The organism is Klebsiella sp. P1CD1 (assembly GCF_003790505.1).
GTDB classification, from domain to species: Bacteria; Pseudomonadota; Gammaproteobacteria; order Enterobacterales; family Enterobacteriaceae; genus Klebsiella; species Klebsiella variicola.
The window spans coordinates 1,536,451-1,592,050 of record NZ_CP033631.1 but is presented as its reverse complement, the minus strand read 5'-3'; the positions used below and the strand labels follow the sequence as shown (position 1 = coordinate 1,592,050).

The 55,600-nt window shown below is 52.7% G+C and carries 63 protein-coding genes, 1 tRNA gene and 1 pseudogene (2 of these 65 running past the window's edge); 9 read left to right on the top strand and 56 right to left on the bottom strand.

Annotation, left to right across the window (positions count from 1 at the left end; all coding sequences use genetic code 11):
- The 4 genes from DTA24_RS08175 to DTA24_RS08160 all read right to left on the bottom strand — a co-directional run.
- On the bottom strand, positions 1-894 hold the 5' portion of the coding sequence (locus tag DTA24_RS08175; protein WP_060619769.1) for a carbohydrate porin. 780 nt of this gene lie to the left of the window's left edge; the window shows 894 of its 1,674 coding nt (coding positions 1-894); it begins with the start codon at positions 892-894; the stop codon falls past the left edge of the window.
- Positions 895-954: 60 nt separating this feature from the next.
- Positions 955-1,266, bottom strand: a complete 312-nt coding sequence (locus tag DTA24_RS08170; protein ID WP_038421566.1) for a PTS lactose/cellobiose transporter subunit IIA — start codon at positions 1,264-1,266, stop codon at positions 955-957.
- Positions 1,253-2,599, bottom strand: coding sequence for a PTS sugar transporter subunit IIC (locus DTA24_RS08165; protein WP_032736068.1), 1,347 nt, complete (start codon positions 2,597-2,599; stop codon positions 1,253-1,255). Before DTA24_RS08165 ends, DTA24_RS08170 begins: the two co-directional genes overlap by 14 nt.
- 108 nt (positions 2,600-2,707) lie before the next feature.
- Positions 2,708-3,022 carry a PTS sugar transporter subunit IIB gene (locus DTA24_RS08160; RefSeq protein ID WP_008803918.1) on the bottom strand — a complete coding sequence of 105 codons (315 nt, stop codon included), beginning with the start codon at positions 3,020-3,022 and terminating at the stop codon, positions 2,708-2,710.
- A 195-nt stretch (positions 3,023-3,217) separates the two neighbouring features.
- On the opposite strand from DTA24_RS08160, the gene DTA24_RS08155 reads away from it, so the two are divergent.
- Positions 3,218-3,955, top strand: a complete 738-nt coding sequence (locus DTA24_RS08155; RefSeq protein WP_012540966.1) for a GntR family transcriptional regulator — start codon at positions 3,218-3,220, stop codon at positions 3,953-3,955.
- 1 nt (position 3,956) lies between these two features.
- Here the strand turns inward: DTA24_RS08155 and DTA24_RS08150 are convergent, their stop codons facing one another.
- Both DTA24_RS08150 and fabB read right to left on the bottom strand, forming a co-directional pair.
- The gene (locus DTA24_RS08150; RefSeq protein ID WP_032733395.1) at positions 3,957-5,138 is read right to left on the bottom strand and encodes an MFS transporter; all 1,182 of its coding nucleotides are present in this window, start codon (positions 5,136-5,138) and stop codon (positions 3,957-3,959) included.
- Positions 5,139-5,347: 209 nt separating this feature from the next.
- Positions 5,348-6,568, bottom strand: coding sequence for a beta-ketoacyl-ACP synthase I (gene fabB / locus DTA24_RS08145; protein WP_008803915.1), 1,221 nt, complete (start codon positions 6,566-6,568; stop codon positions 5,348-5,350).
- A gap of 158 nt (positions 6,569-6,726) precedes the next feature.
- Here fabB and mnmC point away from each other — a divergent pair, with 158 nt between their 5' ends.
- Positions 6,727-8,715, top strand: coding sequence for a bifunctional tRNA (5-methylaminomethyl-2-thiouridine)(34)-methyltransferase MnmD/FAD-dependent 5-carboxymethylaminomethyl-2-thiouridine(34) oxidoreductase MnmC (gene mnmC / locus DTA24_RS08140; RefSeq protein WP_123836719.1), 1,989 nt, complete (start codon positions 6,727-6,729; stop codon positions 8,713-8,715).
- A gap of 61 nt (positions 8,716-8,776) precedes the next feature.
- On the opposite strand, the gene DTA24_RS08135 is transcribed toward mnmC, so the two are convergent.
- From DTA24_RS08135 to prmB, 6 genes are read right to left on the bottom strand one after another with little or no spacing between them, the layout of a single operon-like run.
- Positions 8,777-9,058 carry a YfcL family protein gene (locus DTA24_RS08135; RefSeq protein ID WP_008803913.1) on the bottom strand — a complete coding sequence of 94 codons (282 nt, stop codon included), beginning with the start codon at positions 9,056-9,058 and terminating at the stop codon, positions 8,777-8,779.
- 31 nt (positions 9,059-9,089) lie between these two features.
- Positions 9,090-9,638, bottom strand: a complete 549-nt coding sequence (locus DTA24_RS08130) for an elongation factor P hydroxylase (protein ID WP_012540963.1) — start codon at positions 9,636-9,638, stop codon at positions 9,090-9,092.
- A complete protein-coding gene (locus DTA24_RS08125; protein ID WP_008803911.1) occupies positions 9,638-10,447 on the bottom strand; it encodes a sulfite exporter TauE/SafE family protein in 810 nt (269 codons plus the stop codon). Before DTA24_RS08125 ends, DTA24_RS08130 begins: the two co-directional genes overlap by 1 nt.
- Entirely contained in the window at positions 10,447-11,271 is an 825-nt protein-coding gene (gene mepA / locus DTA24_RS08120; RefSeq protein ID WP_049139418.1) for a penicillin-insensitive murein endopeptidase, read from the bottom strand. Before mepA ends, DTA24_RS08125 begins: the two co-directional genes overlap by 1 nt.
- A gap of 2 nt (positions 11,272-11,273) precedes the next feature.
- The gene (aroC, locus tag DTA24_RS08115; protein ID WP_117139163.1) at positions 11,274-12,359 is read right to left on the bottom strand and encodes a chorismate synthase; all 1,086 of its coding nucleotides are present in this window, start codon (positions 12,357-12,359) and stop codon (positions 11,274-11,276) included.
- 42 nt (positions 12,360-12,401) lie between these two features.
- Positions 12,402-13,334 (bottom strand): 50S ribosomal protein L3 N(5)-glutamine methyltransferase, encoded by a 933-nt coding sequence (gene prmB, locus DTA24_RS08110; protein ID WP_002913346.1) that lies wholly within the window; start codon positions 13,332-13,334, stop codon positions 12,402-12,404.
- Positions 13,335-13,501: 167 nt separating this feature from the next.
- Between prmB and smrB the strand changes: the two genes are divergently transcribed.
- A complete protein-coding gene (gene smrB / locus DTA24_RS08105) occupies positions 13,502-14,053 on the top strand; it encodes an endonuclease SmrB (RefSeq protein WP_023323062.1) in 552 nt (183 codons plus the stop codon).
- A gap of 18 nt (positions 14,054-14,071) precedes the next feature.
- Here smrB and sixA read toward each other — a convergent pair whose 3' ends face one another.
- The 4 genes from sixA to DTA24_RS08085 all read right to left on the bottom strand — a co-directional run bounded on the left by sixA (position 14,072) and on the right by DTA24_RS08085 (position 18,663).
- Positions 14,072-14,557 (bottom strand): phosphohistidine phosphatase SixA, encoded by a 486-nt coding sequence (gene sixA / locus DTA24_RS08100; protein ID WP_008803906.1) that lies wholly within the window; start codon positions 14,555-14,557, stop codon positions 14,072-14,074.
- 209 nt (positions 14,558-14,766) lie between these two features.
- Positions 14,767-16,911, bottom strand: coding sequence for a fatty acid oxidation complex subunit alpha FadJ (gene fadJ / locus DTA24_RS08095; protein ID WP_042947282.1), 2,145 nt, complete (start codon positions 16,909-16,911; stop codon positions 14,767-14,769).
- Entirely contained in the window at positions 16,911-18,221 is a 1,311-nt protein-coding gene (gene fadI / locus DTA24_RS08090; RefSeq protein WP_008803904.1) for an acetyl-CoA C-acyltransferase FadI, read from the bottom strand. The genes fadJ and fadI overlap by 1 nt, the downstream gene beginning before the upstream one ends.
- Positions 18,222-18,378: 157 nt before the next feature.
- On the bottom strand, positions 18,379-18,663 hold the full coding sequence (locus DTA24_RS08085) for a YfcZ/YiiS family protein (protein WP_012540960.1): 285 nt from the start codon (positions 18,661-18,663) through the stop codon (positions 18,379-18,381).
- A 373-nt stretch (positions 18,664-19,036) separates the two neighbouring features.
- Here DTA24_RS08085 and fadL point away from each other — a divergent pair, with 373 nt between their 5' ends.
- Positions 19,037-20,359 (top strand): long-chain fatty acid transporter FadL, encoded by a 1,323-nt coding sequence (gene fadL / locus DTA24_RS08080; protein WP_012967490.1) that lies wholly within the window; start codon positions 19,037-19,039, stop codon positions 20,357-20,359.
- A 61-nt stretch (positions 20,360-20,420) separates the two neighbouring features.
- Here fadL and mlaA read toward each other — a convergent pair whose 3' ends face one another.
- Entirely contained in the window at positions 20,421-21,182 is a 762-nt protein-coding gene (gene mlaA / locus DTA24_RS08075) for a phospholipid-binding lipoprotein MlaA (protein WP_012967489.1), read from the bottom strand.
- Between the two features lie 289 nt (positions 21,183-21,471).
- Between mlaA and DTA24_RS08070 the strand changes: the two genes are divergently transcribed.
- The 3 genes from DTA24_RS08070 to DTA24_RS08060 all read left to right on the top strand — a co-directional run bounded on the left by DTA24_RS08070 (position 21,472) and on the right by DTA24_RS08060 (position 23,898).
- Entirely contained in the window at positions 21,472-22,401 is a 930-nt protein-coding gene (locus DTA24_RS08070) for a formate/nitrite transporter family protein (RefSeq protein WP_008803900.1), read from the top strand.
- A gap of 89 nt (positions 22,402-22,490) precedes the next feature.
- Positions 22,491-22,565 (top strand) — tRNA-Arg (locus DTA24_RS08065).
- A gap of 163 nt (positions 22,566-22,728) precedes the next feature.
- On the top strand, positions 22,729-23,898 hold the full coding sequence (locus DTA24_RS08060; RefSeq protein WP_123836718.1) for a tyrosine-type recombinase/integrase: 1,170 nt from the start codon (positions 22,729-22,731) through the stop codon (positions 23,896-23,898).
- A gap of 32 nt (positions 23,899-23,930) precedes the next feature.
- Here the strand turns inward: DTA24_RS08060 and DTA24_RS08055 are convergent, their stop codons facing one another.
- The 14 genes from DTA24_RS08055 to DTA24_RS07990 all read right to left on the bottom strand — a co-directional run bounded on the left by DTA24_RS08055 (position 23,931) and on the right by DTA24_RS07990 (position 36,448).
- Positions 23,931-24,248 carry a hypothetical protein gene (locus tag DTA24_RS08055; RefSeq protein WP_123836717.1) on the bottom strand — a complete coding sequence of 106 codons (318 nt, stop codon included), beginning with the start codon at positions 24,246-24,248 and terminating at the stop codon, positions 23,931-23,933.
- Positions 24,248-24,487, bottom strand: coding sequence for a hypothetical protein (locus DTA24_RS08050; protein WP_123836716.1), 240 nt, complete (start codon positions 24,485-24,487; stop codon positions 24,248-24,250). The genes DTA24_RS08055 and DTA24_RS08050 overlap by 1 nt, the downstream gene beginning before the upstream one ends.
- Before the next feature lie 87 nt (positions 24,488-24,574).
- The gene (locus tag DTA24_RS08045) at positions 24,575-28,891 is read right to left on the bottom strand and encodes a hypothetical protein (protein ID WP_123836715.1); all 4,317 of its coding nucleotides are present in this window, start codon (positions 28,889-28,891) and stop codon (positions 24,575-24,577) included.
- 76 nt (positions 28,892-28,967) lie between these two features.
- On the bottom strand, positions 28,968-30,266 hold the full coding sequence (locus DTA24_RS08040) for a hypothetical protein (RefSeq protein WP_123836714.1): 1,299 nt from the start codon (positions 30,264-30,266) through the stop codon (positions 28,968-28,970).
- Entirely contained in the window at positions 30,263-30,862 is a 600-nt protein-coding gene (locus DTA24_RS08035; RefSeq protein WP_072045291.1) for a DUF2612 domain-containing protein, read from the bottom strand. Before DTA24_RS08035 ends, DTA24_RS08040 begins: the two co-directional genes overlap by 4 nt.
- Before the next feature lie 2 nt (positions 30,863-30,864).
- Complete coding sequence (locus DTA24_RS08030) at positions 30,865-31,476, bottom strand: methyltransferase domain-containing protein (protein WP_123836713.1); 612 nt, start codon at positions 31,474-31,476, stop codon at positions 30,865-30,867.
- Complete coding sequence (locus DTA24_RS08025) at positions 31,460-32,347, bottom strand: hypothetical protein (protein ID WP_123836712.1); 888 nt, start codon at positions 32,345-32,347, stop codon at positions 31,460-31,462. Before DTA24_RS08025 ends, DTA24_RS08030 begins: the two co-directional genes overlap by 17 nt.
- Positions 32,329-32,880, bottom strand: coding sequence for a hypothetical protein (locus tag DTA24_RS08020; RefSeq protein WP_123836711.1), 552 nt, complete (start codon positions 32,878-32,880; stop codon positions 32,329-32,331). The genes DTA24_RS08025 and DTA24_RS08020 overlap by 19 nt, the downstream gene beginning before the upstream one ends.
- Entirely contained in the window at positions 32,880-34,112 is a 1,233-nt protein-coding gene (locus tag DTA24_RS08015) for a baseplate J/gp47 family protein (protein ID WP_123836710.1), read from the bottom strand. The genes DTA24_RS08020 and DTA24_RS08015 overlap by 1 nt, the downstream gene beginning before the upstream one ends.
- Before the next feature lie 7 nt (positions 34,113-34,119).
- A complete protein-coding gene (locus tag DTA24_RS08010) occupies positions 34,120-34,479 on the bottom strand; it encodes a hypothetical protein (protein WP_123836709.1) in 360 nt (119 codons plus the stop codon).
- A gap of 64 nt (positions 34,480-34,543) precedes the next feature.
- A complete protein-coding gene (locus DTA24_RS08005) occupies positions 34,544-34,873 on the bottom strand; it encodes a type II toxin-antitoxin system PemK/MazF family toxin (protein WP_227540390.1) in 330 nt (109 codons plus the stop codon).
- On the bottom strand, positions 34,870-35,100 hold the full coding sequence (locus DTA24_RS08000) for an AbrB/MazE/SpoVT family DNA-binding domain-containing protein (protein ID WP_164481324.1): 231 nt from the start codon (positions 35,098-35,100) through the stop codon (positions 34,870-34,872). Before DTA24_RS08000 ends, DTA24_RS08005 begins: the two co-directional genes overlap by 4 nt.
- A 134-nt stretch (positions 35,101-35,234) precedes the next feature.
- A complete protein-coding gene (locus tag DTA24_RS07995; protein WP_123836706.1) occupies positions 35,235-36,218 on the bottom strand; it encodes a phage antirepressor N-terminal domain-containing protein in 984 nt (327 codons plus the stop codon).
- A gap of 68 nt (positions 36,219-36,286) precedes the next feature.
- Positions 36,287-36,448, bottom strand: a complete 162-nt coding sequence (locus tag DTA24_RS07990; RefSeq protein WP_123836705.1) for an Arc family DNA-binding protein — start codon at positions 36,446-36,448, stop codon at positions 36,287-36,289.
- A gap of 85 nt (positions 36,449-36,533) precedes the next feature.
- On the opposite strand from DTA24_RS07990, the gene DTA24_RS07985 reads away from it, so the two are divergent.
- Complete coding sequence (locus DTA24_RS07985; protein WP_123836704.1) at positions 36,534-36,788, top strand: Arc family DNA-binding protein; 255 nt, start codon at positions 36,534-36,536, stop codon at positions 36,786-36,788.
- Positions 36,788-37,336 (top strand): hypothetical protein, encoded by a 549-nt coding sequence (locus DTA24_RS07980; RefSeq protein ID WP_123836703.1) that lies wholly within the window; start codon positions 36,788-36,790, stop codon positions 37,334-37,336. The genes DTA24_RS07985 and DTA24_RS07980 overlap by 1 nt, the downstream gene beginning before the upstream one ends.
- Before the next feature lie 4 nt (positions 37,337-37,340).
- Here DTA24_RS07980 and DTA24_RS07975 read toward each other — a convergent pair whose 3' ends face one another.
- From DTA24_RS07975 to DTA24_RS28600, 25 genes and pseudogenes are all read right to left on the bottom strand, one after another.
- Positions 37,341-37,793 (bottom strand): hypothetical protein, encoded by a 453-nt coding sequence (locus tag DTA24_RS07975; protein ID WP_123836702.1) that lies wholly within the window; start codon positions 37,791-37,793, stop codon positions 37,341-37,343.
- Positions 37,790-38,086 (bottom strand): hypothetical protein, encoded by a 297-nt coding sequence (locus DTA24_RS28605; protein WP_206060570.1) that lies wholly within the window; start codon positions 38,084-38,086, stop codon positions 37,790-37,792. The genes DTA24_RS07975 and DTA24_RS28605 overlap by 4 nt, the downstream gene beginning before the upstream one ends.
- 26 nt (positions 38,087-38,112) lie before the next feature.
- Entirely contained in the window at positions 38,113-38,715 is a 603-nt protein-coding gene (locus DTA24_RS07965; RefSeq protein ID WP_123836701.1) for a hypothetical protein, read from the bottom strand.
- Positions 38,708-39,568 carry a baseplate hub protein gene (locus DTA24_RS07960; protein ID WP_123836700.1) on the bottom strand — a complete coding sequence of 287 codons (861 nt, stop codon included), beginning with the start codon at positions 39,566-39,568 and terminating at the stop codon, positions 38,708-38,710. The genes DTA24_RS07965 and DTA24_RS07960 overlap by 8 nt, the downstream gene beginning before the upstream one ends.
- The gene (locus DTA24_RS29045; protein WP_123836699.1) at positions 39,565-39,870 is read right to left on the bottom strand and encodes a phage baseplate plug protein; all 306 of its coding nucleotides are present in this window, start codon (positions 39,868-39,870) and stop codon (positions 39,565-39,567) included. The genes DTA24_RS07960 and DTA24_RS29045 overlap by 4 nt, the downstream gene beginning before the upstream one ends.
- Complete coding sequence (locus tag DTA24_RS07950; RefSeq protein WP_123836698.1) at positions 39,870-40,757, bottom strand: phage baseplate protein; 888 nt, start codon at positions 40,755-40,757, stop codon at positions 39,870-39,872. Before DTA24_RS07950 ends, DTA24_RS29045 begins: the two co-directional genes overlap by 1 nt.
- Positions 40,758-42,713, bottom strand: coding sequence for a lytic transglycosylase domain-containing protein (locus tag DTA24_RS07945; RefSeq protein WP_123836697.1), 1,956 nt, complete (start codon positions 42,711-42,713; stop codon positions 40,758-40,760).
- Between the two features lie 198 nt (positions 42,714-42,911).
- Complete coding sequence (locus DTA24_RS07935) at positions 42,912-43,370, bottom strand: hypothetical protein (protein ID WP_123836695.1); 459 nt, start codon at positions 43,368-43,370, stop codon at positions 42,912-42,914.
- Positions 43,371-43,614: 244 nt separating this feature from the next.
- The gene (locus DTA24_RS07930; RefSeq protein WP_123836694.1) at positions 43,615-44,058 is read right to left on the bottom strand and encodes a phage tail fiber protein; all 444 of its coding nucleotides are present in this window, start codon (positions 44,056-44,058) and stop codon (positions 43,615-43,617) included.
- Positions 44,055-45,545 carry a DUF3383 domain-containing protein gene (locus DTA24_RS07925; protein WP_123836693.1) on the bottom strand — a complete coding sequence of 497 codons (1,491 nt, stop codon included), beginning with the start codon at positions 45,543-45,545 and terminating at the stop codon, positions 44,055-44,057. The genes DTA24_RS07930 and DTA24_RS07925 overlap by 4 nt, the downstream gene beginning before the upstream one ends.
- A gap of 2 nt (positions 45,546-45,547) precedes the next feature.
- On the bottom strand, positions 45,548-46,114 hold the full coding sequence (locus tag DTA24_RS07920; RefSeq protein ID WP_227540389.1) for an LIC_12616 family protein: 567 nt from the start codon (positions 46,112-46,114) through the stop codon (positions 45,548-45,550).
- Entirely contained in the window at positions 46,115-46,480 is a 366-nt protein-coding gene (locus tag DTA24_RS07915) for a hypothetical protein (RefSeq protein WP_123836692.1), read from the bottom strand.
- Positions 46,467-46,952, bottom strand: a complete 486-nt coding sequence (locus DTA24_RS07910; protein ID WP_123836691.1) for a hypothetical protein — start codon at positions 46,950-46,952, stop codon at positions 46,467-46,469. Before DTA24_RS07910 ends, DTA24_RS07915 begins: the two co-directional genes overlap by 14 nt.
- Positions 46,953-46,955: 3 nt before the next feature.
- Positions 46,956-47,369, bottom strand: coding sequence for a DUF4054 domain-containing protein (locus DTA24_RS07905; protein ID WP_123836690.1), 414 nt, complete (start codon positions 47,367-47,369; stop codon positions 46,956-46,958).
- Entirely contained in the window at positions 47,369-47,734 is a 366-nt protein-coding gene (locus tag DTA24_RS07900; RefSeq protein ID WP_123836689.1) for a hypothetical protein, read from the bottom strand. Before DTA24_RS07900 ends, DTA24_RS07905 begins: the two co-directional genes overlap by 1 nt.
- A 65-nt stretch (positions 47,735-47,799) precedes the next feature.
- On the bottom strand, positions 47,800-48,819 hold the full coding sequence (locus DTA24_RS07895) for a major capsid family protein (RefSeq protein ID WP_123836688.1): 1,020 nt from the start codon (positions 48,817-48,819) through the stop codon (positions 47,800-47,802).
- 73 nt (positions 48,820-48,892) lie between these two features.
- A complete protein-coding gene (locus DTA24_RS07890) occupies positions 48,893-49,381 on the bottom strand; it encodes a hypothetical protein (protein WP_123836687.1) in 489 nt (162 codons plus the stop codon).
- Between the two features lie 12 nt (positions 49,382-49,393).
- The gene (locus DTA24_RS07885) at positions 49,394-50,860 is read right to left on the bottom strand and encodes a DUF2213 domain-containing protein (protein WP_123836686.1); all 1,467 of its coding nucleotides are present in this window, start codon (positions 50,858-50,860) and stop codon (positions 49,394-49,396) included.
- A 50-nt stretch (positions 50,861-50,910) separates the two neighbouring features.
- Positions 50,911-51,159: a hypothetical protein gene (locus tag DTA24_RS07880; protein ID WP_072045272.1), complete on the bottom strand. Its 249-nt coding sequence runs from the start codon at positions 51,157-51,159 to the stop codon at positions 50,911-50,913.
- Between the two features lie 3 nt (positions 51,160-51,162).
- On the bottom strand, positions 51,163-51,381 hold the full coding sequence (locus DTA24_RS07875; RefSeq protein WP_123836685.1) for a hypothetical protein: 219 nt from the start codon (positions 51,379-51,381) through the stop codon (positions 51,163-51,165).
- Between the two features lie 96 nt (positions 51,382-51,477).
- Positions 51,478-52,275 (bottom strand): phage minor head protein, encoded by a 798-nt coding sequence (locus tag DTA24_RS07870; RefSeq protein ID WP_206060569.1) that lies wholly within the window; start codon positions 52,273-52,275, stop codon positions 51,478-51,480.
- Positions 52,193-53,731, bottom strand: a complete 1,539-nt coding sequence (locus DTA24_RS07865; protein WP_227540388.1) for a DUF1073 domain-containing protein — start codon at positions 53,729-53,731, stop codon at positions 52,193-52,195. The genes DTA24_RS07870 and DTA24_RS07865 overlap by 83 nt, the downstream gene beginning before the upstream one ends.
- 7 nt (positions 53,732-53,738) lie before the next feature.
- On the bottom strand, positions 53,739-55,031 hold the full coding sequence (locus DTA24_RS07860) for a PBSX family phage terminase large subunit (RefSeq protein WP_123836684.1): 1,293 nt from the start codon (positions 55,029-55,031) through the stop codon (positions 53,739-53,741).
- On the bottom strand, positions 55,024-55,422 hold the full coding sequence (locus tag DTA24_RS07855) for a ubiquitin carboxyl-hydrolase (RefSeq protein ID WP_072045319.1): 399 nt from the start codon (positions 55,420-55,422) through the stop codon (positions 55,024-55,026). Before DTA24_RS07855 ends, DTA24_RS07860 begins: the two co-directional genes overlap by 8 nt.
- Positions 55,423-55,511: 89 nt before the next feature.
- Positions 55,512-55,600: pseudogene (locus tag DTA24_RS28600) on the bottom strand (terminase small subunit) (its annotated part continues 41 nt past the right edge of the window); the annotation flags it as partial.

Below are 55,600 nucleotides of genomic sequence, written 5' to 3'. Positions count from 1 at the left end.
TACGTCGACGTCGTTCCTGCTGATGGACGCATCCAGCTGGCCAACCCCCAGCGCCCAGTTCTGGATCCCGACCCCGGCCGCAACGTCGGTGGTCAGTGACTTCCAGTCCAGCATCTGAATTTCATACTCGGGCAGTTTATGTTTGCCGACCCAGAAATCCGCCTCTGGCGCGAACGGCAGAAAACCTTTGGTGGTCAGGTAAATATCACTAAACTGCAAAATGCTGTCGGTATCCTGGCCAGCAAACCAGGCGTCGTTATACTGCTCGCCGACGTTACCGTCGTACGTCACAACGGCATTCGCCGTTTTGCCATCCTGGTTATAGACCCGCTGATTCAATGTTAAGTCGAACCAGCCACTCATTTCATTACCGAAACGACCCAGCGAGCCGGGGGCGTAGGTCTGCGACGATCCGTGATTTGATGTTCCCCAGCCGGAACGGAAGTACCCCTGGTAGCTAAAGCCAATATCATCTTTAACAAATTTACTGATGTCCTTCAGGGTGACGCTTTCCAGTTTCGGCTTCTGGCCTTCGGTATCAATAACCGCCACCTGCTGAGTGGCTTTCACCTGCACCGGGGCCGCTTTTTTACTCAGTTCATTATTTTCATTGGCTATATTTTCCGCCACCGGCGACGTTGCTGTTGGATAACCCGTCGTGACATGACGTTTTTCATTCTCCTTAATACTTTTTTGTAATTCGGCCACCTTACCTTTATAGGTCGATAATTGTGATTGCGTTTTTTGTAGCTCTTTTTTATTCGCCGAAAGTTCAGACTCCAGTAATTCCAGACGCTGTTCAATGGTTAATTTAGCCGCCATCACATCACTTGTCGAAATAGCCAGCAGTACCGATAAAGACAATAAGCTCACCTTCAATTGACTTGAATACATAGGGTACCTTTACATATTGTTATAATTGGCCTTCAGCCAGAACGGCTGAAGGCGGGTAAATCAGGCGGAGCGCTCCTGGCGCAGGGCAATAATTTCTTTGGCTAAATCCTGGCACAGCATCGCGGTCATTAAGTGATCCTGGGCGTGCACCAGAATAAGGTTAACGGTGATTTTTCCGCAGCCTTCGTCCTCACCTATCAACGCCGTTTGGATCTTATGCGCAGCCCGACAGGCCGCTTCCGAGCTGGCCATCAAATCCGCTGCCCGCCCCCATTCCCGCTGCCGGGAGGCGGCAATCGCCTCCATGGCGTCTGAGCGCGCCTGACCGGCATAAATCAGCAACTCCATGACCGTACTTTCATCTGCAAACATCGCCATCCTCCTGGTCGGTCGCCGCCGCGGTATTGACCTTGTTGGCGGCAATCACAAACGGTAAGTAAATGAGTGTTGAAACCGCGAGGCACAGAATGCCGACAAACAGCGCCAGCCAGTTGCCGCCGGTGCCAAAGAAGGCGATAAGCGGCCCGGGCGTGGTCCAGGGTACGGCGTAAGCAATCGGCGGAATAAACTCCATGCTAATAAAGAAATAACCGATCAATGAATTCACAAACGGCACCAGAATAAACGGGATCACCAGGATGGGGTTAAGCACAATCGGCAGGCCAAACATCACCGGTTCATTGATGTTAAACAGGCCCGGCACGAAGGCCATTTTTGCCAGGTCACGGTAGTCTTTGCGCCGGGAGGCAATAAAGATGGCCAACAACAGGCCCAGCGTCATACCCGACCCGCCGCAGTTAGCAAACGCATCGTTGATGCCGGTCCAGGTAATGGGGTACGGCGCTCCCCAGGTGCTGCCATGCGAGGCGGCATAGGAGAGATTTTCGAGGTTGGCTTCCGAGAAGATGGTCTCACGGATGGCGGCCACGGTGTTCGGACCATGGATCCCCAGCACCCACAGGAAATTCGCCACCAGCCCCAGCACCAGAACCGTCACGATGTTGGTCCCCATATCCTTCAGCGGGGCCTGAATAAGGGTATAGATCAGATCGTTAAGACCGTTAGGCGAAATACGCGTCAACAGATAGTTGAGGATCGAAAAGAAGATCATCACGAAGAAGATCGGCAACAACACCTTAAAGGAACGCGCCACCGCCGGCGGCACCGCAGCCGGCATCGTGATGGTCACCCTTGGGTTGCGCGCCAGGCGGCAAAAGAGTTCGCTGGAAATCAGCGCGACGATAATCGCCACAAACAACCCCTGCGGGCCAAGATATTTGGTCGCCAGATAGGCCTGGCCATCAATGATGGTATAAGGCGTGTACACCACAAAAAAGGCGCCGATCGCCGTCAGGCCGCACAGGAGATCGTCCTGCTGATAGCTGATCGCCATATTGCGCGCCACCAGAAAGGTGATCAATATCGCCATAATATTGACCGAACCGTTCATTACCGGGGTGAAAATCTGCTGCGCCTCCGCGAGGTGGGGGAATATCGTCCCTAAATGCAGAATACTGGCGATAAATCCGTCAGGCGACAAAATAGCAAAGTTGATAAGAATAATCAGCGAACTGGCCATGACGATGGGAAACGAAAGAATAAACGCATCGCGAATCGCTGAAACGTGGATCTGAGAATTTAACTTAATCGCGACAGGCACGAGGATTTTTTCCATGCCGCGCTCAAAGGTATCCATGAAACTCATGACGAACCCTTATTCATAATAATTTATTAACGTCATCGTGTTTTTTAGCCGCAGCAGCCCAGGGCAGCAACGAAAGTACCCACACGATAACGGGGATAAATGAGAAAACTATTGGTTTGCCAATAATGCCAGCGCACTTTCCAGAACAGCTTTACCGTCCATTTGCCCATAATATTTCATGTCAATCACCGCCACGGGTATTTTTCCCTGAGCCACCTCTTCTATTTCCTTTTTTTGAAAGCGGACCTGTGGTCCCAAAAGGACGACATCCACTTCATTGTTCTTAATTTTTTCTTTAGCTTCAGAAATGGCCAGCGCATTGATATTAACCTGAGCCTTAATATTTTCAGCCTGCTCCTGCATGCGTTTCACCAGCATACTGGTCGACATTCCCGCCGCACATACTAATAATATATTTTGCATTACCCCTTCCTGTTTTATTTATGACCTCAATTGACGAGCACTTTAATAATTGTTAATTTTCTTAACCGCGGTTTTGATCACAGTTAGCCATACCAAAGTGGTGCAGAAGCAAAGCAAAAAATGAACGTCTTGCCCTGTATTTAACAACATACGTTAGCAAGCCCATGTTTCCAAAGGGATTGTGGAGGTTCAAAAGTGGTTTACAAAAATATCGTCAATTTGCTTAAAAACAAAATTAATAGCCCATTCTACAACATTGGCGATCTTCTGCCGGCCGAAAAAGAGTTGGCAGAACTTTATGATGTTTCACGCAATACGTTACGTAAGGCGCTGAAAACCCTGGAAGAGGATGGTTTAATCGAACGCCGACATGGCTCAGGTACATGGATTAGAAATAAGCATTTCCAGGCGTCGGTGACACACTTAGACAGTTTTACCGAAATTGCCCGTAATCAGGGGAAAACGCCCTCCAGCCAGATCCTCAAATTCGAGTTACAGCCAGCGTCGGAGGAAATTGCCCGTGGACTGCAATTGCAGCATGGCGAAGCGGTATATTATGCTAAGAGATTACGTTTTATCGATAATATTGCCATGCAATTAGAAGAAACCTGGCTCTCCGCGACCCGTTTTCCCGATCTGACCATCGCGCATATGAAGAAATCGAAGTTTTCATATATAGAAAACGAATGTGGGGTAAGAATAAATGGATGTTACGAATCAATAGTGCCGGTGCTCCCAACGCCTGAGCTGGCAACCCTCCTGCATATCAGCGCTAAAGATCCGATTATCCGCATGCAGACGCAGGCGATTGATGAACACCACCAGCCTATCGATTATTCCATTCTGTATACCAATATGTTTGAATTCCAGGTGAAGTATTATCTGCCGCGACAGACGGCGTCCGGTCTGCCCGCAAGCAAGACCGGACAATAACTTAACCCGGGCGGCGAAAAGAGACGAGGGTGACGAGGATCCCCAGCGCCGCGCAGAGGGCGCCGGCAAGGAACACCGACGAGTAGCCCAGCGAGGTCGCCAGCAGGCCGGTCAGCGGCCCGGTCAGGCCATAGGAGATGTCCTGAAAGGCCGCATAGCCGCCGAGCGCGGTGCCGCGCACCTGCGCCGGAACGCGCTTCACCACCTCCACGCCGAGCGACGGGAAAATCAGTGAGCAACCGCATCCGGTTAGCGCCGCACCGGCCAGCGCCAGCCAGGCATTCGGCGCCAGCCCCAGCAGGGTCAGACCAACCGCCTCTATCAGCAGCGAAACCATCGCCACCCTGACGCCGCCAAACCGGTCCGGCATCCAGCCAAACAGAATACGCATCAGCACAAAGGCGCCGCCAAACGCCGTCAGGGTAAAGCCGGCCATCGGCCAGCTATGGCTGGCGAAATAGAGGGAAACGAAGGTGCCGATCACCGCAAAACCAACGCCCTGCAGGCCCAGGCCAATGCCTGGCCGCCAGATCATGCCGATGACGCTCCATAATGAAGGCCGCTCGCCACCGTGAGCCGCCACTTTGCGCACGGTACCGTTAATAAGCCAGGCAACGAGCGGTAATCCCATGGTGACGCAGGCCAGCACCGCCACGCCGAAATGGCTATAGATCAATAATCCCAGCGGGGCGCCCACCGCCAGCGAACCGTACATCGCCATGCCATTCCATGACATCACTTTGCCGGAGCGGGCCGGCCCCACCAGCCCCATCCCCCAGCTCAGGTTACCGGTCAGCAGCTGGCTTTCGCCAAACCCGAGGATCAGGCGGCCCAGCAGCAGCAGGCCAAGCCTGGCGAGCACCGGCAGCGGCAACAGCGCAGCGGCCAGCCATGCCGCGCCCGCCAGGGCGCAGGCCAGCATCCCTTGCAGGACGGAGCGTTTAGCGCCGTACTGGTCTGCCAGGCGCCCGGCGTAGCCGCGGGTCAGAACGGTGGCGAGGAACTGGATCCCTACCGCCACGCCAACCACGGTGTTGCCAAATCCCAGCTCCTGATGGACAAAGAGCGGGATCACCGGCAGCGGCAAACCAACGGTCATGTAGGTCAAAAAGACGGCAAACGTAATACGGAAAAGCGAAAAATTCGCCGAAGAATGGGATGTTGTTTCAGTAACTGCGGACATGCATTACTCCAGATTCGCAGAGTAAGGCGAGCAAAGCGACACGCCCCCTCCACCTGATTATCAGGGTTAAGGCGCGTTGGTTGACGTTAAACGCTTACGCATTAGTGGAGAGACTAATGGATCCGCCAGCAGTGTGCCTGCTGGCCCTTACCCTGTCAAGATAACGAAAAAGGGGAGCCGGTGGCTCCCCTCTGCACTTCGCATGCTGATTAGGCGTTGTATTTACGCATCACCAGCGTGGCGTTGGTGCCGCCGAAACCGAAGCTGTTGGACATCACGGTGGTCAGCTTAGCGTCAGTCGGTTTGGTGACGATGTTCAGGCCGGCAGCCTGCTCGTCCAGCTCTTCGACGTTGATGCTCGGCGCGATAAAGCCGTGCTCCAGCATCAGCAGGGAGTAGATGGCTTCCTGTACGCCCGCCGCGCCCAGCGAGTGGCCGGTCATCGCTTTGGTTGCCGAGATAGCCGGGCTGTTGTCGCCAAACACTTCGCGGATGGCGCCCAGCTCTTTCACGTCGCCGACCGGAGTAGACGTACCGTGGGAGTTCAGGTAATCGATCGGCGTATCAACACCGTGCATCGCCATCTGCATGCAGCGCACTGCGCCTTCGCCAGACGGGGCGACCATGTCCGCGCCATCGGAAGTTGCGCCGTAGCCGACGATTTCGGCATAGATGTGCGCGCCACGCGCCAGGGCGTGTTCCAGTTCTTCCACCACGACCATACCGCCGCCGCCGGCGATAACGAAGCCATCACGGTTCGCATCATAAGTACGGGACGCTTTTTCCGGGGTGTCGTTGTATTTGGTGGACAGTGCGCCCATGGCGTCGAACTCGCAGGCCATTTCCCAGCACAGCTCTTCGCCGCCGCCGGCAAAGACGATGTCCTGTTTGCCCAGCTGGATCTGCTCTACCGCGTTACCAATACAATGGGCGGAAGTGGCGCAGGCCGAGCTGATGGAGTAGTTAACGCCGTGGATTTTGAACGGCGTAGCGAGGCAGGCGGAAACGCCGGAAGCCATCGCTTTCGTGACTACATACGGGCCCACGGCTTTCAGACCACGCGGGCTACGCATGGCATCAGCGCCGAAGACCTGGAATTTCGGGGAGCCGCCGCCGGAGCCTGCGATCAGGCCAACACGCGGGTTGCTCTGGTATGCTTCCGGCGCCAGACCTGCGTCGGCAACGGCCTGTTCCATGGACAGGTAAGCATAGATAGAAGCGTCGCTCATAAAGCGCACTACTTTGCGGTCAATGAGGCCAGTGGTATCCAGTTTGACGTTGCCCCATACGTGGCTGCGCATCCCTGAATCTTTAAGCTCCTGAGAGAAAGTGATCCCTGAACGTCCTTCACGCAGAGATGCCAGGACTTCCTGCTGGTTATTACCGATGCTGGAAACGATGCCCAAGCCAGTAATCACTGCACGTTTCATTAAATACCTCTGTAAGTCGCACTATTTTAAGTTTCGTGTCGCACAATAGCGTACACTTGTACGCCGAACAAGTCCGATCAGACATTTTGTGTATAAATTTGCGCCCTCAGGCACACATCGTTAAGATCGTGCTACGCCTTGTGATTCGAGTAACTTACGTGAAACAAAACGCCATACAACCCGCCAACCTGGAATTCAACGCTGAGGGTACACCTGTTTCCCGAGATTTCGACGATGTTTACTTTTCCAATGACAACGGTCTGGAAGAGACTCGCTACGTTTTTCTCGGTGGAAATCGCCTGCCGGAGCGTTTCGCCAGCCACCCTCGCCCGCTGATGATCGTCGCGGAGAGCGGCTTCGGTACCGGGCTCAATTTCCTCACCCTGTGGCAGGCGTTTGACGTTTTTGTTCGTGATAACCCGGACGTTACCCTGCAAAGGTTACATTTCATCAGTTTTGAAAAATATCCGCTGAAGGCTGAGGATCTCCGCCTGGCGCACCAGCGCTGGCCAGAGCTGGCTCCGTGGGCGCACCAGCTGCAGGCGCAATGGCCGTCGGCCTTCGGCGGATGCCATCGTCTGCTGCTCGACGGCGGGCGGGTGACGCTCGATTTGTGGTTTGGCGATATCAATGAGCTGACCAGGGAGCTGGATGATTCGCTGAACCAGCAGGTGGACGCCTGGTTTCTTGACGGCTTTGCCCCGGCCAAAAATCCCGACATGTGGACCCAGGATCTGTTCAATGCCATGGCACGTCTGGCGCGGCCCGGCGGGACACTGGCCACCTTTACCTCCGCAGGGTTTGTCCGCCGCGGCCTGCAGGAGGCCGGCTTTACCATGCGTAAAAGCAAAGGCTTCGGCCGCAAGCGGGAGATGCTGACCGGCGAGATGGCGCAAACGCTGAGCTTTCCTGCGTGCGTCCCCTGGTTCGCTCGCAGTAGCAGCGATGCCCGCGAGGTAGCCATCATCGGCGGCGGGATCGCCAGCGCCCTGCTCTCCCTCGCGCTGCTGCGCCGCGGCTGGCAGGTGACCCTCTACTGCGCCGACGACGCCCCGGCGCAGGGCGCCTCCGGCAATCGCCAGGGTGCGCTGTATCCGCTGTTAAGCCAGCACGATCCGGCGCTGGCGCGCTTTTTCCCGGCAGCCTTTACCTTCGCCCGCCGAATGTATGACGCGCTGCCGGTGATGTTCGATCATCAATGGTGCGGTGTCACCCAGCTCGGCTGGGATGAAAAAAGCGCGCACAAAATCGCCCAGATGCTGGCGCTGAATTTACCCCCGGACATCGCCTGCGCGGTGACGGCGGAACAGGTTGTCGGGTTGACCGGCGTCGATACCGGCTGCGGCGGCATCACTTATCCGGCCGGCGGCTGGCTGTGCCCGCAGCAGCTCACCGCCGAATTGCTGGCGCTGGCGGCAACTCGCGGACTGCACGTGCACTATGGTTATCACGTTGAAACGCTCAGCGCGGTGGGCGATGGCTGGCTGCTCAATCAGCAGCGCAATCATCAGGCGGTGGTGCTGGCGAACGGCCACAGCATCGCGGATTTTGCGCAAACCGCGCAGCTGCCGGTCTACCCTGTTGGCGGCCAGGTCAGTCATATACCTACCACCCCGCGGCTTTCCGCCCTGCGCCAGGTGCTGTGCTACGATGGCTACCTGACGCCGCATAATCCGCAAAATCAGCAGCACTGTATTGGCGCCAGCTACCATCGCGGGAAGACCGATTCCACCTTCAGCGAGGAAGATCAGCAGCACAACCGGCAACGGTTGATCGACTGTTTCCCGAACGCGGAGTGGACGCTGGACGTGGATATCAGCGCCAATGCCGCCCGCTGCGGCGTGCGCTGCGCCACCCGCGATCACCTGCCAATGGTCGGCAACGTGCCAGACTATGAGGCAACATTGACGCAATACGCCAGCCTCCACGAACAGCAGGATCACGCCGGTCGCGCGCCGGTCTGTCACAACCTGTTTATGCTTGGGGCGCTCGGATCGCGCGGACTTTGCACCGCGCCGTTAAGCGCTGAGCTGCTGGCGGCGCAGATGAGCGGTGAACCGCTGCCGCTGGATAGCGATACTCTGGCGGCGCTGAATCCGAATCGGCTGTGGGTGAGAAAACTGCTGAAGGGAAAAGCGGTGAAATAAAACCATGAGGGCAGGCAATTTCCCGGGTACGGCTGACGCCTGACCCGGGCTACAATATGGCTCAGGCCTGATTTTTCGCCTGTTGATACAGGTTATGCCACATCCCCTGCACCAGAATTTGGTCCGGCGGCGACAGTTCGCCAGCGCTGATGGCCTTCTCCAGGCTCTGGCTGACCTTACTGTTTACCGCTTCAGCAGAATGCTCGCCCTCACCTTCCAGCTCAGCCACCGCCAGCGTCAGGTGGCCGCGCAGATAACCGCCGGCAAACAGTTCATCATCACTGGCGTGGTCTACCATGTTGTCAATCAGCGCCAGAATGCGTGATTCAAACTCCGCGATCATCATCTTACCTCTTGTCATGTAATGTGTGGCCTTAGTGCAGGTCTTCCGGCCACGGAAAGTGTTCCGCCGTCAATGTCGGCGTTTGATAATAATGTTGCAATGCGCGAATAAAACGCGCCGGACGTTCGGGGATCCCTTGTTCAAGCAAAGTCATCACCCGAGCATGGACCCGGCGCTGGAAGGCGATGCGATCGGGCTCAACGTCTCCTTCCAGATTGTCACAGCTGACGTTAAACGGAAATCCCGCCGCCACGCAGAACAGCCACTCATAGGCCTGCGGTTTCACCTCGACGTCCTCAAACTGGCTTTGAGTCATCGCATCGCGGCCATCCGGGCAGTACCAGTAGCCAAAATCGACTCGTTCGCGGCGCGCTTTGCCGGCGACACACCAGTGAGAAATCTCGTGCAGGGCGCTGGCAAAAAACCCGTGCGCAAACACGATACGGTGATAGGGCGTGTCGTCATCGGCCGGAAGGTAGATCGGCTCATCGTCGCCTTTTACCAGGCGAGTATTAAATTCTTCGGCAAAGCAGCTGTCGAAAAGGTCAATCAGCTGCTGATAATGGTGTTGCTGTTGCATTAATGAATTCCCAACCACTGCAAAATCTCAGCCCCGTGGCTGTCATAGAGAAGCTTCGCGCTCATCACCGCCGAGACGATAACGATCATCGGCCGGATCAGCGACTGCCCTTTACTCAGCACCAGCCGGGAGCCGGCGCGAGCGCCAATAAACTGGCCGGCCATCATCACAAAGCCGGTGGCCCAGATGACCTTCCCGCCGATGATAAACAGCAGCAGACCGCCGACGTTTGAGGTCGCGTTCAGCAGCTTGGCATGGGCCGTCGACTTCGCCAGGTTAAATCCGGCCAGGGTGACAAAAGCCAGTGCATAAAACGAACCGGCGCCGGGGCCAAAAAAGCCGTCGTAGAATCCTACGCTGCCGCCAGCAACCAGCGCAAACGGCAGACCGTACAGCCGACGCTGCCGGTCCGCTTCGCCCAGTTTCGGCATCAGCAGAAAATAGAGACCGATGCCGATCACCAGCAACGGCAGGATCTGCTTAAGAATATCGGACTGGACGTGCTGGACCAGCAGCGCACCAGCGGTTGAGCCGATAAAGGTCATCAGAATATTCAGCTTCTGATCGGCGAGGCTGACCACCTTACGGCGGACAAAATAGAGGGTCGCCGATAGCGACCCGCCGCAGGCCTGCAGCTTATTGGTCGCCAGCGCCTGCGCTGGCGGCATGCCGGCCGCCATCAGTGCAGGGACAGTCAATAAGCCCCCGCCTCCGGCCAGTGAGTCAATAAAACCGGCCAGGATGGCGACAAAGAAGAGTACCACCAGCACCAACGGCGATACGGCAAACAACTCGATAAAACTATCCATTACAGCACATGCTCATCCAGTAGCGCCTGACAGGAAGGCGGCAACGGCGGCGGCGTCTTCTTCACAGGTGGGGTAGACCCGGGTTTAGGTGGTTCGAACCAGCTCTGCAGCTCCGCTCCGCAGCCATCGCCGGGCGGCGGTGGCGCCTGATCCTCGCACTCCAGACTTCCCGCCGGGCAACGCAGTCGGACGTGCATATGAGCGCGATGCTGGAACCAGGGACGGACTTTACGCAGCCACTGGCGGTCGCTGCCCGCGTCCAGGCACAGTTGCTGTTTAATCGCCGGGTTGACGAAAATACGGGTGACCTCGCTATCTTCCGCCGCCAGCTTGATCAGCTGGCTGATTTGCGGGCTCCACAGCGACGGCACCACGTGCTTGCCGTCGCTGGCGACCAGATCCAGCGCCTGCGGCTTCAACAGCTGAGACGATGTCCAGCGCGTTTGCGGCAGCTGGAGGAAAATATCGACATCCAGGCCCGTCTGGTGACTGGCGTGACCGCCGTTAAAGCGCCCGCCTGCCGGCATCCCCATGTCGCCAATCAGCACGGTTCCCATTCCTTTATTGTGCACCTGATTACTCAGGCGCTGAATAAACTGAACCAGATCCGGATGACCGAAGTAGCGACGCTGATCGGTACGCATCACCTGATAGCCGGTGGCGCCCAGAGGGAGCGCCTCGGCGCCCACGATACAGCCATTGGAAAATGCGCCGATTGACTGGGCGCTGCCGCCGATCGGCTGGGATATTTTCTGCCACGGCGTCGCGGCCAGGCTACCGGCGCTGGCCAGCAGCGCGAGCAGTGCGATAACGGTGTTTTTCATGGTTACCAGCGTGGAATTGTCGTCGTCACATCGCCATTCTGCGCGCGCTGACGCATAAAGTGATCCATCAGGACGATCGCCAGCATCGCCTCAGCGATCGGTACGGCGCGAATGCCGACGCACGGATCGTGACGCCCTTTGGTGATCATCTCCACTTCTTCGCCAAAGCGGTTAATCGTATGACCGGGAACGGTAATACTGGAGGTAGGTTTCAGCGCAATATGGGCAACGATCTGCTGTCCACTGCTGATACCGCCAAGAATGCCGCCGGCGTGGTTGCTCTGGAATCCGTCTTTGGTGATTTCATCGCGGTTTTCGCTGCCGCGCAGCTTCACCACTTCAAAGCCGTCGCCAATTTCCACCCCTTTCACGGCGTTGATGCTCATCAGCGCGTGGGCGATATCGGCATCCAGGCGATCGAAGACCGGCTCGCCGAGGCCCGGCGGTACGCCGTCAGCCACCACCGTCACTTTCGCGCCAATGGAGTCACCCTCTTTTTTCAGGCCGCGCATCAGTTCATCCAGAGCGTCGATTTTATCCGGGTCCGGGCAGAAGAACGGGTTCTGCTCGACCTGATTCCAGTCTTTGATGGCCAGCGGAATATCGCCCATCTGCGTCAGGCAGCCGCGAATGACGATGCCGAACTTCGCGGCAAGGTATTTTTTGGCAATCGCCCCGGCCGCTACGCGCATCGCGGTTTCGCGCGCAGAAGAACGACCGCCGCCGCGATAGTCGCGCAGACCATACTTTTGCTCGTAGGTGTAATCGGCGTGGCCCGGACGGAACAGATCTTTGATTGCGCCGTAATCCTGCGAACGCTGATCGGTGTTCTCAATCAGCAGACCGATACTGGTCCCGGTAGTAACGCCTTCGAAGACGCCGGAAAGAATTTTGACCTGATCCGGCTCGCGACGCTGCGTGGTGTAACGCGAGGTGCCCGGGCGACGACGATCGAGGTCGTGCTGCAGGTCGGCTTCGGTCAGCGGGATGCCCGGCGGCACGCCGTCGACGATGCAGCCCAGCGCCAGGCCGTGCGATTCGCCGAAGGTAGTGACGCGAAAGAGTTGTCCAATTGTATTTCCTGCCATCACGGCTCCAATCTTTTTCGTTATGTTGGCGTGTTGTTTTTTTTAGTCTTTATAAATACCGAAGTGCGCGCGGGCGTCAATCAGCTGCTGTTTGGTCAGCATGAAGACACCGTCGCCGCCGTTATCAAACTCAAGCCAGGTAAACGGCACGTCCGGATATTGCTCCATCAGATGTACCATGCTGTTACCGACTTCACAAATCAGAATCCCGTCATCGCTGAGATAATCCGGCGCGTTACCGAGGATGCGGCGCGTCAGCTTCAGGCCGTCGCTACCGGAGGCCAGACCCAGCACCGGCTCATGCTCATACTCTTCCGGCAGATCGGCCATGTCCTCTTCATCGACATACGGCGGATTGGTGACGATCAGATCGTACTGCAGCTTCGGCAGATCGCGGAACAGGTCGGAGCGGATCGGCGTCACGTGATGGATCAAGCCATGGGACTCCACGTTGTGCTCGGCGACGGCCAGCGCGTCCGGGGAAATATCCACGGCGTCGACTTCGGCTTCCGGGAAAGCATAGGCGCAGGCGATGGCGATGCAGCCGCTGCCGGTGCACATATCAAGGATATGCTGCGGCTTATGGTTAATCAGCCCGGCAAACTGATTGTTGATCAGTTCGCCAATCGGGGAGCGCGGGACCAGCACCCGCTCATCGACGTAAAACTCATGCCCGCAGAACCACGCTTTGTTGGTCAGATAGGCGACGGGAATGCGCTCGTTCACGCGGCGGATCACCCGCTCAACGATGCGGTGTTTCTCGCTGGAGGTCAGACGCGCAGTCCGCATATCTTCCGGGATATCCAGCGGTAGGTAGAGCGACGGCAGCACCAGCTGTACTGCCTCGTCCCACGGGTTATCAGTCCCGTGACCGTACCAGATATTAGCAGCACTGAAACGGCTTACCGCCCAGCGCAGCATGTCCTGAATGGTATGCAGCTCATTGACTGCCTCATCAACAAAAATTTTATCCACGACAACCTCCAGGGCACACTCTGCTATAAATTCGGCGGCTAGTGTGCCATGAAGACGGCGATAAATCAGCATTCTTGCGTGGGGTGACCGGGGAAAAAACAGGTTTTCCTTGCCCGAAGGGATATTGAGTCGGGTAAACTAGCGCAAAGTATTAATGAGAGTGGACAATGAAAAAGAAGACATCGCTAAGCGAGGAGGATCAGGCGCTGTTCCGTCAGTTAATGACCGGCACGCGGAAGATCAAGCAGGACACCATCGTTCACCGTCCGCAGCGCAAGAAAGTCACTGAGGTTGCTCCGAAGCGTTTGCTGCAGGAACAGGCCGATAACAGCCACTATTTCTCTGATGAGTTTCAGCCGCTACTGAATACTGAAGGCTCGACGAAATATGTCCGCGCCGACGTCAGCCATTTTGAGCTGAAAAAGCTGCGCCGTGGGGATTATTCGCCGGAACTGTTTCTCGATCTGCATGGGCTCACCCAGCAGCAGGCCAAACAGGAACTGGGCGCGCTGATTGCCGCCTGCCGCCGCGAACATGTGTTTTGCGCCTGTGTGATGCACGGGCACGGCAAACATATTCTCAAACAGCAAACCCCGCTGTGGCTGGCGCAACACCCGCATATTATGGCGTTTCACCAGGCACCAAAAGAGTACGGCGGTGACGCCGCACTGCTGATACTGATTGAGGTAGAGGAGTGGCAACCGCCGGAGCTGCCTTAACGGCGGGCTCCGGGGCCGTCAGATGGCGTTGGCCATCTTGAGATTGCAGGGGCTTTTCTGCCAGAGGTATTCACCCTTGCCGTCGGCGTCCAGCGTCACGCAGGCGATAGCGGAGGTGGTGAACATCGGAGGCGTTTCCCCCGGACACAGCTCTGAGACCAGGTACCCCACCAGCGGCAGGTGGGAGACGACCAGCGCCGTCGCCACGCCTTCATTCGCCAGCGCCTGCAGATAGGCGCTAACCAGGCCTACGTCGCCGCACGGCGTGAGTTCCGGCATCACGTCGACATGTTTCGGCAGGTTCATGCACTCCCCAACAATATCCAGCGTCTGTTCTGCACGCAGATAGGGACTGACAAGAACGCGCTCAATATCCACTTTTTGACCTTTCAGCCAGGTTGCCATCTGACGAGACTCATCACAACCGCATACGGTTAATGGACGAACTGAGTCGCTGGCTGCATCGAGGGCAGCGTCGCCGTGACGCATAATAAAAACTTGCATATTGCACCGCTTTTGTTAACCAGAAGCACCGTAGTTTGGCCTGCGAAGACAATACGCAGGTGACCCGGTGGCCGGGCATTGTGCCTGATCCATTCAACGAATGAAACGCTGTTTTTTACCTCAATGGCGTAAGTATAGTCAATCATTGTTTACAAAACAGCCAATCAACAGCGTCATCCGCAGCCGGATTTATCTTCTTTGACCACAACTTAGGTCAGCCGTTCATCCGCTGGCCAAAAGGTTGTCCCCTGTTCGGCCATGCGTAATAAAGTGTCACAGGGTGTAAAACGTGGGCCGTACTGGGCGGCCAGGCGCTGCAGGATCGCGGCAACTTCACCCGCGCCGATAGTATCCATATACCGGAACGGGCCGCCAAGAAATGGCGGAAAGCCTATACCAAAGACGGCGCCGATATCGCCATCGCGCGCGCTACGGATAATCTGCTCATCAAAGCAGCGCGCCGCCTCGTTAAGCATCATCATCACACAGCGTTCCGCCACCTGCTGCGCGGAGAGCCGCGACTGGGGGCGGTCGATGCCGAGCAGCGGATAGACTGCCGGGTCGGGCCGTTTTTTGCTTTTACGCCCTTTTGTCTCATAAAGATAGAAACCACGATTATTTTTTCTACCTTTGCGATCGTCCTTCAAAATCGCGTCAATGATGTTTGCAGGTGGGCTAAAACGTTCTCCAAACGCGCTCTCCAGCACGGGGATAATTTTGGTGCCGGTATCGATGCCAACCTCATCCAGTAGCTGGATTGGCCCTACCGGGAAACCGAATTTAACCAGGGCCTTATCAATCTCTTCAACCGGTTCGCCCTCCACCAGCAGGCGCATCGCTTCATTGATATAGGGCGCGAGGATGCGGTTCACATAGAAGCCCGCTTTATCCGCCACCACAATCGGCGTTTTCCCCTGACGTTTAGCCAGTTGCACCACGGTGGCGATAGCCTGCGGATCGGTTCCCTTATGCGGGATCACTTCAACCAGCGGCATTTTTTCCACCGGACTGAAGAAATGCAGGCCGATCACCCGCCCGGGGCGACGGGCCTGGGCGGCAATATCGCCTATCGGTAACGATGAGGTGTTCGACGCAAAGATGGTCTGCGGCCCGCAATATTGCTCCACTTCGCTGACCATCCGCTGCTTCAGGGCCAGGTCCTCAAATACCGCCTCGATCACCACGTCGCGATGAGCAAAGCCCTGATAGTCGGTGGCGCCGGAGATCAGCGCCATCTGGCGATCGCGCTCGCTGGGGCGCAGACGACGCTGGCGGACCTGTTTATTCAGTAGATCCCAGCTGTACTTTAAGGCATGGTTAATCCCGCGCGGCTGGATATCTTTAATGCGCACCGGCAGCCCGCCCTTACAGGCGGTCACATAGGCGATCCCCCCGCCCATCAGGCCGCCGCCCAGCACCGCAATGCTTGTCAGCGGTCCGGGCTCGGCTTCGGCGCCACGGTCTTTTTTCAGATCGGTACTGGCAAAGAAGATCGATCGCAGCGCTTGCGACTGCGGGGTCATCGCCAGTTCGCCAAACGCGCGAGCTTCTTCGGCGTAACCGCTGCTGCAACCGTGGGCCAGGCCATTCTCGACAACCTGCAGAATTCGCTTCACCGCCGGATAGTTCCCCTGGGTCTTGCGCTGCGTTTGTTTGCCGACGAAATGGAATAACAGATGGCGGCCCAAAGGCCCCGCCAGCACGCGTTCGCGTACGGGCATATCCCGACTGGCCGGGCGCCCCTTCAGCGCCAGCTCCACCGCCGCCTGCAATAAAATCGCCTGCGGAACCACTTCGTCTACCAGACCGGCCTTCAGCGCCTGGCGCGCACGCAGCTGCCTGCCGGTAAGCATCATATCCAGCGCTGTACTGACGCCAATCAGCCGCGGTAAACGCTGCGTTCCCCCGGAGCCCGGCAGCAGGCCAAGCTGCACTTCCGGCAAACCGAGTCGGGTTTTTTCGTCATCGCTACAGATCCGGCCATGACAGGCCAGCGCCAGTTCCAGACCGCCGCCGAGGCAGGCGCCGTGGATGGCGGCAATCACCGGGATCGACAAGCCATGGATCTCAGCCATAATCTGCTGTCCCTGGCGCGCCAGCGCTTCCGCTTCCTGCGCGCTGCGGCAGCGGGCAATCATGTTAATGTCTGCGCCGGCGATAAAGTTATCCGCTTTGGCGGAGATAAACACCACGCCGCGCACCGACTTATCATCACGAACCTGTCGTATCAGCCCCCGCACCTGATTGCCGAACTCAGCTTTCAGGGTATTCATTTTCTCACCCGGGGCATCGATGGTGATCACCGCGATCTTGTCCGCACGGACCTCAAGCTTAAAAGCGGAAACAGCATCCATTATTCAGCCTCCACGATCATCGCCGCACCCAGACCACCTGCCGCGCAGGCCGTCACCAGACCAAATCCCCCGCCCCGTCGCCGCAACTCATGCAGCGTCTGGGTGATCATCCGCGCGCCGGTGGCAGCAAAAGGATGGCCATAAGCAATAGATCCGCCGAGGACGTTAAACTTGCTCTCATCCACCTCACCGGTGGCCTGCGAGCGTCCCAGCACTTCACGGGCAAAGCGCTCGCTTGCCAGACACTGGAGATTGGCCAGCGTCTGCGCAGCAAAAGCTTCGTGCATATCAATAAGCGTCAGATCCGCCAGCGTCAGACCTGCCCGCTCCAGCGCCAGCGGCGTGGACCATGCGGGACCCAGCAGCATATCCTGCCAGACGTCGATGGCGGTAAAGGCATAGCTGCGCAGATAACCCAATGGCGTCAGCCCCAGCTCTTTGGCCCTCGACTCGGTCATCAGGATCACCGCCGCCGCGCCGTCCGTCAGCGGCGTGCTGTTGGCTGCGGTGACGGTGCCATGTTTGCGGTCAAAGGCAGGGCGTAACTTTTGGTAATCTGCGAGGGTTGAATTTTTACGAATATTGTTGTCCTGCTCCAGCGGCTCGCGGAAAGGGGGCGCGTAGGCCGTCATCACCTCAGCTGACAACTTTCCCTCTTCCCAGGCTTTGGCCGCCAGCTGGTGCGAACGATGCGCCAGCGCATCCTGTTGTTCCCGGGTGATGCCCCAACTTTTCGCCATCTGTTCCGCGGTATCGCCCATCCGCAAACCGGTTGAATATTCCGCCACCGCCGGGGGGACCGGCAGCAGGTCGCGCGGCCGCAGACGGGAAAACAGCTTCAGCTTTTGGCTCAGCGTGCGGGCTTTATTGGCATCCACCAGCGTGCGGGCCAGTGTTTTACTGACCCCAATGGGCAATACAGAAGAGGAGTCGGCGCCGCCGGCGATACCGGCGCGGATGGTGCCGGCCATCAGGCTTTCAGCAACATTCGCCACGGCCTGGAAGCTGGTGGCGCAGGCGCGACTGACGCTATAGGCATCGGTGTGCACGCTCATTCCAGTGCCGAGCACGATTTCCCGGGCGATATTCGGCGCCTCCGGCATCTGCACCACCTGGCCAAAAACCAGTTGCTCAATGACGTCCGCGGGAATGTCACTCCGGGCAAGCATTTCGCCAACCACCATTTTCCCTAAATCAACGGCCGGAACGCCATGAAAAACCGTCGCCTGGCGCGCAAATGGCGTGCGTAAACCCCTGACAATGGCAATGCGATCGCCCTGACGGGTGATAAGCGGTAATGCCTGACTCATAACGCTCCCCTGTTAAGCAAAACAACCAAGTGGTCTGACCTGATAACAGTCTTAACTAATTTTTTACATTAAGCCAATCGGGGAAGCGAAAAATTGCGAGCCAAAACACATTGAACAGAAAGGTAACGCCCCTTCTACGGGGCGTTAAACGGAGGGATTAACGTAATCCTAACTGGAAGATCAGCGATTCGGCTTCGCAGCTAAAAATAAAATCGATATCCAGCTGTACGCCGCCGTCAACATCGGTGAAGGCCGGGTTGATTTTGCACGGTTCAGATTGCACATTACGCGCTTTCTCGCTCAGCGCAGCGAGCATTTGCTCCGCTTCCGCGCGGTTGGCGAACACGCGGCTGTATGAGGCGGTGCAGTCGGTGTTGTCCACAATGGTGCCAACATCCATACAGCAGCATACCGGGGTTTCATCAGCGCTACATTTACTCATCGTAGATTTCCTCTGTATAGGCACCTTCGGTGCCAGACAAATAATGTGCCTATTTTACGCCCTGCCCCCGGTGAGCCTCCAGCCGAGAATCGCCATCACCGCGTTAAGTGACAGAAATCACACTTAAAAATGATCTAAAACAAAAATCACCTCTTCTGCCTCTTACTCCCCCCGACAATTTTGCCAGCTGGATCGCGTTTCCGTTATCACAATTGAAAAACTTCATAAACAAACTTGCAACAACTCATCTGGTCAGACCTATACTCAGCGCACTGGTCTGATTTCTCTGTTGTACCACAGACCCTACACTTCCGCGCTTCTGTTACGGCATGTAACATAGTTTAAAAAAAAATAACTCAATGAGGTTATGGGCATGAGCCAGAAAACCCGCTTTACCCAATCTGCCCTTGCAGTGGCTGTAGCACTTGTTTCCACCCAGGCCTGGTCAGCAGGCTTCCAGCTCAACGAATTCTCTTCATCAGGGCTGGGTCGGGCCTATTCCGGTGAAGGGGCTATCGCAGACGATGCAGGCAATGCCAGTCGTAACCCGGCATTAATTATGATGTTTGACCGTCCAACCATGTCGGCGGGCGCCGTTTTTGTTGACCCGGGTGTCAATGTCTCCGGCACCTCTCCCACCGGCAAGAGCCTGAATGCGGACAATATCGCCCCGACGGCGTGGGTACCCAACTTCCACTTTGTCGCGCCGATTAACGATCAATTCGGTTGGGGAGCATCCATTACCTCTAACTACGGCCTGGCAACGGAATACAACGATGACTATGCGGCTGGCAGCATGGGCGGTAAAACCGACCTGACCACCGCGAACTTCAACCTGAGCGGCGCCTACCGTCTCGACAGCAACTGGAGCTTTGGCTTAGGTTTTGACGCGGTCTACGCCAAGGCGAAGATCGAGCGCTATGCGGGTGACCTGGGTCAGATTGTCGCTGGTTCTGGCGCACTGCCGCCGGCGCTGGCAGGCCAGGTGGCGAAGATCCCTGCCGACACGCAGATCGCCCATCTTAACGGCAACGCCTGGGGCTTTGGCTGGAATGCCGGTATCCTCTATGAGCTGGATAAGAACAACCGCTACGGTTTTACCTACCGTTCCGAGGTGAAGATCGACTTCGACGGTAACTACCGCAGCAGCCTGCCGGCGGCCTATAACCAAATCCTCGGCAACTTCGGTCTGCCAGCGGGCACTAACGGCCAGACCACTGGCGGTTCTCTGACCCTTAACCTGCCGGAAATGTGGGAGCTGTCTGGCTATAACCGCGTGGCGCCGCAGTGGGCGGTCCACTATAGCCTGACCTACACCAGCTGGAGTCAGTTCCAGGAGCTGAAAGCCACCGGCAGCAACGGCCAGACGCTGTTCTATAAAGAGGAAGGCTTTAAGGACGCCTACCGTCTTGCGCTGGGGACCACGTATTATTACGACGATAACTGGACCTTCCGCACCGGTATCGCTTTCGATGACAGCCCGGTGCCGGCCAACAACCGCTCCATCTCCATTCCTGACCAGGATCGCCTGTGGCTGAGCGCGGGTACCACTTACGCGTTCAACAAGGATGCGTCGGTTGACGTCGGTCTTTCCTATATGCACGGCCAGCACGTTGAAATTAAGGAAGGACCGTATACCTTCCGTTCCGAAGGGACCGCCTGGCTGTACGGCGCCAACTTCAACTACCGCTTCTGATAAGCCGCACGCAACAAAAAAGGGTGAACAACATGTTCACCCTTTTTTTATCATTCGCAGATTACTGTGAATCAATATCCTTCAGCTCATCCTGAATAGCCTGGGCATTCGGGTTGTCCGCCGGGGTCAGCTTACCGCCGTTGGCGATAAAGTCATGGCGCTGGAAATAAGCTTCACGCATCAAAATGTAAGGATCGGAAGACTGACGGAGCAGGCCGTCGGAATCCAGCAGTTGAGCACGCGTTTCAATCCCTTCGACAGCCCATTTACCAATCGACATCGGCCAGGTCAACCAGGAGAGTACCGGGTAGAGGCCATCGGCCATATCACCGCCTTCATCGCGCAGCGTAAAGCTACCGTAGAATGGCAGTTGCACATACGGACCATAGCCGACGCCATAATGGCCGAGCGTGCTGCCGAAACGATGCGGTTCAACGCGCTGCAGCTGCGGATTCGCCATGCCCGCGACATCGATCAGACCGCCCATCCCGAGGATGGTGTTCAGGAAGAAACGGGTAAAGTGCACCATACCTTTATAGGGGTCGCCCTGCAGGAAGGAGTTCACCATTACCGCCGGCTCTTCAAGGTTGCTGGTGAAGTTGCTCAAACCATTGCGCGCCGGCTGCGGGACGTAGTCACGCCATGCCACCGCCACCGGGCGAAGCACGTAAGGATCAACCACGTTAAAGTTGAAATTGAACATCGTGCGGTTAAACCCTTCTAACGGGTCTGAACGCCCCTGCGGCTGATCGCCAGAGCTGGAACTGGCACATCCCACCAGCAATGTGGCGCCAAGCGCAAGCGCCGACAGGCGATAATTCATAGGTGTCTCCCTGGTTTTTATGGCTATCGCGAGTTGCCATCCATGACGGAAAGACAACGTTTCCGCCCGTATAGATGTGAGCGATTGTAACAGCACGTTGAACGATGTCTATATCACCCAAGTTGTTGATTTGATCATAGCCTGGGAATAACGAGATCGCGGGGCTCCTATTCTACCGGAGCAACAAAAATCTGACGTTACCATTTTTGCGATTTCAGAGTATGCCCAGCCAGACGGCAGGGAAAGCCGCTACGCTATATCTATATAGATTGATAGCGAGGGCCACGAAATGGATGAACTAGACAATAACAAATTAAAACCAGCGGATGACGAGCGAGAAGTCGAAAGTGAAGAAAAACAGCGCGGAGAGGAAATAGAAGTGGATGAAGATCGCCTGCCCTCGCGGGCGATGGCCATCCATGAACATATTCGCCAGGAAGGGGAAAAAGAGATGGAACGCGATGCGCTGGCCCTGCTGTGGTCAGCCATTGCGGCCGGTCTGTCGATGGGCGCCTCCCTGCTGGCAAAAGGGATTTTTCACGTCAAACTGGAGGGGATCCCGGGCGGGTTTTTACTGGAGAATCTCGGGTATACCTTCGGCTTTATTATCGTGATCATGGCCCGCCAGCAGCTGTTCACTGAAAATACGGTTACCGCCGTACTGCCGGTGATGCACAATCCCACCCCAGGTAACATCGGTTTGCTGATGCGGTTATGGTCGGTGGTGCTGGCTGGCAACCTCATCGGTACCGCAGTGGCCGCATGGGCCTTCAATTTTATGCCCGTCTTTGATGAACCAACTCGTCAGGCCTTTGTCAGCATCGCCGAAGACGTAATGAAAAACAGCCCGACGGAGATGTTCGCTAATGCGATTATTTCCGGCTGGCTGGTCGCCACTATGGTCTGGATGTTTCCTGTCGCCGGTGCGGCCAAGATCGTGGTGATTATTCTCATGACCTGGCTTATCGCCCTGGCGGATACGACTCATATCGTGGTGGGTTCGGTCGAGATCCTTTATCTGGTGTTTAACGGAAGTCTGCCCTGGAGCGACTTTATCTGGCCGTTCGCTCTGCCGACGCTGGCGGGAAATATCTGCGGCGGGACCTTCATCTTCGCGCTTCTGAGCCATGCGCAGATCCGTAACGATATGAGCAGCAAGCGAAAAGCGGAAGCCCGCGCCCAGGCCGCGGAGAAAGCCAAAAACGCCGACCGGGCATAAAAAAAGCGCCGTGAGTGGCGAGGGTTTAAGCAGTCAGACGGTATGGCTCTTACTCAGGCGGGCAAAAAACGCTATACTCGCACCGCCTTGTCCCCTTAGTTAAATGGATATAACGAGCCCCTCCTAAGGGCTAGTTGCAGGTTCGATTCCTGCAGGGGACACCACATAAACGTTACCCGCCATTTCCTGACATCACCGCAACCCCTGAAACAGCGCGACTCACTCAATATCATTATTACCTGACGTTACCCGGCATGGATTGACTACGCCAAACTTTTGCGGGCATATTGTGGGCACGCCGAAAAATTACCACGGATTTATGCCCACATGCTTACCGTAAAGCAAATCGACGCAGCCAGACCTGCGGAAAAACCGTATCGCCTTGCAGATGCCGGCGGCCTCTTCCTTTATGTGCCGCCATCAGGGAAAAAGGTGTGGCGTATGCGATACCGGTTTGATGGTAAGGAAAAAACGCTGGTTATTGGGCCATATCCTGAAATCTCCCTAACCGAAGCGAGGGCCAAGCAGTCTGAAGCAAAAATGAAGTTGTTGGCCGGCGTAGATCCGGCAGAACAGAAGCAGGCCATAAAGAAGAAAGAGAAAGAAGAGCTTGCGGATACCTTTGGCGACATCTTCAGAGAATGGCATGCTCACAAATCAAAGGTATGGTCAAAGGGATATGCTGACGAGATGATGAGCATGTTCTCGGATGACATACTCCCGATAATCGGGCATCTGAAAATGGATGATGTCGAACCGATGGTGTTGCTGAAGGTGATAAGGCTTTTTGAGGACAGGGGCGCAATGGAGCGCGCTGATAAGGCGAGGCGAAGATGTGGGGAGGTTTTCAGTTATGCGATCGTAACTGGAAGAGCCAGATATAACCCATCAAGAGACCTGGCTGGCGCAATGAGGGGATACAGAAAGAAAAACTACCCTTTCCTTCCTATGCATCGAATACACGAGTTCCAGAATGCTTTGAATGCATATAGCGGATGGATAGTGACGAAGATTGCGACGCAGATTCTTCACTACACGGCGATGCGCACAATCGAATTACGTTCGCTGGTATGGGCAGGAATAGATTACGAAAACAGGTTAATCAGTGTTGATCCGGAGGTCATGAAGGGACGTAAGTTGCATGTTATCCCTATGTCTGAGCAGGTTATCGAACTTTTCCGCTTTTTGCAAAATATCACAGGCCAGTACGAGTTGTGCTTCCCGGGAAGGAATGACAGGAAGAAGCCAATCAGCGAAAACGCAATCCTTGGCGTTATCCGCAATATTGGATATGAAGGGCAAACCAGCGGGCATGGCTTCCGGCACCAGTTCAGTACTGTGTTGAACGAGAAGCACTGGAACAGTGACGCCATAGAGATGCAACTCGCTCACGTCAGCGGAGGAACCAGATCGGTATATAACCACGCCGCTTATCTTGATACACGCAGAGAGATGATGCAGTTTTGGGCTGACTGGCTGGACGAAAAGACCCAGTAATCATAAGTGGCAGGCCAGCACTCGAGCCTGCCTTAAACCGCTACGCTGTCACTTCTCACATCGATGATGGTGTGTGTCACCACACCGGTAACGATGACATCATCCAGAGCCTCTCCCTCGATCGCCTCCCCATCTTCCGTAATCAAAGACGACCCCATTACTTTTGCTATCTCAGTACGACCATCATAGTTAATCATGACCTGGCTTCCCTGCCTTGGTTTCAGAGAGATATCAACCACGACATAACCACCACCGGTTTCAAACAACAATGTGTTTGGTCCGACATTGCATATCGAGTTAACGGTCAATCGCTGTTCCGTGTAGTCTGTTGCCGGAGAAGTGAAGCCCATCAGAGCACCCTCCCCATATTCGCCAGCATCCACAGGCGGTTTTCGCTATGGTCTGGCGTTTTGTCGACAAAATAGCTCTGCTCTCTAGATATCCATGCATTGGCCTCAGAGTCGGTAAAGTGCAGCCCGCGCCGGCGCAGCGCTGACACGAAATCTCTCGTGTTCACGTACTGGTATCCCTTGGAGTTGCGCAATACCGACTCGCGGAAAGCCTGGTTGATGTCTGACTGACGGTGCATGATCTGCCTCCGATAAACACTGTTTTTATATACAGTAGTCATCGTCGCGAGATCATTCAAGCGTTTTTGCCTTCCATGGCAACAGTATTACTGGTTGTTATCCAGCCAGTATTGCATCCATGCGTCGGCCATAATATTGCAGGCAAAGGTATATTCTGAGAATGTCGTTGAAATTTCTGAGAAAAAGTCCAGATCCCACAACTTAATCTGCCCATTGGTATTTGACCCACCGTACTCATCAAAAGCATCAAGCAGTCGCTCAGCCGCTTCGAGGCAGGAGTTATCACCAGAATGCAGAAGAGGGTACAGCAGGAATCCAACCGTTGTCGGCTGCCCGCGGCGCGACTCCGCGATGCAGTAATTTACTTCCCTCAATCCACCATATCCGGAGATTGAGTTCAGGGCATATGAACGCATGTCAAGAACAGACGGACGGCTAGCCGCTTTACAGCCTATCAGGTAGTTATTCCATGCATAAACCTGATAGTGCAGATAGCGACGTTTTGGGACAGTCTCCAGAACGTTATCAGTGATAATTCCCTTCACTCCAGCAAAATAGGTTGAGCTGGAAAATTGCCCGTCAACCATGGTCATTGCCGATGTGTAGTTGCCAGACGGATCAATTCCAGCTGCCACCGCCATCGCCCACGAACGGAACGCTGCTGCATAAAAGTTGCTGTTTGCTGAACCAACAGTACCGAATGCCGAATAGCAATCAGCGGCCATATTACTGATAGCCACTTTCAGTTCGGTTTGCTTTGCCGAGTCACTGTTCAGTACAGCAAGTTTGTAGAGCCACCACAACTGCGGAAGGACCAGTCGTGATGCATATTGCAAAGATTTAGAGTCAGCGGCGCTTCCTAAATGGATGTTACTTATCCCGCCATACCACGTTGTTGCCCAGGAAGAAAACTTCGCGTAAACACTGTTGAATGTGCCGATGTTTAGATGCAGATAACGAACGATATCCCCGGCAATGGTATTGAACATTCCGTTGCCATTGTCCGTACTAGTGGCGTCAAGGGAGTTCCATGCAGCAATCCCGCTGATAATATCCCCTAAACGACTGGCAAGTTTAGCCTGCCGGAAGCGAGGGTAAATTGAGTCGCGTGACGCAAAGCCAACCACTGGATTCAGTTCGACGTTAGATAATGCCGTAGCATCAGCAATGCTTTCGTTTAGGTTCACAGTAAATGAAACAGGCCATGCCCAGCCCGCTGGCGCACCAAGGGTTGTTGTGCCTGACCCATATGTGCCAGCAACCCATCCACCATCGAAACGCACATAGGTTGTGTTCGCTGTCAGCCCGGCGATTGGCGGCCTGTTACCAACAGTAGACGCTTCAGCAGAATCACGGATAGTGTCTCCCCCTGCGTTACGGATAGAAACAGAACGCAATACTGAGTTATCAGTCCAGATCGCGTTGTACTCATTACGATAGGCTTTTGTCGCCGTTGAGTTAAGCTGGATACGGGTCATACACGCGAACAGGGCATTAGCTGCTAGCGCAGATTGCAGGCGAGCCATGGCGTCAATCTGTACATACCCATTTTTGAACACCCGCGTACGGTAGGTATGTTTAATCAGACCCGCAGCAATCGCCACGTTACCGGTCAGCGCGCCATTGTAGAAGGTGGTTTCAATCTCAGTGAACACCGGACCGTCACTGATGATTTTATACGCGTAGTTCGTATAACCCGCTGCGACCGTCGACCAGGCGGTACCGGTCACCGTGGCATACAACTGCTGGCAGATGTTCGTATAGGTCACACTGTCGCGGGTAAATTTGTACGGCAGCCAGCCCACCACGCTGTCAAAACGCACCTGCGTTCCGTCATCTGCAGTTACCAGCAAACTGGTGGCAGTCTCCCGGTTCGTTCGGGTATAGGAGGATGCATCCTGCTGGGTGGGGTACGCCTTCAGCAGGTATTTTTTAGACGAGTTGGCCGGAATGTTGTCAATAATCAGCAAATCGCCGCTACGTAGTGATCCGTCAGCCCAGTAACTAAGGTTACGCCCCCTGCGAGGGTTAAAGTCTCCCTCTCCCGCCCACTGGGATGGATATGCCGTTCCGTCTGCATCCGTCACTACAATACAGCGATCAGTCGGAACCTCACCCGCCTGGAATTTGCATTTAATCGCTACAGGGCGGTTCCCGGTCGCGTAATCAGTCGTGTTGTTCGCCACAACCTCATAGCGGCGATACGTCGTTAAATCATCAGTTGTCATTTTAGGCCCGTTGAACGTACCGGTTAATGTCACATTTCCGTCAGTCGTCAAAGTTACGGCGCCGGAAGCAAGTTTGAAGAGATTGCAGAAAGTTTTTGCTGCGGATACTGCCGTTACCTGGCTAAATACGTACCCCGCCAGTTTATCCACCACATACTGAATAACCCCGGCAGTGGTAAGCGCATATCCTGCCGATGTGACGTCGGTATTAAGGACGGCCAGAATTAGCATGCCAGTTGATGCGTTGTAGGTAATACCTCGCGTGGTTCCCCCGGCAATTGTGGTGGGGGTAAAGGCATCAAACAATCCTGCGCGGTCACGAATGATTCTGGTGGTGTCAGATGGAAGAACCCCAGGCAGGGTGACTGGTATATTCATCGTCGTGCGACCGGTTGACGTGTTGATACCCATTCCTGTGATGCCAGATGGCTGAAACACAAAGTCGACATACGGCGTTGTCAGGACGGCGCCGGCGGTAGATTCGCCTTCCAGCAGAGTTATGCTCTGTGAAGTACCAAGTCCGTCGGTCATTGTCATGACCAGGCGACGTACGTTCGTGGAAAGTGACAGCTTATTCAGCGTGAAAATACTGCCGCCGCTCATCGTGGCGCTGTAAGATACCTGTGACCCATAGTTACCCACTGAGCCGATATTGGTCTGGTAATCCCGTAATTCTAGATTCAGCGCCCTCAACCTGTCAGCAGCATACGCCTGAGCATTTGCTGCAATATTTACGGCATTAGCATTTGACTGCATTTTACCCACATCAAGAGACAGTTTTTTTGTCACCTGAATAGTCGCTGTGCAGTTCTGATCAGTGACGGCAGTCACCGCCCCTGCCTCTGAGAAAAACATGGTGTATTCCGGCAATGTCTGAGAAGTGGTGGATTTCTGGCTTAGAATTATGCCACCGTAAGTGTCCCAAAAATATGCCTGGGCACCATCTGTGGTGTCAGCATATCCTGCAGCAGTAATTGCCGATCTCGACAGCGATACATACAAAAATGCATTTGCCGCATCAAACGCAATGGTATCTGCTGTATATGTGTATACCGATGAAATGATACCAATCGCGATCCTGTTTTTACGGTCTCTAAGCACCCTGGCCTCTGTGGACGAGTACGGCTTAGGCAACTTAATTGAACCCCTTAGTACCCACGTATTAACCTCGCTGGCAGAAATGCTATCCACAATGAACTGGCGCATTGCCACGTCATAATACGGGGTTGTCAAAACACCATCGGTCAGCGTTTCCCCGTCAAAAAACCCCTGACTGAACAGTACCCTTCCCGCTCCCGTTAGCGTCAGAGTGCATGCGGCTGTAGCAAAAGAAGTGGAGAGTGAGGAAATGGAAAGCAACACGCGTTCCGCATAAGTCGCCGACCCGTTCAGCGCCGATGATCCGCCGGAAGAAAATGCATCCAGATACTGGGTGAAGTCTGCAGCCAGCGTACGCCGGTCTGGCATACTCATTCCGTGTAACTGATTGTCGCGAACAGCGGAAGCAGTTGCCACCTGACCTGAAACCGCAGCACACTGATTAACAGCCTGCTGAGATGGCATCTTACGGCCAGTGGCGTTAAGAGTTCCTGCGTTATTTACATACTCATCAGCCAGGGTGACGTCTGCAGAATTTCTTACCCAGCAATAAGATCCGCTTAAGATATTCCCTGCGGATGCATCGCTTTGAGCTACGCTAAGCGTCGCATATTCCCTGATGCTATTACTAATTGCCCCCTGACCTGGATATTCAGCAACCTCTAAAGCAACCCCCGCATTATTTTTGTAATAGCGGAATGCCAGAATGTTGCCAACACCCTGAGGAACCCGAAAGTATTGCCCGGAGGTTGTACCTGCTAGGCCTGCTGTTGTATCAGAAAAAGTTAGTTTATTGTCGCCAAATTCAGCGGCGCTTATTGCTGAAGCTGAGGCTGAATCTGCGCTATTTGCTGAGTCTGTAGCACTTGCAGCAGAAGAAGAGGCTGCCACGGAGGCAGCTAATGCAGAATCAGCTGCGCTTGTCGCACTTGCGGCTGATTGCTGCGCTGATTCCTGTGCAGAATCAGCGAAACCTGAGGCTTCCTGCGACTGATCAGCGTAAATTTTTGCACTGGCAGCGGCTACCTGAGCCTGCGTTGCATATAGCTTCGCATTGGCAGTATCTGTGTTTGCCATTTTTTGTCCCGAATAAATAGATGGGTAATTGTTTTTCGCGCATAAATGGCGAGGAAATTGAAAATCTGAAGGGGTTTTAGTATTCGATCAGGACGATTCCGTTTGCGCCTGCACCAGATGAGTATGCAGTGCTGCTGAAGCCGGTGTCGTAAGCACCGCCGCCGCCAGACCCGTTTGAGGTTCCAGCAATACCGCCTGCTGCGCCATTTCGTCCGCCACCGCCCCAGTAAGAAGCGCCGCCGGCACCAGTCAGCATGTAGATGCCTGATTGTCCGTCAAGACCAGTGCCGCCCTTGATGTTGATGTCGCCACCTGAAGCTAAACCGCCATCACCGCCAGCTGAGTTGGTAATACTGGCCTTACTGGCCCCTTTGCCGCCTCGCCCAAACAGCAATCCAGCAAATGATGAGTCGCCACCGTCATTACCTGGTGTTGCGCCGGAAACTGACAATCCGCCACGGCCAACCACAACTGAATAAGTGACACCGGGCACGACAGATACCCATCCTATGGCTGTCCCTCCAGCGCCACCGCCACCGCCACTGAAAGATTCGCTAGCCGACGAAGCCTGACAGCCGCTTCCTGAGCCGCCTGCGCCAGTAACGGTTGCTTTTACTAAAGTTACGCCTGCTGGAGCAGTGAATGAGAAGGTGCCATTTGAAGCGAAAATAGCCTTTCCGTGTACGTCCTGGAGTGATGTGATATTGGTGCCGTCACCATGCACGCCGATTACCGTTCCGGGCTTCGAGATGACTGTTGTCCCGCCGCTGGCATTCGTAGAAATAACCACGTAAAAATTTGAGCCAGTGCAGTTGTTCTCAATCGTCCAGTCCTTCACAAATGGCGGAAGGTAGAGGTAACGGTTTCCGGTCAGCGTGCCGGAAAGAATCAAGCGTGGATTTGCTGCAGAGATATTTGAGACCGTGACATTGGCAGAACTAATGCTGACGGCGGCTGAGCCACATCCCCATGCAGGGATCCACCCGGTAGATGAGCCGGTCGTGCCTTCAGGGTTTGTGGTATTCGCGTTTGTCTGGTTCAACCACAGCACGCCATAATCGCTGGACGGCAGAATTGATCCTTTTGGATAACCTGAAATGGCTGCAGCGAATGTGCTGTTGAACGGGTATCCCATGCCGGCATCATTCCACTGCTGCTTGATGGTGATCGAATACAGGATGCCGTTCGTGTCCTTCCCGTCGGGAGGGATACCGCCGGCGCTGATGGCCGTCATGGTTAACGGAGGAAAACCAGAATCAAAGGTGGCTTCACCATTCCCAAGGGTTGTAGTTGATGAGTCTATTGGGATGGGGTTTTTGTTGCCATTAACGCTGAACGCTTTGGTATAGCGATCTGGAATATCAGAAGAATTCATGATGAACTGGATACCTGTATTATGTTTACGGTAACTCCCGCCGGTGCAGGCAATGCGCCAGAACTCTGAACAATCGCCAGCTCTACCGTGCTTAGCTCAAACTCAAACACGTAGCTCATGGTCATATCGCCATCGTTTCTCACGTAGCAGACGCCGCTTTCACCAAACATGAACATCAGCATTCTGTTCATTGCCGGGATTGTGCAGTTAGAGATGTTTGCCATCGCCTTACACATAATGAGTTTTCGGTAGGCGTCATCGGTTAACGTCACGGTTGAAGTAACGTTCGAGTCCCTGACGTAAAACGGAGCCTGATTGAATGGCTGTGGATCATCTACTACCGGAGGGTGACTAAGGGCCTGCTTGAAACCGAGATAGACTTTGTTTTCTGTTACGGTCAGCGTTCTGTCTATTACGACAATTTTCCCCCACACATTCAGGCCATAAGTGGTCGCTGTTTGTATGTTCCAGACCAGGTCATAGAAGTCTTCGATGAATTTGTCGGGGCCGACGGACTGGTTGAATGTTTCGATGAGGGAAAGGAGCTTTTCTGAATTGACGTACTGCCTCATTATCGCAGCAGCGTAGCTTTCCATAATTACTCCCGTCTGAATGCATACGTTGTGATACCGTCTCGGCCGATTTCCGACTCAGTGTTTACCGATTCAACGAGCACAAAGCCGTTATCCCTAAACCAGCGGATCAGACCGTCATTGGTGAAATAGAAAATGTGCTCATCCTTGCGGAAGTGCCGGCTTCTGAGGATGTGTTCGGCACTGTCGAAGACGGGTATGGAGACGAAAACCCATTTATTGGCACAGGCGATCGCCTTATCTGGCTCATCAATATGCTCAAGCACATCCCAGAATGTCAGCGCATCGCACCCATGTTTGTAGAAATCCAGATATCTTCCTTCAGCCTTGAGCCAGTCAATGCCAGCCTGGTTAACATCAAAGCCGCTGCAGTCACATGCCTCAACAAACTGGCCGCAGCCAATGCCAACGTCGCATGCATCGCCGTGGTGATGCTTACGGACAAAGCTCACCCTGAAGTCTGTCAACTGACGGCCCATTTCCGTGTCGGCCATTGCTTTGTATTTCTCAAAGTACCGCTCGTCATAAGGACGATTTTTCGGCACAGGGAAGTATCCGAACCCCAGCTCAGGAAAGAAGCTAAGTTCTGACTGAATAATTTCAGAGATTTTTCTCATGCATCCACCGGGACAGCTTTTCATGGAGATCGGAAATGTGCTTGTTGCAGTTGTGCTTCATCTGCTGGCACATGCAGTAATCGTCTGGATAAAGGAACAGGCAGCGAGATAAATCCATCAGCCTGCCGTCAGTTATCTTTGTGTGGTGATTGCAACCGCCACAGCCACCACCGAGAAAAACGGTGTGCCTGCGATATGCAAAAGCCATCTGTGAAATCAGTCCACTGCCAGTCACTACAACATCGGAGCGCTCTACCAGGGCCATTAATTCGGTTAGCCTCAACTGGCCGCCATGGAGCTTCAGGTGAGCAAATGGCTCGCTATCGGGGATCCACTCAACGCCCGGCTGTAAATCCGCCACGCTGATACAGAAATAACCGAGTTGGGAGAGGTTTCTGGAGGCCTGGTCAACGTGTCCATTTAATGGGCCTCTGGCGGCGTTGTGCCATTCTCGACGCTCTGTGGTTGGCCTGATGAGGGCTACCTTCTTATTGGTCGGAATGCCGATATCAGGAAGCGTAAATGATGGCAGGTCTAATCTGGTTGGCTCGATGCCAAACTGCCGTCTTCCAGCGTCAAAAACACTTCCTCGACTCAGCTCAACAGTGCCGTAGAAGATTTTCTCCCGGATAATCAGGTGATCTTCAGGAAGCGCTTCCCACGCAACTCCAGATGCTTCTTCGTTGCGATGCTGTGTTCGCAGTGATGTACCCGATTTGACGAAATGAAGCCCGGGTATGTCGATGTAGATTTCCGGGGTGGCCGTTTTAATCCAGACCTCATTCCCTTTCTCGACCATCTTTTTGACAAATGGCCGCTGCATGATGTTGTCACCAATGCCGAGCATCCCGTCTATAAAAAACTTTTGCATAATTCTTCTTCTAAATTTCCAACCTGAAACATATCCAGTTCGGTATGCCTTGAGCAGTTGATGATGTTCCCCTCGCCCACTACAGGCAGAACCTGACGAAACTCTCCACGCCAGCGCTTAAGGCTATCTTCATCAGGATTACGCAACCCTCTTCCATGCTTTCCATGCCAGTGAATGCCGGCCTTTAGAGAGCAGTCGTAACCGAGAAGGATTATCCGTTTCGCGCCCAGATGCTTTGCGAGGAGAATGGCTCTCTGCCCTGAGTTGAAGGAACCCCTGACAGGTGGCTCGAAGTAGTTGATGGAGAATTGAGTGGCCGTGGCATGCACGCTGGTAAATCTGCACTTGTCGGCAGGTACATCGTTAAAGTTCGCAGCCCACCAGGTGTGATCGCCGGCATAGATGTACTGACAACCGGGTATCATTTCCCAACTGGAGTTAACTGCTATAACGGGGAGTTGTGACTCTTCGACAAGGATGCAGTCTTCGCGCGTCAGCGATGGCCCGGAGGCAACGCAGACCCATGTGTTCATTAGCTTGAGATAATCACCAGAATATTTGCATCATCCAGAGTCGGGATTTCATCTATGCCAAACTCTACGGACGGCCCATAAGAAATACCGTCCAGGGATAACGTGATGCCGAGTATTTCCATGTTGTTAGGGTCAATCGCCTGGATGCCAGAGTAATAACGGCCGGCAAAAACTTTAGACCCTATGCGCGCACGGGTTCCGCCGTCCTCACCATTAAATGCCTTCTGGATGGCGGCCTTAATCTGGTTTGTAACGTCACTCGGTAGCAGGTTGCTTTGCACAATCTGAACCTCGACATACATGCTTGTCGGCGTTGGCGTCTCCCATCTGATGTCATACGACGGATAGGGATAAACGTAGTTTTCCGTGTCCTGAACGGTGTAAGACGTGTCACCATTCATATCGACACCAGGAGGGGCGGCGCTCCAGATCGCCTTGGCAATATCCGCGTCCGAACCACCATATACAGCCGCATAAAACGAGTGTGGCGCTATGCTGTAATTTGTTACGCCTTTCTCTACAGCGGTGCTGGTCTTGTTATCGGTGACGTAAGCATCAGTGACGCCGTCAACCTCAAGAATGGCCGCATAAATTGCTGCAAGCGTGTTGCTGGCATTCTTAGCAACTGACTGCCTGCGACGATACTCAAATGCTGCACGCCCCTCCTCATCTGACCCGAGAACTCCTGCAGCAACGTTGGTAATGGTTGACCATCCAGATACCGCCTTGTAAATCGTGTTTAACTCACCGATTGGGCAGGCGATTGGACCAGTGGTCTGATTCTGAAATTCAACAGATGCCGAACCATCAGAGCCGATGGTGGCATCAGATAATGAGAAATAGAGGTAGCCATTCGCATCCTGAGCGATTGAGCCGGCAGGAATGAGCGTGCCTACAAGGCCAGAGCAAGTGGCCGTCACAATCGTTCCTGAAGCGCCTTTGCGGTCGATGAAATAAATGCGCCCGATAGCATCCTGCCACCTGCCGGTTGAGTAATCCGGGTTGACCATGTTCATGATGGCGAGGCACTGGTCGTTTTTATCCGCAATGATAGCGGTGTCGGCGACAGCAATCTGACCCTGCGGAGTGGTAAGCTCTTTGCTCATCGACGTGCCGAGTGCAGTGGAAAGGTCTGTCAGCCGGCCGGCGAGGATATCAGCCTCATCAGGGACATCCAGTCCGGTAGTTGAAAATGTGACTGATGGCACCGAGGTGGTTATTGTTGTGGACATTTTAGCCTCAAAGGTTAACGGTGCGGGAAAGGCCGTTTGTATCGGTTACTACAATCACCCCGCCGCAAACTCGCTCAGCGCGATTTGTGACGACCGTGGCATCAGCTGTGGCGATGTAAGGCAGTCGTAGCGCTTCTGTCTCCAGAGCGCTTTGTACGACGCCTGAGCCAGGGTTTTTGCCGAGAATTGTCGGATAGTAAGGAACGCCAATGTTTACGTCGTATATGCACTCGCCACGAAACGCAGAGCACGCAGTTGCCACGTCCTGAGCACATGCGTAGGGATTTTCCACTACAGCAATGTTGCCAGTATCATCAAGTTCGATATCCCACGTGTCGGGGTTTAGATACAAAGAAGAGGTGATCACGTTTTCTCCGGGCATAAAAAAACCCCGCCGAAGCGAGGTTTAGTTTTCACGGCCAGGACTACAGTCACATGCCAAGAATTTGTTTGATGTTATGCTGAACGGCAGCCAGAGTTTTGGCATCCACAGAATCCACAACAACCATGTTTCTTGCTCTGTAATCCAATGACTTAAACTGATTGCTAAGAATTACTCCAGTCGTTTTCTGTGTGCCCCTTATGGGCACCTCGAATCCATAGCCTTTTGCTTTGCTTGTGATCGGGCATAAAACAACAAACCTGTCGTGTTGGTTGAAATATGTCTCTGAAACCACAAGAGCAGGACGCTTTCCGCCCTGCTCACTACCAGCCGAAGGGGTGAAGTCGATTAAAACCACATCTCCTTGCCTGGCTGTCACAGTAATTCTTCTCCCATTGACTCAGAAAAGTACTCATCGTGACTGTTTTCTGCTGTACATTTTGACATGAGTTCCTGGAGTGTTGGCCCGGTCTTTTTCAGCCCAAGCATCCCACCCTTAACACAGAACTCAACCTGATCGCCAACAGTGATGCCAGCTTGATCAAGTAGCGCCGCAGGTATGCGAACGCCTACGGCATTGCCCCATTTTGCGACTACTGTTGCCATTTTTTTCACCCTCATTAGTTACTTCAAAAGATATACAATGTATATCATCGGTTCTGATTGTAGGTTCAGGTGAAAAAACAGGCAACCACCTTTACACTTCTGAAAAAAACCCGCCGGAGCGGGTTTAAGGATATTTATCTCTTTAGGGACCTTTCGGGGAGACCTGTGATGGGCCCCTCTTTCATACACTTGCTTCCATTGAAGATGACGTTAAGCCCCCTTTCCTTCGCCTGGGATTTCAGAGAGTCATTTATGAAACCCAGGCTGACCGCAGCAGAAGATATTGCAGCCTGCATATCAAGATGATATTTGGCTATCTGATACATTGAATGTATGCGCAGCCTTACGCCATCGACGCAATAGCCATCTTTTTCAAGCCTATCCAGTAGCTCCAGTTCAGGAGCTGGATTGTTCTCATCCAAAATGACCTTCGGCGTCATCCAAACGTTCCCAAAAGACCTGCTGGCGGGGTCTGCGCTTTGAAGCGGGAAATTATAATCACCAGAAAAGTTGTTTTTCTCTTTCCTTGCAATGAACTCTCCTTCAATTGCTTTCGAGGCAAGGTACTCGACAGCTTCTGCGGTTTGCTTGGGGGATAACTCATCGATGTGCCTTACCCCAAACTCTTTGTGAACCATTTTGTACACTGACTGATAAGTCAGGCCGTACTTGCCCATGATGCGATTAACAATTCCGCGCAGCGGAGTTCGCTCATCGACAGTAGTCTCAGGCGCTGACTTAATGGCAATCCCTTTAGACCAATAGTCGTGAAGGGCGGTAAAGCACTCTTCCTGATACTGAATCAGCTTGTCGCGAATATCAGCACGAACTTTTTCAGGGTTGATGCTGAAAAGCCAGCCGTTGAGCTTCTTCAGGGGGAGGCAAAGAAGTTTGCGCAACTTGCCATCAGCAGCAACCATGTTCATATGAACACAGTTGAATTTTTCCAGTTGTTTCATCAGCTTTGTTTGCTGAGTAGACCAGCTCATGCCGAGGTTTTCAACGATTGGTTTCATCGCAACATATGCAACACCGGCAGCCATCGCCGTGATAATTTGCTGCCCGTTGAATGGGACGTAAGAGGTGTTAACAGCCTCAAGAATTGCTATACTTGTCATGTCATCATTCCTAGGTGGTTTGTTGATACCGAAGCCCTGACTGTTACAGCAGTTGGGGCTTCAACTTTTTAAACACTTAAGCGTCCTTCTTTTTTAAAACTCTCCATTACCCTCTGGTAGATCTCCGAGTTAACAGACCTTCCATTTTCTTCCGCAACCTTGCGAACCATATCCAGAACGTCTTTCGGCCATCGCAGATTGAACTGCGGATTTTTGCTCATGCCTTTCATCTTGCCTCCATGAGGTCACCGTGACCTTATTGAGAATATAGTAGACTGCTTCTATCATGTCAATTCTTAAACAATGGAACTCAATATGGCCAGAGATGAACCAAAATTCACATTCCGAATGCCGGCTGATGTGAAGAAAAAACTTAAGGATAGAGCTATCGCCAATGGGCGATCGTTCAATGCTGAGTTGCTTCAAATCGTGCAAGATGCGCTTGATAAACCATCGACAACACCTAACGACAATGCCATGGCCATTGCAGAAGAACAGTCTGAACTAGTCAAAAAAATGGTTTATGAAACCCTTAGCTCCCTCTATCGAAGCAATGCTAAAGATAAATAATGAAAAAACAGGATATTGTAGATGACATCATAAAACTAGCCATGCTTGATAAAGACGTGGCTGAACAGGTCGCAATTTCTTTCATGGAATTCAATCCATATAGGCAAAAGGGAGCGTTAACTTCATTAGAAAAATTTTACAGAGATGAATGCAACAACGGCAGAGATTCTTATTCCTTCAGGAAGCAGATCGCGTTTCACTTTGGTCTAGATGAGAAGCAATCATCCATCATTAGTTTATCTTTTAGAGGAAAAGCCAGCTCAGAGAGGGCAAAAAACGCTGCCATCAGTCAAGGAATAAAAAATGGCAAATGGAAGTTTAGAGCTGGAAGTTGCAAAGCTACCAATAGAAAAACCCATGAAAGTCTTAATGACGTAATCTTTGTGATTAAAAATGGATGCCAGACACCTTACGGCCAGTCTTTTCCAGGAATGGAATTTGGCTGTGGTTGTGAACTACACATTTTATTAGAAAATGAAGAAGAGAAACCAAATAAAAAATCTAATTTTAGTTCATTTATTCGCTCTATGTTAGGGATGAGCAAATGAACATTCATTTCTCTCTCATAAAACCCGATGACTCAAGTTCCTTATATGAAATAACATACCTTTCCGGATTTAGCATGCATACTTTATAAAAAGAAGATTGATACTCCATCGAGGAAAATAATTTGGCATCATCCTGATTGCGATAGAAGTAATCAATTGCTCTCTCAGTACCTGCTTTAGATATCATTATTTTCTCACCGTATTTTTCAGCCTCTTTTTTATTATAATCAAAAGCAGAGGTGTCATTGCTGTAACGCCCAGTCTTGGCATAAATCTCTGATGGAGGAATTGCTGGGTCAACATATAACAATGAGGCAAATGCAGCGAAATAATAAAACCTTGATTGGTTATCACAAGCAAAAGACACCTTCTCTGTTGATGGAAGGTGCTTAACCGGCGCCTCTCCGCCCAATGCTAGCGGGGAGAAAAACAAGATAACCATTAGTTTTTTCATCATTGCGGCCCTGACGTAGTTGAGCCCCCCGATGCTACCCCATCATGAACATGGTTATCAAGTGAAATCCCCGCGCCTATCACGTCGTCCGACGCCGTAATTGTTCCATTGGTTGTAATATCGCCATCTACTGAGAAAACGGCATTATGCCGCTGCTCTTGAGAGGTGGAATGCGCTGCGGGCAAATGAGCTATCTGACGAAAGTATCCGATATTTTGGACAAATGTTTTTATCCCCACGATGGGGTAGAGGCTGAAGTAGATACTCCAGTCTGAATTACTCATAACCTGGCTCATAATGCTGAATCCTGTTTATGTTAGTGTCATCCACCCAGTGGGCTTGTTCTACTGCCCCCACTCTCTACCCCGCCATGGTCATGACCATCAACTATTGAACCATCAACTAGTTGTAGCCTACCATCAGACAAAACCTTCATTCCGTTAATATTAACAACTCCAGGGCTCTGAATATCTATTCCTGAATCGTGAAATGCAACATACTGAGTTGGTGCCCCTGACAAGCATGCTATTGATGTTAAATAAACTCCATCCGCAGCACTGTGTAGACGATTGCTTGTTGGCACAGAAGCGGTTTTGTTATCTTTGATTCCAGTTATATCTCGATCGCAACACACCATAAGGCCAATGTCACCTGCAACTGGATTCATGACTACCGCACTCACCCCCCTCTGCAATCTAAGGTAGGGGATGGAAAAGTATCTTCCGCCATCATTAAGGCTCTCGCCATTGGCATTAACTGTATACAGGAGGCCTTCCAGATCCACGATGCCTTTAGATATGTCGACTTCAATGACTTTAACAATTTTAACAAAAGTCATGTTTCCTATAAGCCTGCTGAACACATACCCCAGCATATTGGCATCGCAACTGGAATCCACCGGAGATACGGTGCGTTTTTTAGACATCGTTTACCCCTGGAGATATTGGGAAACCTACGACATAAGTTTCCCAAAAGCCACCTTCGACATTTGATGATAGATAGTGCGTTGTACCTTCGCATACCTGATATCTACCAGAAGCGTTTGGAAGCATTGTTTTTAGATCTATAAGCCTGGCGATTACGATTGATGAAGAGAACATGCACCTAAACGCAATCCCTAAATCGTAAAAGACTGGATAACCTATCAAGCCTGTGTCTGGGCTTACGCTAGGAATGATGTTATCTCTTGCTGTACCATATTTGAATATAGAGACAGTTTCTAAATTCAATTCAAAGGAGAAGCCATAATCGTGAGCAATAGAGTTGATTTGCTCAATGGCGTTTCCTTTCAAGTGTACATCTTTTATCTGTGTGTTTACGCCATAGTTTGCGAATTTAAGCCCAACCTGATTGCAGATTGATTTTACAACGTCTTGCGCGGTGGTTTCACCTTTAACATATGTATCAGGGATTGGTAGTGCTTGATAATATCCAGCTGTATTCGCGGTTATCTCCAGCGGGGCGTCAGGAGATTGTGTTAGATTGATTCTGGCAGAAATTATCGTACCAAAAAAAACCACCTCTCCATCTGCAGTAACCTTCACAAGGTTTTTTTTAGCTTGTGTTTGTCTTTGTGACTTACCACTAATCTTTGCCATATAATCAAGAGACAACCCCCAAACACTCATGTCCATCTGAGTGGCTGAAGTTCCTCCATAAGCAGAAATAGCGCAATCTACCTTTCCATTTGAAATAGTTAAAACATTTCCTCTTCCGCTTTCAAACTCACCATCTGTTAAAGTGAATTCAACTTTTAGATCTCTGATTTTGTAAGTCACGACGAAATCTCTGAAGATGTGAGGAAGTAGAGCTTAAAACGGCTACCCAATTCATCCCAGTAAGGGTCTGCTGCGCCATTCGTATCGACAAAAACGAGATCGCCAGGGAAGCCCAAATATGCGTATCTGACAAGCCAATTGCAGTTCAGGCATAACACCCCCTGCGCTATGGCATTGTCACCGAGATAGAGGTCAAGGAATAAGCCTGTAGATCGCTGATGGATTCTTATCGTGTAGGAGGTGTTATTGAGAGATACCGTAACTCGCTGGGACTTTATCGCGTTGAGTGTTATTTCCTGCATCACGTCACCACCGAAACGAATTTACCGATTCCGTTTTTTATTTGCGTTGATACCTGGTCAGTTCCCGATGTCCATGCATTGCCAACTGTAGTGGCGGCAGAATTAACACCAGATACGATAGCGCTTGAAGTTGTTTGCAAGGCACTTGATAGCGATACATTCCCACTGGTCCAGGCATTTTTAACATCTGTCAGAGTGACATCTTTTACTGAGGACTGGCCGTTAGTCGTCAAAATAGCAGAGTTTACACTGGATGAATTGTTATCAGATGGCGCGTTTGGTGTGGTGTTGCTCGATAAAGACACCTCGGCGATATCCATTACCTGCTGAAATGTAGCGCTGACTTTCAGTAGCGTTAAGCCGCCTTTCGCGCTTATCGAGTAATCATAATGAGCGAGATCATATCCCTCATATACGCGATCTGGGGTTTCAATATTGTATGTGCTAGCAGTATTCTTCATCACCTCAAGAATGGATAACATTCCTGTTCTGCTTAGCGTGCTAAAGTTCGTTAGATTTGGTAAGGAGCCACTGTATGCGCTCCATCCCTCCAGAACAAAGACAACCCTTAGTTCTGACGGTCTCCTGACCTTGTTGTAAGAGGTATAAGAGCCCTTTTCAATTGGAGCGCTAACAATTGATGCATCGCCAACTGGCTCAGCAGAAACCCACCCTGTTGGCTCAAACACAGTTTGCCCGGGATAAATAAATGCCGTGCCACCTGGCAGGGGACCAACAGAGGAACTTTTAAAATATCCAGAGTTTAAATCCGGATCAACCTTGTTATAGGTGATGCCCCACGAAGGAAAAATCGTTGAGTTGATGATGGAAAAAATGCTGCCAGAGTTTATGGCTGACAGCAGGGTTGTTTCGTTCAGTGAGAACATTTAGCCTCCTGACTGGCCGCTGTCATATCCAATTAGCGTCGCACGATTTTTTGCTGTTCTGCTCATGTCTTGGGAGAGCTTACCGACGCTTGTTGCCGGCGATGAGATATTCAGTGTTTGAATATTAAAATTTTGCTCTCCGCTGGCATTTACCCTGTGAGGGGCAACACTATCAATAGCCATCCCCGATCCAGCCCTCATGTTGGCTATGACCTTGGCATAGTATTCCTGGGTTTCTTTTGGCGCGTTCTGCATGCCTTTTTTCTGCAGATTGCCAAGCCCCCAATTGTAAGCCTGAAGAGCTGATTGTGTGTCTCCTGTCGCCATAATCAGGTAGTGCAGATATTTTGCCGCCGCCTCTGCTGATTTTTTAGGGTCATAGACATCACCGCCATTCAGCCCCATATCTTTGGCGGTGCCAGGCATAAACTGAAATAAACCCTTTGCCCCGGCCTTGGATACTGCATACGGATCGCCACCAGATTCTGTTGCAGCCACGCCGCGAAGCAATCCTGCTGGAAGGCCATATTTCCCTTCAAGCATCCCGAACTCGCCGGACATCGCGTTAAGCAGCGCCTTACCCTTTGGCCCAAGCCTTGCCGCTGTAGCATTTAGCGGAACATTAGGCTGATAGCCTTGAAGATTTGGGGATAATTCTGCAGCACCCGCAGGTGAAACAAAGAAATCAGCTATCTTACCTAGGTATTGCTTGGTCGTTTCCCAATACGCCTTTTCATCCTGATCTCTTCTCCTGTCCTCTGGGCTTTTGTTCTCATTTACTTTTTTATTGTTGTACCAGCCGCCGGCGTTCCATCTCTGTTTTATTGATTCCCACAAAGAGCTGGTGTTGTCTGCTTTTGTGGCGGCATCAGAAATATTGCTGACCGCTTTTGCGCCTGTACCAATCGCGGCAGCAGCAACAAGCCATGGGGGTGGCACCAGGGCAAATAACCCAGAGAATGATTTTGTTACTCCATAAATCCATGAAGCAACCTTGAGACCTATTAAAATTTCTAAGGCTGTTGTCCAACCTCCAACCTGCTTGGCTGCATCATTTGCTATCGAGGCAAAGCTTTTCACTGACGAAAAGATAGCATCGAAACTGTCTTTGATTTCCTTAGGATGAGTTCGCATCCATACCGAAATATCATTCAGATAGTTGCTGAACTGCTTAACATAAGGAATAAGGCCTGAGTAGAGTTGGTTTTTGAAGGCATCAAAATTTTGCGCAAGAATTGTCCACTGCTCATTGAACTCTTTTGCTGCTTTAGTATTTCTTTCAGTTATGCCCGATGATGCAGTGAATCTGTCGATATTGCGTAACAACTGGCCTGAATTGGCGCTATTTATGACTGCATCATCAAAACCAATTGTGCGACCAGCCATCCGGGCGCGATCTTTGTTTGGGTCTTTCTGAATTGCTTCAAGGATCTGCTTTGATAGCTCTTGTGATGTTACGTTAGGGTCCTGCATAAACCGGGATAGGTTTATGCCAGTATCCTGACTTAGCATCTGTAAGGCGCCCATAAAGCCTGAGTCAGGTCGACCTTGCCTGGCTGCCATCATCTTATCATTAACGGCAGATAGCGAACCCAGCATAGATTGCACACTGGATCCTGCTGCTTCAGCGGCGCGACCAAAGCCATCAAGCTCTTTTGCCGAAGACCTTAAAACCGTAGCCTGATTAGAAAGCGCCTGCAGATCGCCAGTCATTCCCTTTACGAAGCCAAGCGTACCACCAAACGTCAGGCTTACCCCGGCCAGCGCCAGCATCTCGTTCTTTATGCTTGAGAAGAACCCCGCGGCTCGCTTGCCTTGGGATTCCATGTAATCGGCGTTTTTCTTTGATGTCTCGCGAAGATTTTTCGTCCCGTCGTCGATTTTCTGCCGGGCCTTATCAAACTCTCTGGTGTCGATACCAAAGGTGATAAGCAGCGCGTCAATTACTTGAGCCATGTGGTTTACTCATTACCGATTTGTTGTGATTGTTTACCCTGTAAATCTCAAGCAGCCACCACATATCCTGCACACTGTAGACAGTGCTCAGCTCATGAAGAGTCGCCAACTTCCCGGAAACAACCGCCGCAATAGTTCTCGGAACGTTCTCGTACTGTATGAGCCCGCGAGCGTCTTCAGGCATCTCTGGTGGCAGGTCTAGTCTGCGATGGCGTTCAAGAAAGACAGGTGAAGTTTCAGAGCTTCGACCTTGAGGCGGAATAGCGTGCTTGGTTCTTCGATGTGGATTTCCGGAGACAGTGGGATAACAGCATTTGGCGCGGCCACAAACTGCACGCATCGCATTAGCTCATTCGACAGCCGCACTCGCTCATCACGGTCAACCTTGGATAGCGCAGTGATGCCGTATTTCGCCAGGCCGATCATGCCGGATGCCATAATCGAGTCGCGGATTTCTTCGCTTTCAGTGTCAGATGATGCTTTAGCGAGGAAGTTTGTAACATTGTTCGGCACATCAACGCCGCTGCCAATCAGCGCGCATGCGAGGTCTGTTGCCCACATCTCTGCATCAGTGGCCGACATTTCAGTAATGCGGAAGGTCTTCCCTTTGTCGCGATTATTCGCATCAATGGTGAAATCAATATGCTTGCGGCTCATTTTTGTTCCTGAGTGTATTTTGACTGCGCATAAAAAAGCCCACCTGAGTGGGCTGTTGTAATTTGATCATGTGAGTTACCTTTTAAAAAGCGAACCTGCTCACACAGAAAAGCCGCCCCAAGAGGCCCACCGGCACTAACGACAGTTCTCAGATTCGCTTTCTGAAAGGTTCTTGGTTTGTATGCGCGGGTGAGTGCGCTTACTGCAGATAAAAAAGCCCCATCAGGTGACGGGGCTGTTTGTGTTATGCGGTGTAGTCAGAGCCGACGATGTTTTCCCACTCAATCAGGCCTGCCATTGGCTGCAGGATACGGCCAGCAGAAGGAACGGCTTTCCAGCTCTTGAAAATGCCGTTTGTCATCGTGTATTTCCGGCTCAGTGACGGCAGATAGACCGTCCCGTTGCAGCGGAAGATGGCTTTCGATGTACGCTGGGTTTGGAACCAGGTATCGATATAGCTCCGGCTTGGCGAGTCAGGCAGCAGGTGGAAAGTCCACGGCAGGTCGCCAAACACAAAGCCTCCGGTCAGCTTACCGTCGGCAGTACGGATGGTTTCCGCCAGCTCAGTGTCGCCCTGCTCAAAGATGTTCTGCGCTTCGAACTGCTCCAGGTTAAAGCCACTGGTATACAGGTTGGTGACCGTCAGAATGATTGTGCAGTCAGCAGAAGTTAATGAATTAGCCATTATTGCACCTCAACTGCGTTGACAGTCAGTTTCTGAATGACGCCGCCATCGCAATACCAGAGGTATACGGTTGGCGTGGTTCGGTTAGCGCGCATTGCTGCGTTGAACGGCGCGACGTAGATGTAGTAGCCGGCAGAGGTCAGAGAGGAGCTGATATCAGAGCCGACAATGTTTTTGATTGCCAGAATCTGCGACGCATCCAGGTCTGTACCCACAGAGCAACCGCCCCAGGTCTTGAATTGCTCGATTGTGGCCGTCATGCAGCCCTCAATGAGCGCTTTACCTTGCGCGTTGTACGGAATGTACGTGTTGGACGTAAACAGCGTCAGAATGGCTTTCTGTAGGTTTGCGTTAAGCCAAATCTGACCTAACTGAGCATCCAGCCATTTGTAATCACCGGAGATAGCGCCGTTGTACCACATGTTCTGCGTGTAGTTATTCGCGCCATACGTGCCGTAGAAGCTGTAGCCGTTGGTAATCAGCGCAGAGTAATCAGAGTTGGTGGTTACGTCAGCCAGCAGGCCATTCAGCACCCGGAAGGCGATCGGCAGACGGCCGTTCTGCTGATTAAAGTTCAGGCTTGCGCCGTACCCCAGAGCAGAGGCTGTTTTACTGACATCACCGTATACAGGGAACACGCCGGCATAATTTGCAGTTTTAACCGGGTAGAACAGCGTCTGTGTGCTGCCTGACTGCAGGCAGTAATTGGAGTCATCCAGCAACACGAACACGTACCGGTAAGCTTCGCCGCTCACCCATGACGCGAATGCAGTCACCTGGTCTGGATTAGGCACAAAGGTCGTGGTGAACTGAGCCCAGTCCTGAGTCAGAGCGGTAACCGAGGTCATCAGTTCACTGACAACGTCGGCATCAGCGCCCTGTGAAAGGGTTGCGCCAGCGGCAGAGGTTAACAGCAGGCTCGGAGCCAGCGTACCTGAGGCAAATGTGAGCGTTGCCGTATCACCAGTCGTTTCGGTGGTGATGATGAATGCCTTGGTGGTGGTATCCCATACGACTGTCACCTGCACACCGGAGTTAACGGCATTAATGGCGTCTTCAATCTGCGTTGCTGCGGCGGTGAAGCTCGCAACAGAGGACAGGCTGATATTCGCGGTGGTGACCGATGTGCCGTTGATGGTCAGTGTCAGCGTGCCGCTTAGCAATTTCAGCTCAGCGAGGGTCAGCGCTCCCAGGCTGGCCGAGCGGAGAAACGCGCCGATCGCATCTGAGTTATAGCGACAGAAAAACAACTGCCCCGGCGTCTGGCTGGCGTTATTGAATCCCTGGAAATAAATGTCCGCCATCGAGAACTCAGTAGATGAACTACCGAAATACGTGGAGACATCGTCAGAATTAGTGAATGACAGGAGCGCACCCTTTGGCGCGTATTCGCTGTCAGTCAGAATCAACCCATTAAGGTCAAGCGCCGAGCCTGTGGCTGACAGCACGCCCGGGTTGATTTTGATGATGTTACTTAAACTAATTGCCATGTTTACGCACTCTCAGGAGGAAATTTGGCGTCTACAGAATCAGCGCGGACGTTTGCGCTGGTCATGAAATACTGAGTTACCGACACGTCGACGGGGATTTGGGCGTAGAAGTCGCAAGTCCAGCGGTTTTCCCACTGGTCCTCACCATTCACCATGGTTGTCTGTATCGGGTCTTTGCAGTAAAGAGGGGTGATTAACGGCGGAGCACTTGATGTGCTCTCCGAAAAATCACGAAACCACTGGCAGGCATAATCGGAACGAGAAAGCGTAAAGATGATGTTTGCATAGTCCTGGGCGGCATCCCCGTAGAAATCCAGCTGACAGCGCCAGATGGCCGTTCGTTTATGCGTTTCTGTTCCTGAATCTGCGCCGGTTGTGTACTGGTAGCTGATGGAGTTTGTTGATAGCCCGTCAATGCCGAGGGGCGTCATAATGACGTAATTACCATCCGGCATCTCAGTGTTGTTTTGCTGCGATTGCCTGCAGGCCGAAAGGGTCAGGTGAGCCTTGAGGAATGCCCGCAGAGACAGAAACAAACCATCCATCAGCGGCGTGATGGATGCCGCCATTTAGGTTACCTGCAGTTGAATTACGAATGAGCACCAGTCTGGCCACTCTTCCAGAACCTGGCGGATCATCCATGTTTCACCACCAATTATCAGGAAGTCGCCACCTGTTTTCCGTGGGCGGTTAATGCCATTGAAGGAGCCGTTGACGTAGAACTTTTTGACGATGCCAGTGAGGTTGAGATTATCGACGTGTCGCAGGTCGTCATTGGACAGGGCCTGAAGCTGACCGTTAACGGTAGACTCGGCATAAACCTTAACCATCTTCCCGCTGTCATCTTCTGACTCACTGACAAAGACCTTCATCTGTACGTCAATGAACGGGTTTACGGTTGCTATGAGGCCGGATGCGAGGTTATGCAGGTTCATTGTCGCTACCCTCTATAATCTCGAAATCGACCGCACGCTGCATGCTGCCGGAATCTACCAGCGTCATCTCAGGCATGGCTCTCCCCTTCCTGCGCTTAGCATCAATCGTTGATTGCGCGTTAGGAGGAGGAACCGAATGCTCAATGGTGTCCTTAATATCCTGAGCGGCAGTCATGCCAAGAATGGTGAAGGCGTTTCTGAAACCATCAGCATTCTGCGCCTGCCCCTTCATTGCCTTTGCGGTAACATCAGCCCACTCAGAGGTTTTGTCTGCAGCCGTATTGCGCATGAAAGGCCTGGCCGGGATAGTTTTAGTGCCGAATTCGTTAGCTGCAGCATATGGCGCTATAGGCTCGCCGGTATCTTCATTGGTCGAGCCAGCAAGGATGCCAACATTCATGCGAATTTCTGCACCCTTGAGCATGTCAGCCAGCACCTGGTTGATTTTGTCGCCACCTGATATCGATGCCATAACTCATCCCCATGGGTGGGAATAGCGCCGCGCGTAATACCGGCCGCCAACAACGTATTTCCTGGTCGCCTGCCAGAACAACTGACCGCATGGTGTCATCTTGAACCATGAGGCGTTTGTTACATCAGGGACAGCAAACGAGACGCTTACACTACCCTCTGTCGCTCCTGATGCAGGGCCAGCCTGACCATTCCCCCAGAGAGCCATAGAGGCGATATGGCACGTGAGCGCATAGAGCAATGTCTTGCGGTCATTGATGCCATTTGTAGGGTCGTAGGGAACTACAGACGACTCAGTGTTATCCAGCACAAGGCAGGCCACATCAAATGCGTTCTGTAATTGCGCTGGCGTGAGAACACCGGAGAATCGCGGGTAAATGGAAAGGAACTCGTCACTGTCGAAAGTGACAATCGCCATTATGCTGCCTCGCTAGCCGGAACTTCCTGAGTTTTGATGGTCTTGTCATTTTTGACATCGACCGGCTCGCGACCGTGCTTCACGCCTTTTTTCTCACTGGCGCTGGCATCAGCGCTTGCGGCATCTTTCTCATGAATGAGCGTGCCTTTTCGAACCATGTCGGCTACCAGCGATGGATACGTCGCCAGAACCTCTTCCCATTCAGCGGCATCAACAGTGGTGGATCCGAATCCGCAGGTGAGTACGCCTTTTTCCAGGCCGCGAAGATGGAAGTCGGAACCTTTCAGAGAGACTTTCTTATCGTTCTTCAGGTCAAAGATGAGTCCATGTGGGTGTTTCAGGCGAACGTGAATAGAGCCAGACATAGTATTTCCTTCAGGAGTTGAAACAGCCTCCGGAGAGGCTGTGGTTTTGCGAGGGCGAGCCATGGTTAGATACCAGTCATCTGAGCGACAGCTGCGGGAACCCGGATGACGCCACCGTATGTGGTGCCAGTGACTTTCTGTGCAAAGGAGGACAGAGAAGGCACTACGCGACCCATGCGGATTTTCTCACCGAAGCCCAACAGGCCGGTTTCATTACCCAGCACTTCAGGCGCGATAATCATCAGCGTTTCAGATGCGGCCGGCGCGTATGCTGCGCCAAGTTGCGGCAGCGATACGAACTCAGCATTCGGGAAGTAATCTTCCAGCATCTTCATGGTGGTCAGACCCAGGCTGGTAGGCGCTGCCAGCAGAGAGCGGGCACCCGGAGACATGACGATTTTCAGCTTCGACTTCTCATCAACCAGACCGTTTAACTGGTTAACCAGAGTGGTAAACAGTTTGATGACGTCGTTGTAGCGAGCGATCGCGTCTTTAGATGCCCATGCAGTCTGGCCGCCGACTGAAATCGGGGTCACTGCAGCCGGCAGATTCGGGTCGTTCAGCACGCCATAGATTTCTTTGCCTTCCACACCGAGAAGGTAGAATTTATTGGCGTCGATATCGATGGTGGTCGCCGCTGCGCGTTGCTTGGCAGAAGCCAGGTTGATTTTGGCCTGCGCCGCCATGTCCTGCTCCAGATCGCCGTATTCAATGATGGTCTGGAAGCGGTACTGCTCGCGGGTATGCCATTCGCTGTTGACGCCGGATACGCCAAACTGGCCGAAGTCAGAGTAAGCGGCGGTGTTGCCGGTCACTTCATCTGCACGCCATTTGAAATACGGAGTCGTCCAGTCGCCACGCTTTTCTTCGGCATACAATTCGCGAGCGTTACGAGGCGCGGTCATAATCTCGATAACGGTCGGGTCGATGTACGCCAGCAGTTCGGCCGGGACGGTGGTATTAGCCTGGGTGATCAGCGCGGCATCCTGCAGGATTTGCGGCATGTTTTCCGCAGTAATCCACTGGCGGGCGTTTCGACCGAAATCAAAGCCATAACGCTTCGCTTGTTCAAACGTAATATTCATTTTTGTCTCCATCCGCGCGCGACAAATCCCACCGCGTTAATGCAGTGTCAGTCGCAGGCGGATATTTAATTAATTATGCGAGCGCAGGGGAATAGTTGGAGATCAGCACCAGACCGTCTTCAGCGCGAATCTCTTTCACGACAAAGCCAGTCTCTACGTGACCAGCAACAGTTGCACCGGCGTTGGCGTAAGCGATGCTGCCATCTGTGGTAGAGGCAAATGCTTTCTGGCCGTAGGTCGGGGTCGCTGACTGGTTGATAGCCGCGTAGAACTCACCTTTCACCGCAACCGTGACCGGGGTTTCGGTCGGGATGGTCAGCGTACCGCTGGAGGTGATGGTGTAGTTGTAGTAGTTGATCAGGCGCTGAACAAAGCCGGCCACCACGGAGCCAGAAGCTTTTACCTGTGTTTCCGGGTCAGTGCCACGAAACACGAAGCGGCCGACAGTGACAGCACCTTCAGCCAGCGGATTTTTCGGCAGATATACAACCGGGTTATGAGAGGCCTTATCGCCCTCAACCGCACCGGAGTAGTACAAGCCAACTTGAGATTGAAGTCCCATTGTCAAAGCCTCTTATCGGATTTTGATGTTTTTGAGGCCAGCAAACTGACCGTCGAAAGATGTCGCAGACGCGCTATCAAAAGCGGGCGCCGGATTCGCAGCTGGCTTGTTAGCCGCCATGATATCCACCATGCCTTTGTATGCGGCCTTGTCGTAGTTTTTGATGTTCACGCCTTTCTGTTTCAGCGCATGGCCGTAGATGTCCTCGGCGCTGTCAAACGCCATGACATCCAGTTCGCCGACCAGTTCACGCACAGCGCGTCCAGCTTCGCTCAGACTGCGGAAGTGGGCCTGAGCCTCTACGCGCGCCTGATGTTTAATGGTGTTGGCGTCCATTGCGGCCTCTTTTTTCTCTTCTTTTTCTTCAGCCTTCTCTTCTTTCTTGTCTTCCGGATCTTCATCGCCAGTAGGACGAGCGAATACCGCGGCTACTTTCTCCAGGATGTCATCCGGAACCTTGCCGCCGAGAATGGCCTTGATGCTTTCCAGCGGGTTCTCTTCGTCGAAGATGGTGTCATCTTCCTGACCCATCGGATCGGCTTCGTTATCAACGACGCTTTCCGGAACGGCCTCAGCAGCTTCCATCAGCTCAGCCAGTTCTTCTGGCTCGATGTCCATATCCTGTGCCAGTTGGTTGCCATACTGGCGCACAACGGCTTTAACGAGATTCCCTGGCTTTTTGTAAGACGTAACCAGTTTTGCCAGGCCTGCCGGCGCGGCATCCTGTGCAAGGCGGGGCTTGAGGTATGCGGCCAGATTGCCCATTACAAGCGCCTGTTTTTTGGTAAGTTGCATTGATTGCACCTTTTTGAGTTGTGACGGCATACCGTCATGGACAGAAACTTCGGGGCCGGCTCGCCCCTCTTTCACTAAAGCAACGTGGTTGCCACGGAGATTTCGCATAACAAAGTCATACGGAATACCGTTGAATTCCCCGGGCGTGAAGTCAGGCTCGAAGAAGTATCCGCAACTGATTTCTTTCAGGCTCTCATCGTTGATTGCGTCGATGGCGGACTGGTCAGTTACTGATAGTGCGTTGTCGAGGTAAGGCGGAGACCAGACAGGCGTTGTGCCAATCGAGCCAACCCGCTCCTCTTTGAGTGGTGAGTGAGCGGAATCCTGCTTATGGATAATCAGCAGAGGCATCCCGTTAAATGTGTCTTTGGCTTTCTCAAGCTCTTCGCCGGAGCGGTAGCCGTAGTAAACGCGATCGGGGTCAAGCTCTAGCGCTTCCCATCCCGGAATCTCGCGACCGTAATATGGCGCTACCTGCTCTTTGGTAAGGTGGGTCTGTGTGACGTGAAGGTATCCGTTTTCGTCAATCCTGCGTCGGGAGCCTTCATCAAAAGCGAGAGCGCTATCGCCGGTATATCCGTTGGCGTATGCCGCTCTTTCCTGCTCTTCGGCTTCTTCTTTTGTGGGGTAGACTTTACCGTGATTACCCCAGCGCCAGCCGCCTTTAACTTTTTGTACTGGCATCTGTTACCTTGCCTCTGGCAATAAAAAAGGCCGCTTATGCGACCTTGGAATTACTGGATGATGTAGCTCGCCGCCGTGGTAATCAGCGCCCTGACAAGTGACATTTTCGCCGCCATGTCCTCTTTCTCGAAATCATGATCAACCGATGCCGTCTGCAGCATGCCATCAGGAGATGACCACACCACACTGATTACGCCTTCATCCTCATCGAAATCGATGCTGATGTTTAGCATGGCAGCCAGATAAAGCGCAGATTCGTCATTAGTTGAGGCTTGCTCGATGGTTTTAGTGGCAAACATAGGTTACCTCGCAGGAATACTGACAACTTCTTGGATGGCTACTCTGGAAATAAACCCCCTTTCGTAACCACTCCCGCAAATGGAGGTAATGACTTTTGTTTCGCCAAGATACGCCAGGAGGTCATCGCTTCCGAAAAAAGCGGATCCATCAATCAGGTAGACCTTAACAAAACCATGCATTTCCAAAATGCGAGCATTCATCCCACTGACAGATTCCATCATTTCTTCCTCTTGAGAGCGACGATGAGGGTTACAGCGAGGATTGCGCCACCGGCGATAAACATCGTGGCGGCCGAGCTGAGGATTTCGTGGGGCATGTTACTCACCGGGCGTTGGAATCACCGGCCTGTACTCGCACCGGCAGTTTATTAACTGACCGGGTTGCACGAATTGCTTTTCGTGGTCATCCCAGCAACCTTTTGCAAGCTCAAACTCGGTGCCATTCATTTTCACGTGAGCGTGACGAAAGGTTTTACTCCCGCCTGCACGGTGAACCCATATCCCGTGAGTGATTCCGGCCTGCCTGGTTCTCTCCATGGCGATTGAGTTTGTCGCCTTGGCGTTCTGGTCGCGGGCGATAACCTTTGCCCGACGCTCAGTGATTCCGTATCGCTTTTTAAGCTCGTCCTTCAGATAACCAACATCACGCCCGCGTACAATGCTTTCCTGAACCATCGTCTGCACTTGCGTGAGGTATTGTTCTGGAATGGACTTAATGAGGCTAACCTGAGTCTCGTAGAGGCTGTCGAGGACATTCTGCACCTCCGGAGTAACCCGGAAGTTAACGGTCATGTCCTGCGCCTTGAGCTTGTTCTTAACTGAGTTGGAAGCCCAGGCATTAGAACGGCGGACAAACCACAGGGCTATATCCTGTGCCTTTTTGTCGAATGTCTCTCGCCAGGTAGCCATGATGCTTATCAGCTTTGAGCCAACCTCTTTTGCTGGAGAGGCATCGCCAACAATTTCACTTTCATTCCGGCGATACTCGGCGCTTAACCACCAGTCTACAGAGCGAGACATTTCGTCGATAAGGCTAAGCAGCTTCTTCCTGTACTCCACTTCCAGTCCCGCGTTCGGTCGGGTTGAAGATGCCGTTTTCTGTTTCTTCTTCGCCATCGTCGCCTTCCGGAACCTGTTCTGCCTCTATGCCGTAGAATCCGCTTTGAGGGTCGTCAGCAAGTGCCTTCCTGACTTCCTGCTCGCTGACTACGCCTTCAGTCAAATAAATCTGCCTGGTGCTGGCTTTCTTGTTCTGCGTCTCGGCAATCGAATTCTCATCGTCTTCATTCAGGGAGGTGAACTTGAAGGACACCGATTCGTCATAAGTACCAAGTTTCACAATCTGGATGATGTCCAGCATCTTCTGCAGCGGCTCACGGAGAACTTTCTCCTGCTGCGAGTTGATGTGGTCGTTGTAGTTTTTGATATCGGCGTCTCCGGTGTTGAAACCCTGGGGTGAAATACCCATAAGCTTCACGGCGGGAGTGCGGTTAATCGCAACGATGAACTCCAGTTGCTGCCTGACGATATCGGTAACGCCATTGAGCGGTACGGAGACGTTGATGAAGTCTTCCATCTCTTTATCTAGCGCAAATACGCCATCATTGCTCATGTAAGCAGTGAGGTAGTTAATTCGCGCATCGATGCCGCTGGTAGCGTTGGGGTTGGTCAGGATGTCCTGCATGTTGGTCTTGAAGACCTTCAGAGAGAACTTCTCAAGCAACCTTGCCTCAGCCATTCTTGCATCCTGAAAGTGCAGCACGTAGTCATAGAGAATCTGCGCGCGGGGGATGCCGAGAAAGTTGTAGGTTGGTTTGAGGATGACCGGTACTTCGTTACCGCAGACGCGAATCAGTCGGCTCTTGTGAACCTGCTTACCAAGCACCCACCATGTGTCGGGCACATAGTACCGGGGACTCAGTGGGTCGAGTGATTCATAGGTGCCCGGGAAGACGTTGATCGGCTCAATAATCGTGAAGCGTTTGAAATTCTTCAGCTCGGCTGATTTATTGCTGATATCGAGCGGCGTCAGCAACTGGCTATCTGATGCCCCGGTATCAATAAAGATAAGGCAGCCGCCGAAGTAGCCATCAAACTCAGCCGCCTTGTGACATAAAGCCTGCAGGCGATAGTCAATCATCGCCTCTTCGAGGGCTGTCTTCTCGTCTGAATCGTCGCCATTGCCATTTGAGTCAGTGGCCGTAATCTCGATCCACTCTCGCGTCATGTCATCCGCAACCGTCTCGACGCAGGCGCGAATTAACCCGTTCTGCGTCAGAGAGGAAAGTGCGGCATACCCCATGAAGCTCGGGCCGAGGTTTGGAAACTGGCCCATGTCGAAAGCGTGCTGTAAGAGCGTATAAGCACCGGATACTTCAAGCTGATGGTCCATTGCCATCTGAGCACTTTTTGGCGCTCCCAGCGTTTTTGCCGGGCCGTACATCAACTTAATCTGGTCGAACGTAGGGATAAGCTCCCCACTCTCGATTTTTTCTCGGATAGCCGCTGATATGGTTAACGGCTTGCGCTGGCCACCCTGCCGACGTTGACGGCGTTTATTATAATTTGCCATATGTTTCTCATCGACGTGGGAATTGATTGCGGGAAGAGGCCTGACGCACCAGGTTGGGGTTCATGTTGATCTGCCCCTTGCGCTTAATCATTGGCGCCAGCGCATAACGAGTGGCATCAATGTAGTGGTTAAATGCATCGACAATATCCGTCAGCACATCACCTGTTAATCTGTCGACCTTGTAGCTATACATCCTCGCCTCATTAATCCATCCAGTGCAGCGCGGGTGAATGATGATTTCCTGATAGCTTCGAAGGTGTGCTATGCCATCCTCAACACTGCCTTTCCACTTCTCCACCCCGGTAATTCGTGGAAGGCTTTTTCTTAGTCCATTCCCGGTATTTTTAACGTGGCTGATGGTTTCAGGTCGTGCTGAATCGGCACGTACAACGTGCTGTTCAATGCCGGGGATCCGCTGAATCATGAATGTGGCGATATCATCATTCTCAAGCCCAACTTTCCCTGCTTCGTATTCAATCCAGAGCCTGCGGTCATGAACCCAGCATTTAACGCCAGCAGTCGGGTCTTGAGAGAAGCCCCAGTCAATTCCGTAATATGGGCCATCCCAGCCTTCTGCGGCTTCGAACTCTTCAATGCGGTACTTGCCGGCAAGGATTTGAGCATCGCTGTTCTCCCGATAGGCACCATCCCATATCCATGCATAGGTCTGGTCATCCAATCTGCGGCGATCGCTTTGCCTTTCTCCCTCAAGAACATCAGGAAACCAGGGGTTGTCCTGGTAATTCATTTCTACCGTAATGCAGTCGTCGCCAGCTTCTTTGCGAAACCTCTTATCAGTAGGGCTACCATCTCGCTCCGGGTTCCATGTAACCCAAATTTCCGACCCATCCTCACGGACTGTAGGGCTGAGCTTTTGCCATGCGATTTCGCTTACTGATTCCGCCTCATCTACCCAGCACAGGAGAATGCGAGCCTTTGACTTAATGCTGTCGAGGTTATGGCGCAAGCCACAAAAGACATAACTCACACTCTTGTCGATGGTGCGAATGTACTTTTCGCCAATATCAAAGTTTTCCGCAAGCCACGGCACAGAGCGAATAGCCTGTTTAACTTCCTCCATGCTCGACTCTTCGAGTGAGTTCATGAACTCGCGGGCGCAGAGGATTACTCCGCTATCTCCGTTCATCATCGCCTGATAGGCCTTCACCGCCGTCATCAGGGCGAATGTCCTCGTCTTTGCGCTACCACGTCCGCCATGTGAGCAGCGATATCGCTTATTTGCGGCAGTGAATAATGGAGCAAGCTTCGCGGGGATCGGGAGTTGAACTGAGCTACTCATTTTTCGGCTCTACTGGAAGAAGCTGAATAACGGTTGGCTTTGGCGTCATGCTCCCGTCAGATGATTTAACATCGATGTCCTGAGAAACCTTGTCGCCATACTTCTTCGGGTTCATTCGTGCCAGCGCCCATTTGCGCGTATCAATACGCAGGCGAGCCTTTGCGACAGCTGCGGCTTCTTCAACGGCGTTATCAGCTATGTCGAACATGGATTCGAAGATTGCATCAGCTCGTGTCTCCGCGGCCTTTGCGTATTGGTCACGAAACTCTTGGTGCTCTGCTAGCCAACGGAAGACGGACGTTTTGCTTGGCATTCCGGGTCGTTCGCAAACCTTTCGCAAACTCTCGCCATTCGCAAGGAGTGCGCAAATATCGGCGGCGACTTCTGGCATGTAATCAGATGGCCTTCCTGTGCCGGCGTAGTTTTTTGGCTTGCCATCCTTCGCAATCTTGTTCGCAGTTTGCGAATCGTCATCCGCCATTTTAATGTGGCGCTTCGCAGTCGCATAATTCAGCCCCTGCGCTTCGCACCACTGCTTAGGTGTTACACCTGATTTAGCGTGCTCAGAC

Excerpts from the sequence above, each read along its gene's own strand:
- DTA24_RS08085 (WP_012540960.1), bottom strand. The coding sequence starts at position 18,663 with ATGAGTAAATGTAGCGCTGATGAAACCCCGGTATGCTGCTGTATGGAT.
- DTA24_RS08160 (WP_008803918.1), bottom strand. The coding sequence starts at position 3,022 with ATGCAAAATATATTATTAGTATGTGCGGCGGGAATGTCGACCAGTATG.
- DTA24_RS07995 (WP_123836706.1), bottom strand. The coding sequence starts at position 36,218 with ATGACAAGTATAGCAATTCTTGAGGCTGTTAACACCTCTTACGTCCCA.
- DTA24_RS07910 (WP_123836691.1), bottom strand. The coding sequence starts at position 46,952 with ATGGCATCGATATCAGGTGGCGACAAAATCAACCAGGTGCTGGCTGAC.
- DTA24_RS07965 (WP_123836701.1), bottom strand. The coding sequence starts at position 38,715 with ATGTCTAAAAAACGCACCGTATCTCCGGTGGATTCCAGTTGCGATGCC.
- DTA24_RS29045 (WP_123836699.1), bottom strand. The coding sequence starts at position 39,870 with ATGCAGGAAATAACACTCAACGCGATAAAGTCCCAGCGAGTTACGGTA.
- DTA24_RS08015 (WP_123836710.1), bottom strand. The coding sequence starts at position 34,112 with ATGTCCACAACAATAACCACCTCGGTGCCATCAGTCACATTTTCAACT.
- DTA24_RS07875 (WP_123836685.1), bottom strand. The coding sequence starts at position 51,381 with ATGATGGAATCTGTCAGTGGGATGAATGCTCGCATTTTGGAAATGCAT.
- DTA24_RS08125 (WP_008803911.1), bottom strand. The coding sequence starts at position 10,447 with ATGGATAGTTTTATCGAGTTGTTTGCCGTATCGCCGTTGGTGCTGGTG.
- fadL (WP_012967490.1), top strand. The coding sequence starts at position 19,037 with ATGAGCCAGAAAACCCGCTTTACCCAATCTGCCCTTGCAGTGGCTGTA.
- DTA24_RS07865 (WP_227540388.1), bottom strand. The coding sequence starts at position 53,731 with ATGGCAAATTATAATAAACGCCGTCAACGTCGGCAGGGTGGCCAGCGC.
- DTA24_RS07935 (WP_123836695.1), bottom strand. The coding sequence starts at position 43,370 with ATGAGCCGCAAGCATATTGATTTCACCATTGATGCGAATAATCGCGAC.
- DTA24_RS07990 (WP_123836705.1), bottom strand. The coding sequence starts at position 36,448 with ATGAAAGGCATGAGCAAAAATCCGCAGTTCAATCTGCGATGGCCGAAA.
- DTA24_RS07895 (WP_123836688.1), bottom strand. The coding sequence starts at position 48,819 with ATGAATATTACGTTTGAACAAGCGAAGCGTTATGGCTTTGATTTCGGT.
- DTA24_RS07900 (WP_123836689.1), bottom strand. The coding sequence starts at position 47,734 with ATGTCTGGCTCTATTCACGTTCGCCTGAAACACCCACATGGACTCATC.
- DTA24_RS08045 (WP_123836715.1), bottom strand. The coding sequence starts at position 28,891 with ATGGCAAACACAGATACTGCCAATGCGAAGCTATATGCAACGCAGGCT.
- DTA24_RS07980 (WP_123836703.1), top strand. The coding sequence starts at position 36,788 with ATGAAAAAACAGGATATTGTAGATGACATCATAAAACTAGCCATGCTT.
- fadI (WP_008803904.1), bottom strand. The coding sequence starts at position 18,221 with ATGAGTCAGGCATTACCGCTTATCACCCGTCAGGGCGATCGCATTGCC.
- DTA24_RS08000 (WP_164481324.1), bottom strand. The coding sequence starts at position 35,100 with ATGGCAACAGTAGTCGCAAAATGGGGCAATGCCGTAGGCGTTCGCATA.
- DTA24_RS08060 (WP_123836718.1), top strand. The coding sequence starts at position 22,729 with ATGCTTACCGTAAAGCAAATCGACGCAGCCAGACCTGCGGAAAAACCG.
- DTA24_RS08050 (WP_123836716.1), bottom strand. The coding sequence starts at position 24,487 with ATGCACCGTCAGTCAGACATCAACCAGGCTTTCCGCGAGTCGGTATTG.
- DTA24_RS07855 (WP_072045319.1), bottom strand. The coding sequence starts at position 55,422 with ATGCCAGAAGTCGCCGCCGATATTTGCGCACTCCTTGCGAATGGCGAG.
- fabB (WP_008803915.1), bottom strand. The coding sequence starts at position 6,568 with ATGAAACGTGCAGTGATTACTGGCTTGGGCATCGTTTCCAGCATCGGT.
- DTA24_RS07950 (WP_123836698.1), bottom strand. The coding sequence starts at position 40,757 with ATGTTCTCACTGAACGAAACAACCCTGCTGTCAGCCATAAACTCTGGC.
- DTA24_RS08020 (WP_123836711.1), bottom strand. The coding sequence starts at position 32,880 with ATGAACACATGGGTCTGCGTTGCCTCCGGGCCATCGCTGACGCGCGAA.
- DTA24_RS07905 (WP_123836690.1), bottom strand. The coding sequence starts at position 47,369 with ATGGCGATTGTCACTTTCGACAGTGACGAGTTCCTTTCCATTTACCCG.
- DTA24_RS08055 (WP_123836717.1), bottom strand. The coding sequence starts at position 24,248 with ATGGGCTTCACTTCTCCGGCAACAGACTACACGGAACAGCGATTGACC.
- DTA24_RS07975 (WP_123836702.1), bottom strand. The coding sequence starts at position 37,793 with ATGATGAAAAAACTAATGGTTATCTTGTTTTTCTCCCCGCTAGCATTG.
- DTA24_RS07885 (WP_123836686.1), bottom strand. The coding sequence starts at position 50,860 with ATGCCAGTACAAAAAGTTAAAGGCGGCTGGCGCTGGGGTAATCACGGT.
- DTA24_RS07915 (WP_123836692.1), bottom strand. The coding sequence starts at position 46,480 with ATGAACCTGCATAACCTCGCATCCGGCCTCATAGCAACCGTAAACCCG.
- sixA (WP_008803906.1), bottom strand. The coding sequence starts at position 14,557 with ATGCAAGTTTTTATTATGCGTCACGGCGACGCTGCCCTCGATGCAGCC.
- fadJ (WP_042947282.1), bottom strand. The coding sequence starts at position 16,911 with ATGGATGCTGTTTCCGCTTTTAAGCTTGAGGTCCGTGCGGACAAGATC.
- DTA24_RS08030 (WP_123836713.1), bottom strand. The coding sequence starts at position 31,476 with ATGAGAAAAATCTCTGAAATTATTCAGTCAGAACTTAGCTTCTTTCCT.
- DTA24_RS08025 (WP_123836712.1), bottom strand. The coding sequence starts at position 32,347 with ATGCAAAAGTTTTTTATAGACGGGATGCTCGGCATTGGTGACAACATC.
- DTA24_RS07945 (WP_123836697.1), bottom strand. The coding sequence starts at position 42,713 with ATGGCTCAAGTAATTGACGCGCTGCTTATCACCTTTGGTATCGACACC.
- DTA24_RS08040 (WP_123836714.1), bottom strand. The coding sequence starts at position 30,266 with ATGAATTCTTCTGATATTCCAGATCGCTATACCAAAGCGTTCAGCGTT.
- DTA24_RS07860 (WP_123836684.1), bottom strand. The coding sequence starts at position 55,031 with ATGAGTAGCTCAGTTCAACTCCCGATCCCCGCGAAGCTTGCTCCATTA.
- DTA24_RS08130 (WP_012540963.1), bottom strand. The coding sequence starts at position 9,638 with ATGCAACAGCAACACCATTATCAGCAGCTGATTGACCTTTTCGACAGC.
- DTA24_RS07925 (WP_123836693.1), bottom strand. The coding sequence starts at position 45,545 with ATGGCAATTAGTTTAAGTAACATCATCAAAATCAACCCGGGCGTGCTG.
- DTA24_RS07920 (WP_227540389.1), bottom strand. The coding sequence starts at position 46,114 with ATGGCGGCATCCATCACGCCGCTGATGGATGGTTTGTTTCTGTCTCTG.
- DTA24_RS08070 (WP_008803900.1), top strand. The coding sequence starts at position 21,472 with ATGGATGAACTAGACAATAACAAATTAAAACCAGCGGATGACGAGCGA.
- DTA24_RS08135 (WP_008803913.1), bottom strand. The coding sequence starts at position 9,058 with ATGATCGCGGAGTTTGAATCACGCATTCTGGCGCTGATTGACAACATG.
- DTA24_RS28605 (WP_206060570.1), bottom strand. The coding sequence starts at position 38,086 with ATGAGCCAGGTTATGAGTAATTCAGACTGGAGTATCTACTTCAGCCTC.
- DTA24_RS08150 (WP_032733395.1), bottom strand. The coding sequence starts at position 5,138 with ATGTCCGCAGTTACTGAAACAACATCCCATTCTTCGGCGAATTTTTCG.
- smrB (WP_023323062.1), top strand. The coding sequence starts at position 13,502 with ATGAAAAAGAAGACATCGCTAAGCGAGGAGGATCAGGCGCTGTTCCGT.
- mepA (WP_049139418.1), bottom strand. The coding sequence starts at position 11,271 with ATGAAAAACACCGTTATCGCACTGCTCGCGCTGCTGGCCAGCGCCGGT.
- DTA24_RS07870 (WP_206060569.1), bottom strand. The coding sequence starts at position 52,275 with ATGGCGAAGAAGAAACAGAAAACGGCATCTTCAACCCGACCGAACGCG.
- DTA24_RS07880 (WP_072045272.1), bottom strand. The coding sequence starts at position 51,159 with ATGTTTGCCACTAAAACCATCGAGCAAGCCTCAACTAATGACGAATCT.
- DTA24_RS08035 (WP_072045291.1), bottom strand. The coding sequence starts at position 30,862 with ATGGAAAGCTACGCTGCTGCGATAATGAGGCAGTACGTCAATTCAGAA.
- DTA24_RS07985 (WP_123836704.1), top strand. The coding sequence starts at position 36,534 with ATGGCCAGAGATGAACCAAAATTCACATTCCGAATGCCGGCTGATGTG.
- DTA24_RS08170 (WP_038421566.1), bottom strand. The coding sequence starts at position 1,266 with ATGTTTGCAGATGAAAGTACGGTCATGGAGTTGCTGATTTATGCCGGT.
- mlaA (WP_012967489.1), bottom strand. The coding sequence starts at position 21,182 with ATGAATTATCGCCTGTCGGCGCTTGCGCTTGGCGCCACATTGCTGGTG.
- DTA24_RS07890 (WP_123836687.1), bottom strand. The coding sequence starts at position 49,381 with ATGGGACTTCAATCTCAAGTTGGCTTGTACTACTCCGGTGCGGTTGAG.
- DTA24_RS08165 (WP_032736068.1), bottom strand. The coding sequence starts at position 2,599 with ATGAGTTTCATGGATACCTTTGAGCGCGGCATGGAAAAAATCCTCGTG.
- aroC (WP_117139163.1), bottom strand. The coding sequence starts at position 12,359 with ATGGCAGGAAATACAATTGGACAACTCTTTCGCGTCACTACCTTCGGC.